Here is a 56,266-nt window from a genome sequence, read left to right as displayed (position 1 = left end):
GACGATGCGGTGCGAGGTGCGCCGATACGGCGAGGCGTACATCCCCCGCGACGACACCGCCGTCTGCTCCGCGTACTCGCGCACGTGCGAGGACTGCGAGAAGGCCTCGTGCACCACCGCTTCGAGCCGCCCTTCCCTGCTCGCGACCAGGCGGACGTGCGAGACGGTGGGCGGCCGGTAGCCGACGTACCCGAACATGTCCTGCCGGGACACGGCGAACTTGACCGCCCGGCCGGGCAGCACGCGCGCCGCCATCGCCGCCACGACGTCGTGCGCGTGCGGCGCCCCCTTGGACCCGAAACCACCCCCGACGTAGGGACTGATCACCCGCAGCTGCTGGGGGCGCAGACCGAGCACGGGAGCCAGCGTGGAGACGACGCCGTGGGCACTTTGCGTGGAGTCGTGCAACGTCAACGACTCGCCGGACCACTCGGCCACGACGGTGTGCGGTTCGAGGGGGTTGTTGTGCTCCTCCGGGGTGGAATACCAGCCGTCGACCACGACGCCGTCGCGCTCCGCGGCCTCGGCCGCTGCGGCATCGCCCTGTTCCGTGTCGGTCGGATATCCGCCGTTGGCCTGTTCCGGGGCATAGCTGCGCGGGTGGTCGTGCCGGAACGCGACGTCGTGCGGCGCGGACTCGTACTCCACCCGGACCAGTTCGCTTGCGTGTCGCGCGATCTCGGGTGTCTCGGCCACCACGGCGGCGACGATCTGCCCCCGGAAGGCGACGTCCGGGCTCTGCAGGACCGCGTACTCGGCCTCCGAGGTGTCCGCCAGGCGGGGGGCACTCCACGGGGTGAGAACGGCGAGGACGCCGGGCAGGGCCTCCGCCTCGGCGGTCTCGATGCGGGTCACCGTTCCCCGCGCCACGGTTGCCGTGACCGGGGCGAGGTAGGCCGGGTCGTCGACCGGATGTTCGTATGCGTAGGGCGCGGTTCCGGCCACCTTCTGCGGGCCGTCCACCCGCGGCGTCGACGTGCCGATCGGGCGCTGGGCCGAGTGGGTCATGCGACTGCCTCCGAGGTGAGTTCACGCAGTACCGAGACGAGGGTGCGGCGCAGCAGCGGCACCTTGAACTCGTTGCCGTCGAGGGGCCGGGCATCGGCGAGTTCCGCGTCGGCGGCCGCAGCGAAGACGCCGTCACCGGGGGCGCTGCCCAGCAGGACGTGCTCGGCGCGATGGGCCCGCCACGGCCGGTGCGCGACGCCGCCGAGGGCGATGCGGCATCCGGTGACGAGGCCGTCGGCGACCGTCAGGTCCGCCGCCACCGAGACGAGCGCGAACGCGTACGACGCCCGGTCGCGCACCTTGCGGTACGTCGAGACGGCGCCTTCGGGCGCCGGGATCTCGACGTCCAGGATCAGCTCGTCGCGCTCGAGAACCGTGTCGTACTCGGGGCTTTCGCCGGGAAGCCGGTAGAGCTGCTCGACGGGGATGCACCGCTCCCCCTGCGATCCGAGCACCGTCACCTGGGCGTCGAGCGCGAGCAGCGCCACCGCCATGTCCGACGGGTGGGTGGCGACGCACTGTTCGGAGGCGCCGAGGATGGCGTGGTACCGGGTGTAGCCACCGATCGCGGTGCAGCCGCTGCCCGGGGTGCGCTTGTTGCACGGGGTCGACGGGTCCCGGAAGTACACGCAGCGGGTGCGCTGGAGCAGATTGCCGGCGGTGGTGGCCATGTTGCGCAGCTGTGGGGAGGCGCCGGCCAGCAGGGCCCGGGCCAGGACCGGGTACCGGCGGCGGACGATCGGGTGGGCGGCCAGGTCGCTGTTGCGCACGTTGGCGCCGACGCGCAGCCCGCCTTCGGCGGTCTCCTCGACGACGTCGAGCGGCAGGCGGGAGACGTCGACCAGGACGTCGGGCGCGGTGACGCCGAGCTTGAGGTGGTCCACCAGGTTCGTGCCGCCGGCGAGGAAGGCGGCACCCGGGTGGCCGGCGACCGCGGCGACCGCGGCGGCGGGATCGGCAGGCGTCTCGTAGCGGAACGTCTTCACGAGCAGTGCCCCTCCCCGCGCGCGACGTGGCGGAGCGCTTCGACGATGTTGGGGTAGGCCGCGCAGCGGCACAGGTTTCCGCTCATGCGTTCGCGGATCTCGTCGTCGGTCAGTTCCGGGACCTGTGTGAGGTCCACGGTGACGTGGCTCGGGGAACCCTTGGCGGCCTCGTCGAACATGCCGACGGCGGAGCAGATCTGGCCCGGTGTGCAGTAGCCGCACTGGAAGGCGTCGCATTCGACGAATGCCTGGGGCAGGTGCGACGGCCCGTCGTCCGCGATGCCGGCGGCGGTGACGACGTCGGCGCCGTCGTGGGCGACCGCGAGCGACAGGCAGCTCACGATGCGCCGGGAGTCGAGCAGGACCGTGCACGCGCCGCACTGGCCGTGGTCGCAACCCTTCTTCGGGGAGTAGATCCCGAGGCGGTCGCGCAGGGCGTCGAGGAGCGTGGTGCGCACGTCGACGGTGCAGCGGCGCTCCCGGCCGTCGACGCGCAGGGTGATCGTGTGCTCGTGTTCGCCGGGACTGTCGCTCTCGTGCGCCATGGGCTCCTCCGTCGCGGTGGGGACTGGCGGAGTATTCCCCGCAGCATGCCCCGGCAATCACGGCTGCGGGCGCGAATGGGGTACGGACGGCGACGGCCCCGGACCGGGCGTGGTCCGGGGCCGTTCGGTGTGCGGCCGGCTCAGGCGTCGACGAGTTCCCGGCGGGCGTCGGCGAGCTGGGCGAGCAGCGCGGAGATCTGCTCGGCGACCTCGGCGTTCTCCTTGGGGTGGGCGTCGCCGAACTTGTCGATGGTGCCGCCGATGGACAGCTGCAGGCCCGTCCGGCTGCCAGCGATGCCGAGCGCCTTGACGGTCTCCTCGAGCGCCCACTTCGCGCCGTTGCCGCTGGGCGAGGCGCTGATCACGGCGACAGGCTTGCCGGCCAGGGCGCCGGCGCCGTACGGGCGGGAGAGCCAGTCGATGGCGTTCTTGAGCACGGCGGGGATGGTGCCGTTGTACTCGGGGGTGACGAGCAGGAGGGCGTCGGCCTCGCTCGCCGCGACGCGCAGCGCCCCGGCGGCGACGGGCGCGCCGGTCTCGCCGTCGAGGTCCTCGTTGTAGAAGGGCACCTCGCCGAGGCCTTCGTACACGGAAACCTCGACGCCCTGCGGCGCGACGGCGGCCGCGGTCTCGGCGAGGCGGCGGTTGACGGAGGCGGAGCGCAGGCTGCCGACGAGAGCGAGAACGCGGGTCTGGGACATGGGGGTGTTCCTTCGGTTCGGGTGTCCGGGTCTGACTCCACTCTAAACGGACCGCGGTCCACTTCCATTCCCGGGCGGTACTGTGACGTGGTGAACATTCCGCTGCTGCCGCTGGTCGGGGACGAGGGCGTCGAACGGTGCGACGCGGCCCGCAACCGGCGCCGGCTCCTCGAGGCGGCCTCGCTCCTCGTCGCCGAACGCGGCGTCGACGCGGTCACGATGGACGCCGTCGCCGCGCGCGCCGGCGTCGGCAAGGGCACCGTCTTCCGCCGCTTCGGCTCCCGCGCGGGACTCATGCGCGCCCTGCTCGACCATTCCGAACAGGCCCTGCAGCAGCAGTTCCTCACCGGTCCCCCGCCGCTCGGGCCCGGCGCCGATCCCGTCGACCGGCTCGTCGCGTTCGGTCGTGCCCGCATCCGTCTCGTGGAGGTGCAGGGCGAGGTGCTCCGCGCCGCCGAGAGTTCCGCCGAGGCCCGGTTCAACGCCCCGGCACGGGCCGTCAGCCTGACCCACATCGAAGTCCTGCTTCGCGCTGCGGGCGTCGACGGCGACCTCCCGCTGCTGGCCCAGTCCCTGTTCGCCCCGCTCGAGGCCACCCTGGTCCTGCATCAGTGGCGCGATCTCGGGTTTTCGCTCGACCGGCTCGCCGACGGGTGGGCGGACCTGGCCCGCCGCGTCGTCACGGCGCCGCCGGCCGCCGGGCGGACGGTACCGTGACCGGCATGCGGCGGACTCTCGGGCTCTCGATTCTCCTCGCGCTGGCCGCGACGACGGCCGCCTGCGCGAGCGACGGCGCCGCCGCCCCGCCCCAGGACCCCGCCGTGCTCGTGGGGCGGGCGTTCGTCTCCACCGCCGTGTCGGGCCCGCCGATTCCCGGTGGCGGCCCACTGGTCGTGGAGTTCCCCGATGCGGGCCGGATCGCCGCCACCGCCGGCTGCAACCGTTCGTTCGGGTCGGTGGAACTCGGCGACGGCGTGCTGCGCGCCGATCGGCTCGGCAGCACTCTCATGTCGTGCCCGCCGCCGCTCGACCGCGCCGACACCTGGCTGTCCGATCTGCTGGCCTCGGAACCGCGCTGGCGCCTCGACGGCGACGTACTCACCCTCGACGGCGGCGACGTGTCCGTCTCACTGCTCGACCGCACGGTCGCCGACCCCGACCGCCCCGTCGTGGACACGCACTGGGTGCTCACCGAACTCGTCACGGCAGACGCGGTGTCGACCTCCCGCGCCCTCGAGGACGCCGCGCCCACACTGACCGTCGCCGGCGACGGCACGGTCTCGGGCAGCACCGGCTGCAACCGGTTCACCGGCACCGCCACCGTCGGAGACACCGTGGTGACGTTCGGGCCGCTGGCCACCACCCGCGCGGCGTGCCCCGACCCTGAGCTCGCGCGGATCGAGTCGGCCGTCCTGGGTGTGCTGTCCGGCGAGGTGCGCTACGCGGTCGAGGGTGCGGCGATGCGGCTGACCGCCGCCGACGGTGTCACCGGCCTCGGGTACACCGCCCGCTGACGAGCCGGCGGTTCGGCTCAGTACCGCTCGACCAGCCACTGCGCGAGTTCGCGGGCACTGGCGTCGACCTTGGCCGGCCAGTCCAGCGCGGTCTCGTCGGCGTGGTCGCTCACGTGCTTGACGAGCCGGCACTGCGCGCCCATGCGGGACGCGGCGAACGCGATCGCGAAGCCCTCCATGTCGACGAGGTCGGCGCGGGCGGCGAGCGCGTCACGCACCTGCGCGTCCGAGACGAAGGAATCGCCCGTGGCGAGCACCGTCCCGTCCCCGTCGTCGAGTTCGAGCACGTCCTCGACCGGGTAGCCGAGGCTGCGCAGCACCTCGCTGCTGATGTCGTGATTGATCACCGCCGAGGGGACGTAGAGGCCGCCGTGGTGCAGGTGCAGCGCCCCGGCGGTCCCGATGTTGACCACCACCGGCGGGGTCCCGAGCCGGTGCCGCGCCAGCGCCTCGGTCACCGCGACGGCCGCGTGCACCTTGCCGATGCCGGTGATCACCGTCTCGTAGTGCGCCGGCACGTGCGCTGCCTCGGACTTCGTGGCGGCGACGACGAGGATCTCGGTCAACTCTTCTCTCCCAGCGCGAGGGTCGCGAGCGCCGCCCGGTGCAGCGCCCGCCCGTACCCCGCACCGTAGCCCGCCGCGTGCACCGCCAGCGGATGCAGCTGGTGCATCGGCACGCGCTCGCGCCATCCGGCACGCAGCGGGCACGTGGCGTCGTAGGCCGCGACGATCTCGTCGAGGCGGGGGCAGCCGAACAGCTCCAGCATCGCCAGGTCCGTCTCGCGATGACCGCCGTGCGCCGCCGGGTCGATCAGCACCACCCCCGCGGCGGTCCACAGCACGTTGCCGTTCCACAGGTCGCCGTGCAGGCGGGCGGGTGGTGCGCCGTCGTCGAACTCGCCGGCGGCGACGCGCGCGCAGGCCCGCTCGACGTCGGGCAGCTGCGCGGCGGTGACGCTGCCGGCGTCCACCGCGATCCGCAGGAACGGCTCGACCCGTTCCACCACGTAGAACTCGCCCCAGCTCGCGTGGACCGTGCTACTCATCGGCCGCCTGCCGATGAACAGCTGACCGTCGAATCCGTCCGGCGAGCAACCGAATCCGGCGGCGCCCGCGGTGTGCATACGCGCCAGGCGAGTGCCGAACTCCCGCCCCGCCGCGGCGGTGGGGGCCGTCTCGGTCAACCGCTCGAGGTCGATGTGGTCCACCCCGACGTCGCGGACACCGGCAACGGGCATGCCGGCGTCCGCGAGCCAGGCCAGCCCGGCGGCCTCGGTGCGGAAGAAGTCGGGGTGGGCCCCGGCCCGGTGCTTGCGGAAGACGTCGCTGCTCATCGCCACGAGTGTGCCCGCGGTGCGCCGCGCATGTCACCCGAGCAGACCGTCGGGCGTCCCGCTAGGGTTCGGAATATGGCGAACCTTCGCGAGCAGATCATCGAGGAACTCGGCGTCCGGCCGACGATCGACCCCCGGGCGGAGATCCGGTCCCGCGTGCAGTTCCTGAAAGACTACGTCGTGTCGACCCCCGCCAAGGGGTTCGTTCTCGGCATCAGCGGCGGTCAGGACAGCACCCTCGCCGGCCGGCTCGCCCAGCTCGCGGCCGAGGAGCTGCGCGCCGAGGGCCGCGAGGCCGAGTTCGTCGCGGTGCGGCTGCCCTACGGCGAGCAGGCCGACGAGCACGACGCGCAGGTCGCGCTGGAGTTCATCGGTCCCGACCGCTCGTTGCGGATCAACGTCAAGCCCGGTGCCGACGCCTCCGCCGCCGAGGTCGGGCAGGCCATGCACGAGATCTACGGCAACGGATCGCAGCTGAGCGACTTCGTGCGGGGCAACATCAAGGCCCGCGAGCGGATGATCCTGCAGTACGCGATCGCCGGCGAGCTCGGTTACCTGGTGGTCGGGACGGACCACGCCGCCGAGGCGGTGACCGGGTTCTTCACCAAGCACGGCGACGGCGGGGTGGACCTGACCCCGCTCGCCGGCCTGACGAAGCGGCAGGGCGCAGCGCTGCTGCGCGAACTCGGGGCTCCCGACAGCACCTGGCAGAAGGTGCCGACCGCGGATCTCGAGGAGGACCGGCCGGCCCTTCCGGACGAGGTGGCCCTGGGCATGACCTACGCGGAGATCGACGACTACCTCGAGGGCAAGGACGTCACTCCGGAGCTCGCCGAGAAGCTCGAGCGGACGTTCCTGAACACCCGGCACAAGCGGACGGTGCCGGTGTCGCCGTTCGACACCTGGTGGCGCTGACAGCCACCCCGCCCGGCGGCCGGGCCGATCCGCTCAGCCGCCGGCGAACGGCGGGAGGACGTCGACCGTAGGGCCGGCGGCGCGTCCGAGGTCACGGGTGAGTTCGGAGTCGATGAGGAACGCGGCCACCGACAGCACCCGCGCCATCTCGGCGCCGTGCCGGTCGATCAGCGCAATCTTGAGGGTGCCCAGATCCACCGACGGCGCCAGCGCCACCGTCTCCTTCTCCACTCCGGCCGCGTCCGCCGCCGCCGCGAAGTACCGCACCTCGATGCCCGTCACGGTCTCACCCACCGATAGCTCCCATGCTGCGCTGCGGCGGGGTGAAGTCCGCCGCGTTGATGCCGTGCCCGGCCCACTTGTTCCACATTGCACCACGCCACAGCGCGGCGAGCTCGTCGTCGCTCGCGCCGCCGCGCAGCGCCGCCCGCAGGTCGGTCTCCCGGTCGCTGAACAGGCACGAGCGCACGGTGCCTTCCGACGTCAGGCGGGTGCGGTCGCAGTCCGAGCAGAACGACCGCGTCACCGACGCGATGATGCCGACCGTCGCGGGCCCGCCGTCGACCGCCCAGCGTTCGGCCGGCGCCGACGGATCCTCGCGGCCGACCTCGGTGAGGGCGAAGCGGGCGGAGAGCACGTCGAGCAGCCGCTGCGCGGGCACCATGTTCGCCCGCGCCCACTCGTGGTCGGCGTCGAGCGGCATCTGCTCGATGAACCGCAGCTGCACACCCTCGTCGAGGCACCAGGCCAGCAGATCCGCGGCCCCGTCGAGGGTCTGCGGCATGAGCACCGCATTGACCTTCACGGGCGCGAACCCGGCCGCCTTGGCCGCCCGGATCCCACCCAGCACCGAATCCAGCCGATCGCGCCGGGTCAGCCGGGCGAACCGCTCGCGGTCGACCGAGTCCAGGGAGATGTTGACCCGGGTCAGGCCCGCATCGGCCAGCGCCCGGGCACGATGGGCGAGCCCCACCGCGTTGGTCGTCACCGCCAGCGGGATGCCGGGGACGGCGCGCGCACAGCCGGCGACGATCTGCTCGAGGTCCCGCCGCATGAGCGGCTCCCCGCCGGTGAAGCGCACCTCCCGGACCCCGAGCCGGTGCACCGCGACGGCCACGAGCCGCACGATCTCGTCGGCGCTGAGCAGCCGTTCGCGCGGGATCGCCGGCAGCCCCTCCTCGGGCATGCAGTACGTGCAGCGCAGCGAGCACTTCTCGGTGATCGAGACCCGCAGGTCGCGCGCGACACGCCCGAACCGGTCCAGCAGCACGGGGGTGTCGGGCCGGTCGGAGACGTCGTCGGCCGCGGCAGGGCGCACCGCCGGGATCCCCACGTGCACCGCGGTCATCGGGCCTCCGTCCTCATGACCCTCAGTATGCCGTCGCGGGCCCCGTCGCGCGGGAGGAGCAGAAACCACGACCCGGACGAGGACGCACAGCGCCGCGACCGATGTGCCTAGGATTGGCCCATGGCGGGCGGCAGGCGGTCGGTGGAGGAGCATGCGCGACACGTGGCGACGTTGCTCTCCCCGTTGCTGATCCGAGGTACCGAACCGGTGCCGCTGCTCGAAGCGCTCGACCGGGTGCTGGCCGAGGACGTCGTCGCTCCGATCGACCTTCCCACCTTCCGCAATTCGCAGATGGACGGCTACGCGGTCGACACGGCTTCGCTCACCGCGGCGCCCGCGACCCTGCCCGTGCGTGCCGTCCTCGCCGCCGGCGACGGGGTCGTCGAGCACGTGCCCGGGACCGCCACCAAGATCATGACCGGCGCGCCGCTGCCCACCGGTGCCGACGCCGTCGTTCCGGTCGAGGACACCGCCCCGGTCGAGGACACCGTGCCGGCCGAGGACACTGCGGCCGAGGGGCGGGGACTCCGGGTCACGGTGTGCACGCTGCCCGAACCGGGGGCATACGTGCGCGAGCGCGGCAGCGACATCCACCGCGGTCGCACGCTGCTGCCCGCTGGCACCGTCGTCGCGGCCCGGCACGTCGCGGCGCTCGCCGCCGTCGGCCTGACCCACGTGTTCGTCCGGACCCGGCCGCGCGTGGCGGTGATCTCGACCGGCAGCGAACTGGTGCCCGGAGGAAGCGTTCTCGCCCCGGGCAAGATCCACGACTCGAACGGGCCGGCCCTGGCCGCCAGCGCGGCCGCCAACGGGGCGCTGGTGGTCTCGGTGGATCGCAGCGGCGACGATGCGGAGGTGTTCGCGGCGAAACTCGCTCACGCCGCCTCCGTCGCCGAGGTGGTGTTCACCTCGGGCGGGGTGTCGAAGGGCGACTTCGAGGTCGTCAAGGACGTGCTCGGCCCGCGAGGTGCCGAATTCGTGGCGGTGGCGATGCAGCCGGGTGGACCGCAGGGCACGGCACTGGTGGATTCCGTGCCGGTGCTGACCTTCCCCGGCAATCCGGTCAGCGCGCTGGTCTCGTTCGAGGTGTTCGCCCGGCCGGTACTGCGGGCCGCTGCGGGACTGCCCGCCGTCGAGCCCGAGACCCGGCCTCTGTCAACAGGTCTCAGCTCCGTGCCGGGCAAGCGCCAGTTCCTGCGCGGTCGTCGCGACGGCGACGCCGTGGTGGCGATCCCCGGCGCCGGGTCCCACCTGATCGCCGCGATGGCCACCGCGGACGTGCTGCTCGACATCCCCGCCGACACCACGGACCTCGAACCCGGAGAACTCGTGAAGGTACTGCCGCTATGACCGAATCGCACGACCTCACCCCGCCCGACGGCGGGGCCCTGAGTCACCTCGACGACCGGGGCCGCGCCCGCATGGTCGACGTGTCCGGTAAGGCCGATACCGCCCGCGTCGCGGTCGCCGCCGGCGAACTCGTCACCACCGCGGAGGTGGTGTCGCTGGTGCGGGCCGACGACATGCCCAAGGCGGACGTGCTCGCCACCGCGCGGATCGCCGGGATCGCGGCGGCCAAGCGCACGTGGGAGCTGATTCCGCTGTGCCACCAGTTGGCGCTGTCGTCGGTGAAGGTGGCCTTCGGGTTCACCGACACCGCGATCACGATCGAGGCGACGGCAAAGACGAAGGGCCCCACGGGCGTCGAGATGGAGGCCCTCACCGCCGTCGCGGTGGCCGGGCTGACGTTGCACGACATGGTCAAGGCCGTCGACCCCGCCGCGGTACTGAACGGAGTGCGGTTGGTCTCGAAGGAGGGCGGCAAGCGCGGGCACTGGCAGCGCGACGAGGCGGAGACCGCCGCTCCGGCGGAGGACGAGACCGTCACGCCGGACGAGGGCGAGATCGTGGAGCAGGCCGGCGTGCCGGCGACGGTGCTCGTCGCGTCCACGGGTGTGGCTGCCGGTACGCGGGAGGACAGGACGGGCCCGCTGATCGCGGACTTTCTCGAGGCGCGCGGCTTCACGGTGCGTGGTCCGCTGGTGTACGCCGACGCGGACATCGCGTGGGGACTCGAGGACGCGCTCGCCGGCGACCCGGCCCTGGTGATCTCCACCGGCGGGACCGGCGCCTCCCCCACGGACGCGACCCCGGAGGCGACGCTGGCGCTGCTGGACCGCGAGCTGCCGGGGGTCGCCGACGCCATCCGCCTGCGCGGCCTGCAGGCCACCCCGCACGCCTCGCTGTCACGCGGCGTGGCCGGGCTGGTGGGCCGCTCGGTGGTGGTCAATCTGCCCGGCTCACCGGGTGGCGTGAAGGACGGGCTGGCGGTGCTCGAGCCGATTCTCGGCCACCTGCTGGCCCAGGTCGCCGGAGGAGGCGCGCATGAATGAGCTGCTGGCACGGATCTCGGCCGAGCCGCTCGACCCGGCGTCGGTGGACGCCGCGGTCGCCGGCCCCGAGCACGGGGCGGTGGTGCTGTTCAGCGGGGTGGTGCGCAACCACGACGGCGGGCGCGCAGTGAGCGCGCTCGAGTACCGGGCGCACCCCGAGGCGGAGCGATTCCTGCGCCGCTGTTGCGAACAGGTGGCGGCGGAGTCGGGACTGCCGGTCGCCGCGGTCCACAGAGTGGGCGATCTCACCATCGGCGATCTCGCGCTGGTGGCGGCGGTGGCGGCACCGCACCGGGCCGAAGCCTTCGCTGTGTGCGCCGAACTGGTCGAACGCATAAAACGCGAGGTCCCCATCTGGAAGCGGCAGCGATTCGAGGACGGTCTGTCCGAGTGGGTCGGCCTCGACGCGTGCGCCGACGAGCATCCCGGCGTGGGGTAGGCTGCGGTAGTTCGGGCATCACGACGATGCTCACCGTCGTGGGATACCGGCGGACCGGGATCGTGCCCGGTTCCGCATGCAATACCGGCATCGGCTTTCCTTGCGGCGATCCACTGCGCCCTCCGAGATCGTCTCGGGGTGCGTGCACGCTGCATCGAAAGGCAGTTCTGTACCTATGACCGTTTCCTTCTCCGACCTCGGCGTCCCCCGGACCCTGGTGGCCTCCCTGGGCGACAGCGGCATCACGAGCCCGTTCCCGATCCAGGTCGACACGCTGCCCGACACGCTGGCCGGCCGTGACGTGCTCGGCCGCGGCCGCACGGGCAGTGGCAAGACGTTGGCGTTCTCCATTCCGCTCACCGCGCGCCTGGCCGGCCGCGCCACCCGCGAGGCAGGCCGCCCGCGTGGGCTGGTGCTGGCCCCCACCCGCGAGCTGGCCACGCAGATCGCCGCGGTCGTCGAGCCCCTCGCGCGGGTCGCCGGGCTGCGGGTGACCACCATCTTCGGCGGAGTGTCGCAGAACCGGCAGGTCGACGCGCTGCGCCGCGGCGTGGACATCGTGATCGCCTGCCCGGGCCGGCTCGAGGACCTGATGCGGCAGAAGTTCGTCACGCTCGACGCGGTGGAGATCACCGTGCTCGACGAGGCGGACCACATGGCCGATCTCGGCTTCCTGCCCGGTGTAACGCGCATCATGAACGCGACCCCCAAGGACGGTCAGCGCCTGCTGTTCTCGGCCACGCTGGACAACGGCGTCGACAAGCTCGTCAAGCGGTTCCTGCGCAACGAGGTGCTGCACTCGGTCGACGAGGCGCACTCCCCGGTGGCGGCGATGACCCATCACGTGTTCGACGTCGACAACGCCGACACGAAGAAGGACCTCGTGCGGACCCTGGCGTCCGGTACGGGCCGGCGAATCCTGTTCATGCGCACCAAGCATCAGGCCCGCAAGCTCGCCCGTCAGCTCACCGAGTCCGGCATCCCGGCGGTCGATCTGCACGGCAACCTGTCGCAGAACGCGCGCGACCGCAATCTCGCGGCGTTCTCCTCCGGTGAGGCGCGTGTGCTCGTGGCCACCGACGTCGCGGCCCGCGGCGTCCACGTCGACGACGTGGAACTGGTGGTGCACGTCGACCCGCCGGCCGAGCACAAGGCGTACCTGCACCGTTCGGGCCGTACGGCCCGCGCCGGGAGCACCGGCGACGTCGTGACCGTGGTGCTGCCCGAGCAGCGCAAGGATCTGGCCGTCATCATGCGCAAGGCCGCGATCAAGGTCACTCCGGTGCGGGTGACGGCGAAGTCGGAACACGTGCTGGACCTGGTCGGCGAGATCGCCCCGCACGTGAGCCCGTCGGTCAAGCAGGCCGCACCGGCCCCGTCCGGCGGTGGATCGCGACGGCCGGCCCGGCGCAGCGGCAGTGGGGCCGCCGCTCAGCGCGGCGCCCGGCAGCACGGCGGCGGGACCGCCCGGCAGCACGGCGGCGGGGCCGCCCGGCAGCAGGGCGCGTCGCGGCAGGAGCAGCCGGCGGCCCGGCAGGAACGCGCCGGCCAGGCCGGGGGGCGCCGACGTCGCCCGAATCACACGTCGGCGACCGCCGCACGGTAGGTAGGGTCCCGCTACCGGTCCCGCGCTCAGCGCGGGGTGAACCGGTGCACGGCCAGCATCGCGTCTGCCGGCACCGGTTCGGTCGGGACACACTCGGCGAGCCGGGCGCGTACCGCCTCGGGGTCGAGATCGGCGCCGATCACGACGAGCCGGGTGGTGGCGGGGACGTCGCCCGTGCGCCGGACGGGGTCGAAGCGGATGTGGTCGCCGACGGTGTGCAGCAGGTAGGTGCGCGTGCGTCCCCCGGCGACGAGGTGGACGTACCCCTTGATGCGGAACACCCCGGCCGGCTGGTCCTCGAGGAAGTCGACGAGGGCACGCGGGTGCAGTGGGACGGGGGATTCGAAGTCGATGGCTTCGTAGCCGTCGTGCAGGTGCGTGTGGTCGCCGTCCTCGTCGTGTTCCTCGTACAGCAACCGGTCGAGGCTGAGTTGTTCGCCGGGTTGCGGCTCGGGGCGTTCGGGGATGTCGAACAGCAACGCCGGGTCGATGCGCCCGTGCACGGTGGACACGATCGCGGCGCGGTCGTTGAGGCGGCACAGCAGTTCGAGCAACTCGTCGTGGGCGTCGCCGTCGATGCGGTCGGTCTTGTTGAGCAGCACGAGGTCCGCGAGCGCGACGTGCTGATCGAGTTCGGGATGCCGGTCCCGGACGGTGCCGAACTCGGCGGCGTCGACGACGAGGACGAGACCGCCGTAACCCACGTATTCGTTGCCCGAGCCGACGACGAGCCGGATCATGTTGCGCGGCTCGGCGAGTCCGCTGGCTTCGACGACGATGACGTCGATGCCGGAGGTACGGTGCGCGAGCCGGTCGAGCATCGCGTCCATGTCGGCGACGTCGACGGCGCAGCACAGGCAGCCGTTGCTCAGCGAGACCATGGAGTCGACCTGCCCGGCGACCATCATCGAGTCGATGTTGACCGAGCCGAAGTCGTTGACGATCACGCCGATTCGCGCGCCGCGGTTGTTGCGCAGCAGGTGATTGAGCAGGGTGGTCTTCCCGGAGCCCAGGAATCCTGCGACGATCACCACGGGGATCCGCTTGTTCGCCATGAGGCGAGCCTAGCGGTGCGTCCCGCCGGCCGGTCCGGGGACGGGACGCACCACGGGCGTGTCAGTTGCCCCGGCGGATCCATTCCTCGAGGTGCGGGGACTCGGTGCCGATCGTCGTGCCGTCGCCGTGACCGGTGTGTACCTTCGTCTCGGCGGGCAGGGCGAACAGCTTGTCGCGGATCGAGCCGATGATGGTCGGGAAGTCCGAGTACGAGCGTCCCGTCGCACCGGGACCGCCGGAGAACAGGGTGTCGCCGGTGAACAGCTCGCCCGCCTCCGGCAGGTACAGGCACGTCGAGCCGGGCGAGTGCCCGGGGGTGTGGATGACCTGGATGTCGGTGCCCGCCACCGCGATCCGATCACCGTCCGCGAGCGGCCGGTGCGCGACACCGGGGTGGGTCATCTCCCACAGCACGTCGTCGGCGGGGTTGAGCAGGATCGGTGCGTCGAGCTTGTCGGCCAGTTCCGGGGCGACGGTGACGTGGTCGTTGTGCCCGTGCGTGCACACGATCGCCACCACCTTCCGGCCGCCGACCGCGTCGATGATCGGCTGCGCGGTGTGCGCGGCGTCGACGATCACGACCTCGTCGTCGTCGCCGACGAGCCAGATGTTGTTGTCGACCTCCCACTCGCCGCCGTCGAGGGCGAAGGTGCCGTGGGTGACGACCCGGTCGATACGCAGGCGGTGCCGATCCCCCGTCGCTTCGCTCGCCCCGGTCACGTCCCCCGTCGCTTCGCTCGCCCCGGTCACGTCCCCCGTCGCTTCGCTCGCCCCGGTCACATCCCCCGTCGCTTCGCTCGCCCCGGTCACAGGACCACCACCGAGCGCAGCACCTCGCCGCGGTGCATCGTCTCGAACGCCTTCTCCACCTGGTCGAGGGCGATGCGCTCGGTGACGAACTTCTCGAGCGGCAGCCGGCCCTGCTGGTAGAGATCGACGAGCATGGGGAAGTCCCGCTCGGGCAGGCAGTCCCCGTACCAGGACGACTTGAGCGACCCACCGCGGGAGAAGAAGTCGATCAGCGGCATCTCGAGGGTCATCTCCGGGGTGGGCACCCCGACGAGGACGACGGTGCCGGCCAGGTCGCGGGCGTAGAACGCCTGCTTCCACGTCTCCGGGCGACCGACCGCGTCGATGACCACGTCGGCGCCGAAGCCGCCGGTCAGCTCCTGGATCGCCTCGACCGCGTCGACCTCGGCGCCGTTGATCGTGTGGGTCGCCCCGAGGTCGGTGGCCCACTCGAGCTTCCTCGGGTCCCGGTCGACCGCGATGATCTTGTTGGCGCCGGCGAGGCGGGCACCCATGATCGCGGCGTCGCCCACGCCGCCGCAGCCGATCACCGCGACGGAGTCGCCGCGGGTCACCCCGCCGGTGTTCACCGCGGCACCGAGGCCGGCCATCACCCCGCAGCCGAGCAGGCCGACGACGGCCGGGTCGGCGCTGGGGTCGACCTTGGTGCACTGCCCGGCGTGCACGAGGGTCTTGTCGGCGAACGCGCCGATGCCCAGGGCCGGGGTCAGCTCGGTGCCGTCCTCGAGGGTCATCTTCTGCGTGGCGTTGTGCGTGTCGAAGCAGTACTGCGGGCGGCCGCGCTTGCAGGCGCGGCACTGCCCGCACACGGCCCGCCAGTTGAGGACGACGAAGTCCCCGACGGCGACCGAGTCGACGCCCGCACCGACTGACTCGACGACACCGGCGGCCTCGTGCCCGAGCAGGAACGGGAACTCGTCGTTGATGCCACCCTCCCGGTAGTGCAGGTCGGTGTGGCACACGCCGCACGCGGCGATCGCGACGACGACCTCCCCCGGCCCCGGGTCGGGGATGACGATCGGCACGACCTCGACGGGAGCGCCCTTCGCGCGGGCGACGACGCCCCGGACCTGCTGTGGCATGACGGTGTCTCCTTCTTCTCGTGCGGTGCTCACGCGACGTCGGCGACGTATCGCGATATGCGCACACGCTATCGGCGACGGGGCGCCCCGGTACCTGATCGAAGGAGTGGATCCACCTGACCGAAAGACCAGTCCCACACTTTCGACCCCGAAATGCCGAAGTGTCGTTGATCGAGTACGGAAGTCCGGCTAAGCTTCGATATGACCGCCCTCACAGGGCGCAGCGTCCAGGCGAGGCGACCCCTCGCAGGCCCGAGGAGTGCAATGTCGATCGCCAACACGGTGACCCTCCCCCACCCCCGCAGCGAGAGCTGGGACTGGCAGCTGCACGCGGCGTGCCGTGGCCACGAGTCGTCGGCCTTCTTCCATCCCGAGGGGGAACGTGGCCGCGCACGCGAACTGCGCGAGTACCGCGCCAAGCTCGTCTGCGCCCGGTGCCCGGTCCTCGAGAACTGCCGCACCCACGCACTGGAAGTCGGTGAGCCGTACGGCATCTGGGGTGGCATGTCGGAGTCCGAGCGCCGCTCGCGCCGGGCCGCCGTGAATCGGTCGGCCCGGTGGGGCATGCTGGGGCGCTGACGCGCGTCCCACCTCCGCCGCGACGCGGCGCCAGGCGCCGACCAGGGAGGCACGAATGGACTCACCCGGCCACCCCGGCCCGCCGATCCTCGTCGTCATGGGGGTGTCCGGCTCCGGCAAATCGACCGTCGCGGCACTCGTCGCCGAGGCCACCGGATGGGACCTGCTCGAGGGCGACGACCTGCATCCGCGTGCCAACGTGGAGAAGATGGCCGCCGGCCGGCCGCTCAGCGACGCGGACCGGGCGCCGTGGCTCGCCGCGGTCGGCGCGTGGATCCGGGACCACACCGGCCGGGGCCGGCCGGGGGTGGTGACGTGCTCGGCGCTGCGCCGCCGCTACCGGGACGACCTCGCCGGCGAGAACGTGGTCTTCGTGCACCTGGCGGGCACGCGCGAGCAGATCCGGGAACGGCTCCGCACGCGGCGCGGCCACTACATGCCGGCCGACCTGCTGGACTCGCAGTTCGACACGTTCGAGCCGCTCGAACCCGACGAGGCGGCGATCGTTGTCGGCATCGACGCCGAGCCCGCCGACGTCGCCGCCGAGATCGTGGCGCGGGCGACCGAGTGGACGCGCGGGACGGACGTCAGCCCGCGGCCTTGATCCCCGCCTCGGCGCCGAGCGCGGCCGCCTCCCCGCGGGTGCTCACCCCGAGCTTGCGGAGCACCGAGGCCACGTGGAACTTGACCGTCGACTCGCTGACGCCGAGCCGCTCGGCGATCACCCGGTTCCGCCGCCCCGCGACGAGGTGCTCGAGCACCTCCACCTCGCGTGGCGCGAGGACCGCCAGCGCCTCGAGTGCGGGGCTCCCGGCCACGGGTGCGGGCATGTCGAGCGGTAGCCGGGCCGCGACCCGGCAACCCCAGCCGGGCGTGGACTCGGCCTCCACGGTGCCGCCGAGGGTTTCGGCCCGGTCCCGCAGCTGCCGCGCGAGGTCGGCGGCGTCGGCCTCGCCGTCACCGTCGTCCCGGATGTCGATCAGCAGATCGGTTCCGTCGCAGTTCCAGGCGACCCGGACGCGGCCGAGGTTCGCCTGCGCGGACATCGCGAGGACCGCGCCACGGGCGAGGGCCCGGGCCGCATGCGCGACCTCGCCCGGTAGCGCCCGCCCGTCCACCGGCGGGGCGACCATCTCGAGCACCACCTCGCGGTGCCGGAGCAGACCGCGCAGTTCGCCGTGCAGCCTAGCGAAGGCGGTGGTCACCGCCTCCTCGGCGAGTTCGCGGTGACGGTCGACGGCCGAGCGCAGCCCGATGAGGGCATTGGTGGCGGTTTCGCGCGCGGTGATGCGGGCCCGGGTGTCGTCGAGGTCCCTCGACCGCAGCGTCGCGAGGATCGACTCGAGCGTCATCGCATGGGCCTCGGTGAGCTCGGCAACGGTCCGTGCGCGTTCGGAGGACGCGGCACGGGATTCGGCGAGGTACGCCGGGCTGGCGTTGCGGACCTGCAGCTGGATGCCGGTGGCCACCACGGCGAACAGGGCCCGCACCAGCTCGAGGGGAATCGAGCCGGTGCGGGCACCGTCCGGGACGAGCACGAGCAGCGTGTCGGTGGCGTCGAGGATCGCCCACACGTCGCGGTCCCGGCCCGCGATCCGGGCCGGGCCGCGACGGATCTGCCCGGTCGCGAGTTCGCTTCGGACGCGGTCGAGTTCGGCGATGGTCACGCGGTCGACGATCGCCGGGTCGCCGGCCACCTTGCGGGGCCGGCCGGTGCATTCCCGCGTGAAGATCACCAGGGCGGTGTGCGGGACCAGGTCGGTGAGCAGCGCCGAGAAGCGCTGGCCGATCTCGGTGAGCGGCCCGACCAGCACGTCCCGCAGGTTCGTGATCAGCGTGTCGGGGGCCGGGATCGGGGTGTTCACTCCGGTCACGATAGCGCGCGCGGCCCGGCGGCCGGCACCGCCGATCAGTGTGTGGCCACCGAGGCGGGCGTGTCGGCGGACCGGGCGTCCGCGGCGTGCGCCTCGAACCGCAGCCGTCCCACGGCGACGGCGGCGAGCACGAGGGCGCCGGCGACGAGCAGGTAGAGCTGGGCGGGCGACCAGTGCAGGTCGAGCAGCGCACCGGCGACGATCGGCGAGGCGATGGCCCCGAGCCGGCCGACGCCGATGCCCCAGCCGACTCCGGTCGCCCGCACCGACGGCGCATACACCGAGGGCGTGATCGCATACAGGCCTGCGATGCACCCGTTGACGAACACGCCGATGAGGGCGCCGAGCGCGAACGCGACGACCACCGCGACGGTAGCAGGGACGAAGACCACGAGCAGAACGCCGGCGATCACCATGTACGACGCCAGGACCCGCTTCAGCGCGAATCGCGCGGACAGTGCGCCGAGCAGCGTCGCGCCGAAGATGCCGCCGAGGTTCAGCAGCACGCCCCCGGTGATGCCCTGGTCGGCCGACAGGCCAGCCTCGACGAGCAGCTTCGGCGTCCAGCTCGTCACGAAGTAGAAGGCGAACATGGTCAGGAAGAACGCGGCCCAGACGAGCAGCGTCGAGCGACGCTGCCGGGGTGCGAGGAGGCTGCCGATCCTGACGCCGGACCGCGCCCCGGAAGCGTCGGCCTGGCGCGGCGCGGGCAGCGCGGCGAGCGGCTGGTGCCCGGCGCGGACCGCGAACGCGTTGATGCGGGCGAGGGCGTGGGCGGGCCGCCGGGCGAGCAGGAAGTCGAGGGATTCGGGCAGGCGGAGGTACACGACCGGGATGATCACCGCCGTGCAGACGCCGCCGAACAGGAAGACGGATCGCCATCCGTAGGAGTTCTGCAGCACGACGGCGATGATGCCGCCGACGGTGGCGCCGACGGCGTAGCCGGTGGAGTTCAGGCTCACCGCCAGCCCGCGCCACCGGTTGGAGGCGTACTCGCTGGCGACGACGTTGCTGCTGGCGAGGATTCCGCCGATGCCGACGCCGGTGAGGGCGCGCAGCAGTCCCAGCTGCAGGGCGCTCTGGCTGACCGCGGAGGCAAGCATGCCGATCGACGCGATCCCCAGGCAGAGCAGGATCATGCCGCGGCGGCCGATCGTGTCGGCCCACGGCGCGAGGAACAGGGAGCCCGCGGCCATGCCGAACAGGCCTGCGCTGAGCAGCAGGCCGAGCGCCGAACCGGACAGGTTCCACTCCTGGGACACCGACTGGGCGGTGAAGGCCATGACGAGCACGTCGAAGCCGTCGAGGACGTTGAGCAGCACGCAGATCGCCACCGCGCCCCATTGGAAGCGCGTCATCGGGCTGGTGTCGATGCGTTCACGTAGATCGATTGCCATGTATCGGGCCCCTGTTCGAAGGATGTGAGGCGAGTCACCTGCGAGGAGCGTTGCGGATCGGATCACAGCGAATCCACCCTCCTTCCGGATACCGGAAGGAGGGCCCTCGACTTTCCGGCATCCGGAAGTCGGGTGGCGCCCGTCACGTGTCGCCCGTCACGGTGGTGGCATCCGCCGGTCGCTCGGACCGGAACCATCCCCGTGGAGACGAGACAACTCATGACGAAGATCGCCCGGAACCAGTGGTATGTGGCCGCGTACGGCCGCGAGATCGACCGGGAACTGTTCGCCCGGACCATCTGCGACGAGCCGATCCTGTTCTGGCGCACCGAATCCGGTGAGGTCACCGCAATGTCGGACCGGTGCGTGCACCGCCGCTTCCCGCTCTCGCAGGCGCCGAGCCGCCTCGCGGGCGACACGGTCGTGTGCGGCTACCACGGCTTCACCTACGGCTCCGACGGCGGCTGCGTGGCCGTGCCGGGCCAGAAGCGGGTGCCCCGCACCGCGCGACTGAAGTCCTACCCGGTGGTCGAGCAGGACTCGTTCGTGTGGATCTGGATCGCCGACCCGGACCGTCCGGCCGAGCCCGATCCGACCCGCATCCCCCGGGCGCCGTGGCTCGACTCGCCCGGCTACGCCGTGGCCTCGGGCATGGAGCCACTGCAGGCGCGCTACAGCCTGCTCGTCGACAACCTGATGGACCTCTCCCACGAGACGTACCTGCACGGCGGCTACATCGGCACCCCCGAGGTGGCCGAGACCCCCATCACCACCGAGGTCGACGACGAGGCCGGGATCGTCTACGTCTCCCGGCACATCGCCGACGCGGAATGCCCGCCCTTCTACGCCGAATCAACCGGCCTCGAGGGCCGCATCACCCGGTGGCAGGACATCGAATACCACCCGCCGTGCCTGTACCTGCTGCACAGCCGGATCGCGCCCGTCGGCGTGCTGCCGCCCGAGACCGGACCCGACAGCGACGCGTTCCACGTCGAGGTGGTCTACGCGATCACCCCGGAGACCGAACACTCCACTCACGATTTCTGGTCGGTGGCAAGGGATTTTGCGCTCGACGACGAGAAGGTCACCGAGTTCCTGCGCGAGAACAACCGTACCGTCGTGCTCCAGGACGTCGTCGCGCTCGACCGGCTCGAACAGGTGCTCGCCACCGAGCCCGAGGGGTACCAGGAACTGAGCATCAACATCGACGCCGGCGCCCTGGCCGCGCGGCGGATCCTGCAGGCGATGACGGCGGGCGGCACCCTCGCCGAGACGAGGTGACCGATGTCCTCGCAACCGAACCGGATGCTGCGCGGGCCCCACGTGATGCGCGTCGTGTGGCTGCCCGGCTCCGACCGCCTCGAGGGAACGTGCCATTGCGGTGCCCGGCACGTCGCCGAGGACCCCGTCACGCTGTGGGACTGGCTGCTCGCCCATCCCGTCGGCCACGCCGCCGCCCTCCCCCCGCCACCCGAACCGACCCGCGAACTCGCCCACACGTGAGGACCCGACCATGATACTCCCGGAAAAAGGCTCCCCAGCAACAGAATTCGGCACCGAACTCGAAATCGTCGAGCGGACGGAACCCGCGGACGGCGTCGTCGCGCTGCGCCTGCGGCACCCCAACGGCGAGCCCCTGCCGCCGTGGAGTCCCGGCGCGCACATCGATCTCGTGCTCGACGAGGACCTCGTCCGCCAGTACTCGCTGTGCGGCGACCCGGCCGACACCGGGACGTGGCGCATCGCCGTCCTGCGCGAGGCCGACGGCCGCGGCGGCTCGCAGTACGTGCACGACAAGCTCGCCGTCGGTGACCGCGTCCGCGTTCACGGACCCCGCAACAACTTCGACCTCGCCCCGGCGCCGCGCTACCTCTTCCTCGCCGGCGGGATCGGGATCACCCCGATCGTGCCGATGATCGCCGCGGCCGAGGCGGCCGGCGCCGACTGGTCCCTCACCTACGGCGGCCGCCGCCGTGCCTCGATGGCGTTCGCCGACGACCTCGTCACCCGCTACCCGGGCCGGGTCACCCTCGTGCCTCAGGACGAACGGGGCCCGCTCGATCTGCCGTCGCTGCTCGGACACGCACGTCCCGGCACCCTCGTCTACTGCTGCGGCCCCGCCGGGCTGCTCGACGCCGTCACCACCGCCTGCGCCGACCGGCCCGCCGGGTCGCTGCGGATCGAACGGTTCGCCGCGAAGGAACAGTCCGCTCCGGTGCGCTCGGACGGCTTCGAGGTGGAGCTGGCCCTGAGCGGCACCACCGTCACCGTCACGCCCGGCGAGAGCGTCCTGGACGCCGTCGCCGCCGCGGGCGTGCAGGTGCTCTCGTCCTGCCGGGAAGGCACCTGCGGCACCTGCGAGACCACCGTGCTCGCCGGCACGGTCGATCACCGCGACTCCCTGCTGACCCCCGAGGAACAGGCCGCGCACGACACCATGCTGATCTGCGTGTCCCGCGCCGCCTGCCCCCGCCTGGTTCTCGAACTCTGACTGCCCGAATCCCGAGGTGACCGCCGTGACCGTCGCAATGCACCCGCCCACCCTCGACGACGACCCGTTCGACGACGCCGTCCTCGCCGACCCGTACGAGTTCCACGCCCGTCTGCGCGCCGCCGGACCGGTGGTGTACCTGCCCCGATACGACGTGTACGCGACGGGCAGGTTCGAGGAGGTCCACGCCTGCCTCACCGACTGGCGCACCTTCGTCTCCGGACGAGGGGTCGGCCTGGCCGACTTCGCCCACGAGACACCGTGGCGTCCCCCGAGCCTGCTGCTCGAGGCCGACCCGCCGGACCACACGGTCGTGCGGGCGGCCATGGGGGCCGTCGTCTCGCCACGCACCGTGCGCGCGCTACGCGCCGGGTTCGAGGCCGAGGCCCACGCCCTGGCCGACGCGCTCGTGGCCCGCGGTGAGTTCGACGCCGTCACCGATCTCGCCGAGGTGTTCCCCCTGCGGGTGTTCCCGGACGCGGTGGGGATCCGGGAGGACGGCCGCGAGCATCTGTTGCCGTACGGCGCCACGGCGTTCAACGCTTTCGGCCCCCGCAACGACCGCGTGGAGAAGGCACTCGCCGCGTCCGGGCCGACGCAGGAGTGGGTCGCGGAGTCCTGCCGGCGGGAGAATCTCGCGCCGGGCGGGTTCGGCGCGCAGATCTGGGCGGCCGCCGACCGTGGTGACATCACCGCCGAACAGGCGCCGATGCTCGTTCGATCCCTGCTCACCGCCGGCGTGGACACCACCGTTCACGGCATCGCCAACACCGTCTACGCCATGACGCGGTTCCCCGGGCAGTGGCAGGCGCTGCACGCCCGGCCGGCGCTCGCGAAGTTCGCGTTCGACGAGGCGCTGCGCTGGGAATCGCCCGTGCAGACCTTCTTCCGCACCACCTCCACCGACACCGAGGTGGCCGGCGTCCCCATCGGCGAGGGCCGCAAGGTCCTGCTGTTCCTCGGCGCCGCCAACCGCGACGAACGGCGATGGGGACCTGATGCGCACGTCGTCGACATCCACCGCTCCGCCGGTGGACACGTCGCGTTCGGCATGGGCATCCACCAGTGCGTCGGCCAGCCGATCGCGCGGCTCGAGGCCGAGGTGCTGCTCACCGCGCTGGCACAGCGGATCCGGCGGATCGAACCGGCCGGGGATCCGGTGCCGCAACCGAACAACACGCTCAAGGGCTGGGCTAGCATTCCGCTCAGAGTCGAACCGGCCTGACCGGAGCAGTTCCCGAGGAAGGGGTGAGCCCACCGTGACCCCCACCGGCGCCGCCCGCCCGGCCACCGGTTCCGTCACGGTACGCGCGCTCACCCTCCTGGAGGCGTTCACACGCGAGCAACCCAACCTGACCCTGAGCGAGATTTCCCGGCGCACCGGCCTGCCGCTCACCACGGTGCACCGGCTCGCCGGGGATCTCACCGAATGGGGCGCGCTGGAACGCGACTCGTCCGGCCGCTTCAGCATCGGGCTCCGGCTGTGGCAGGTCGCGGCGCTCGCGCCGCGCGGCACGCTGCTGCGCGAGCTGGCGCTGCCCGTGATGGAGGACCTGTCGCAGATCACCCAGGAGAACGTGCAGCTCGGCGTGCGCGAGGGCACCGAGGTGGTGTTCGTCGAACGCCTGCGCGGCCAGCGGGCGGTGAAGACCCTCACCCGGGTCGGCAGCCCCTTTCCCATCCACGCGTCCGGCCTGGGACTCGTGCTGCTCGCGTTCGCACCGCGCTCCGTTCAGGAGGAGGTGCTGGCCCGGCCGCTGGAGCGGTTCACCGAACGCACCCTCACCTCCCCCGCCGAGCTGCGCCGGGTCCTGGCCGAGGTACGTCGCTCCGAGATCGCGGTGAGCGACCGGCAGGTGACGATGGAGGCGGTCTCCGTGGCCGCACCGATCTTCGAGCGGCCCGGCATCGCGATCGCGGCGCTGTCGATCGTCGCCGCCGCCGACACCGCGCAGATCACCGCACTGTCCCAACTGGTCCGCACCGCGGCCCGCGCGATCGGCCGCTCGCTGCGGCCCGGCGGATTGACAAGCAGCGATGAGTGAACCCGCCCGCACCGTGCCGCGGCTGCTGCTCGACCGGATGGCCCGCACGCCCCACGCGGAGGCGTTCCGGCACCCCAGCGGCGACGACTGGACGAGCGTGTCGTGGACCGAGGTGGGCAGCCGGGTCACCGCCCTGGCCGCCGGGTTGATCGGCCGTGGAATTCGCCCGGGCGCGCACGTCGCCGTCTGCGCCGCCACCAGCTACGCGTGGATCCTCGCCGACCTCGCGATCGTGTGCGCGGGGGCGGTCACCGTTCCGGTCTATCCCGCCACCCCGCCGGCGGAGGTGGCGGCGCTGCTCCGGCAGTCGGGCAGCGTGCTGACCTTCGCCGACCGGCCGCTGCCCACCGCGCCGGTGCTGCACCTGGACCGGCTCGGCGAACTCGAGGCCGAGGGCCGACGGCTCCTGGCCGCCGATCCCGGGGCGGTCGCGGCCCGCATCGCGGGCGTAACGCCCGACCACCTCGCCACCCTGATCTACACCTCCTCCGACGGCACCGCCAAGGGCGCCTGCCTGCCGCATGCCGCCGTCACCTATGAGGCCCGTGCCATGGCGCGCCTGGGCATGCTCACGCCCTCGGACCTGCAACTGCTGTGGCTGCCGCTCTCCCACGTCTTCGGACGCGCGCTGCTGTTCGTGGGCGTGCATCTGGGCGTGCCGACGATCGTCGACGGCCGTGCCGATCGGGTCGTGCAGCACCTCGGCGAGGTCCGGCCGACATTCCTCGGGTCCGTTCCCCACGTGCTGGGCAAGATCCGCGCCGGCGTGGAGTCCGGTGCCGCGGATCTGGGCCGGTTGCGGTTCGTGCTCTCCGGCTCGGCGCGGCTCGACCGTCCGCTGGCCGAGTGGTTCGAAGGGGCCGGCGTGCCGGCACTCGAGGGATACGGCCTCACCGAGACCGCGGGTCCGTGCTGCGTCAACCGCCCGGACAGCCGGCGCCTCGGTTCCGTGGGCCGGCCGCTGCCCGGCACGCAGGTGCGCATCGCCACCGACGGGGAACTGCTCGTCCGCAGCCCCGCCGTCATGACCGGTTACCACGACGACGCCGAGCGCACCGCGGCAGCCCTCGAACGCGACGGCTGGTTCCACACCGGCGATCGCGCCGTCGTCGACGACGACGGTTTCGTCACACTGCGCGGCCGCAAGAAGGAGGTGTTCAAGACCTCCACCGGCAAGTACGTCGCGCCGGTCGCCGTCGCACGCCGGTTCCGGGCCCTGTTGCCCGGCGCGGACCTCGTCGTGGTGGGCGAGCTCCGCCCCTACTGCGTAGGACTGGTGGTCCCCACCTCGGGCCGGGCGATCCCACCGGCCGAGGCCGCGGCCGCCGTCGACCGGCTCAATGCCGAGCTCGGCCGCTGGGAACGCATCCGCCGGTTCACCGTGCTGCCCGCACCGTTGCCGCCCACGGACGTCGACGCGCACGGACGTCCGCTGCGGGAGCGGGTGCTCGCGCGCTGCGCCGAGGTGGTGGAACGGCTGTACGAGGGTTGATCAGGGGCGGTAGCCCGGCTCGGTGCGGCCGGCGTCCCAGGTGCGATCGGCGTCCCAGGTGGACACCGCCCAGATCACCACCACGTCGATCGCGATGATCGCGATCGACCATCCCGGGTAGTAGGGCAACCACAGGAAGTTCGCGATGATCGACAGCGCCGCGATGACGATCGCGGCGACGCGCGCCCACGTGGCTCCCGTGACGAGAGCGAGACCGATCACGGCCACGAGTATGCCCAGGATCAGATGCACCCAGCCCCATGCCGAGACACTCCAGGAGAAGGTGTACTCCTGGCCGACCACGATGATGTCGTCCTTGGCGATCGCGGCGATACCCTGCAGAAACTGCAGGACGCCGACCGTTGCGAGCAGGATGCCGGCCGCGATCGACGTGCCCGCGGCGAAGCCCTGCTTCAGGCCGGACCCCGTTGCCGGACCGCTACCGTGGCGGACCGCGGCGGCGGGGCCGCCGGCCTCGTGGGCACCCCCACCGTGGCGCGCGGACGCACCCGCCGCTGCGGTGGAACCTGCACCGGCGGTGGCACCTGCGCCAGCCGTCGAACCTGCACCGGCCGTGGCACCGGCACCGGTTGGAGAACCCGGGGTAACACTCGAACCTTCGGACACGACAGCTCACCTCTCCCGTTTTCGAAGCGATCCATCACAGTGTGCGCCGCCGGACGAAAGCGTGAAGCAGGTTCCGAGGGTGAAAAATGTCGGCATTGCCCGGAGAAGGGGGCCGCCGCGGTGGGAGAAGGATCCGGAGAGTCCCGGAGGGAGTGGAGCTAAGGGGACTCGAACCCCTGACCCCCACACTGCCAGTGTGGTGCGCTACCAGCTGCGCCATAGCCCCGTGCAGAACAACCGGGCCACCCGCGGTGGCCTCTCACGACGAGAGGCGAGAGCATTCACTCTCGCCTCTCGCGGTGATGGTGGAGCTAAGGGGACTCGAACCCCTGACCCCCACACTGCCAGTGTGGTGCGCTACCAGCTGCGCCATAGCCCCGTACTCGGATCGTCACCCGGGATTTACTCCCCGGTGCGAGAAGAAAATTACACCATCGCCGTCGACGACAACAAATCGCCTGGTCAGTGGCGACGGTGCGGGCGACGGTGGTCGAACGGCCGACCACCGTCGCCGCCGCCTCAGCCGAGTTCGGCCACCCAGTTGTCGTTGCCGAGGGCGTCGATCACGGTGCCGTTGTGCACCACCGCGGGGGTGCCGGACGCGCCCGCCGCCGCGAGCGCCTGCCGTCCCGCCTCCGCGTCGACGGCGGCCTGCTCGACGCGCGCGCCGTCGGCGACGCACTGCGCCGCCTCGTCGGACGCCCCGGCGTCCCGCGCCATCTGTGCCAGCTCGGCGTTGGTGAGGTCGCTGTCGCTCCGCTCGGCGGGCTGATTCTCCGGCGAGAGCAACGCGCCGTGGAACGCAGAGAACGCCGTCGCGTCCCCGGTCTGCGCGACGCACTGGCCGGCCGCGACCGCGCGGGTCGAGTAGTCGCCGCTCGCGGAGAGCTGATCGAGGAACGCGAGCATGTGGTACCGCACGGCGACGTCGCCGGCGTCGACCGCCTGCGCGAGTTCCTGGCCGTGCTTGTGCTCGAGCTCGGCGCAGTACGGACACAGCGGATCCTCGAACAGGTCGATCGTGGTCGCGGCGTCGGGAAGACCGAGCACGATGACACCGTCGTCCTGCAGCTCCACCTGCACCGCGGCGTTCTGCACCGTCCCGTATCCCTCGTTGCGCGCCTTGCCCCGGTTCGCCTGCCACAACACTCCCCCGATGACCAGCACCGCGATGACCAGGACCGCGATACCGCCGAGGATGAAGGTGGACTTGCTCGACGTCGGCTCCGGCGTGTACTTGACCGGTTTGACCTTCTTCGCGCTCACGGAATCTGCCCTTCGCTGCTCGGGGATCGATGCGGGATCACTCTGCCATCACGGGCTGAGTGCGTGCTGAGAGCCTCGCCCGGGAGCCGGGACCGAGCGCGAACGGACTGCGAGGGAACACCGCCAACCACCCGGCCAAGGCGAGGAAGCCGAGGTCTCGTGCGATCTCCCCGGCGTAGTCCCAGCCGTTCACGTCCGCCGCCCCACCGCCGCCGAAGCACCCGCAGTCGATGGACAGGCCGCGGGCCCATACCGAGGCGATCACCGCGATCAAGGTCAGCAGCGCAGCCGCGCCCACGACCGCTGCGGCGCGCACCGCGAGTCCGATCAGCAGCAGCAGGCCGAGCACGAGTTCGAGGATCGGCAGACCGGCCGCAACGGGTCGCACGAGCGCCTCGGGCAACAACTGGTATGCGCGGACGGCCACCACGGTCTGCGACGGATCGGCGAACTTGATCCAGCCGGAGATCAGCCACACGGCAGCGAGACCGAGCCGGGCGATCAGGCTGGACAGGGGAATCCACACCCCTTCGACAGTACCGACGACGGGGGTCAGATCTCCGTGGCTTCGGTCACTGCGGGTTCCCGGGCGGGCCGCGGCGCCAGCGCCCAGGGCACGGCGACAAGCAGCATGACGGCGCCGGTCACGGCGAAGGCGGCCCCGTACGACACCTGCTGAGCCAGGATTCCGGCGGCGACCGGTCCGATCACCGCCCCCACGTCGGCGGTCATCTGGAAGGTCGCCAGCACCGGACCCCCGCGCGCCTTGCTGCCGACCACGTCGGCGACGGACGCCTGCTGGGCCGGATTCATCAGGCCGGACCCGACGCCGGCCAGCAGTGACGTCGCGAAGAACAGCGCGAGGTTCGTGGTGAGGCCCATCGCGATCGTGCTGGTCCCGCACACCACCAGCCCCAGCAGGACGAACGGGCGGCGGCCGAACCGGTCGGACAACCGCCCGGAGACCATCAGGACCAGGGCATTGCCCACGGCGAACACCGTCAGTGCGACCCCGGCGAGGCCGGCGTCGCGCCCGAGGACCTCCACGACGAACAGCGGCACCATCGCCACCCGCACGCCGAAGACGACCCAGCCGTTGGCGAAGTTCGACCCGAGCGCGGCCCGGTACACCGGCGACCGCAGAGCCTCCCGCAGCCGCATCACCGGCATGGCGCCGCCGGAGTCCGGCACGGCAAGCGCGGAGTGACGCAGACTCACGAACACGACCGCCGCGGCGACGAGCAGCGCCACCGCATAGATGAGAAACGGTGCCCGCAGCCCCAGCCCGACCAGGGCGCCCCCGACGAGGGGGCCACCGATGTTGCCGAGCAGGAAGCTCGTCGCGTACAGCCCCGACACCCGGCCCCGCGCGTTCGGCGGCGAGATGCGGATCAGCAGCCCGAGCGCCGAGACGGTGAACATGGTGGAGCCGATGCCGCCGAGCGCCCGGAACAGCAGCAGCTGCCAGTAGTCCGTCGCGAAGGCGCAGGCGCCGGTGGACAGCGCCACGATGAGCACACCGGCGGTGTACACCGGCCGCTCCCCCAGCCGCTGCACGAGGTTTCCGCTCGCAGGGGCGAACAGCAGGCGCATCGCCGCGAACGCCGAGATGACGACGGAGGCCGCGGTAACCCCCACGCCGAAGCTGCGCGCGAACTGCGGAAGCGCGGGTGCGACGAGACCGAAACCGAGGGCGATGACGAAGGCCGCGCTGACCAGGACCCAGATCTCCCGCGGCAGGGCGGCGTCGCGTGTTCGCATGATGGCCCGATGTTAGCGACGCGCACGACCGGGCGGGCGGGCGCGTCCCGCCGGTGCGGGCTCAGCCGAGGACGTGGGACACCAGGTCCCGCGCCGCGTCCTGGACGCGGGCGAGATGCTCCGGGCCGAGGAACGATTCGGCGTAGATCTTGTACACGTCCTCGGTGCCGGAGGGCCGGGCCGCGAACCACGCGTTCTCCGTCGTGACCTTCAGGCCCCCGAGCGCGGCACCGTTGCCCGGCGCGGCGGTGAGGGTCGCGGTGATCGGCTCGCCGGCGAGTTCGGTGGCGTCGACCTGGTCGGGCGAGAGCTTCGCCAGGACGGCCTTCTGCTCGCGCGTCGCGGGCGCGTCGACCCGGGCGTACGACGGGTCGCCGTAGCGCTCGGCGAGCTCGGCGTAGCGCCGGGAGGGGGTCGCGCCGGTCACGGCGGTGATCTCGGACGCGAGCAGGGCCAGCAGGATGCCGTCCTTGTCGGTGGTCCACACCGAGCCGTCACGCCGCAGGAACGACGCGCCGGCGCTCTCCTCCCCACCGAAGCCGAGGGTGCCGTCGAGCAGGCCGGGGACGAACCACTTGAATCCCACCGGCACCTCGAGCAGACCCCGGCCCAGGCCCGCGGCCACCCGGTCGATCATCGACGAGCTCACGAGGGTCTTGCCGACCTTCGCGTCGGCCGACCATCCGGACCGGTGCCGGTACAGGTAGTCGATGGCGACCGCGAGGTAGTGGTTCGGGTTCATCAGCCCCCCGTCGGGGGTGACGATGCCGTGCCGGTCGGCGTCGGCGTCGTTGCCGGTCGCCAGGTCGTAGCGGTCGCGGGCGCCGATCAGCGACGCCATCGCGTTGGGCGACGAGCAGTCCATCCGGATCCTGCCGTCGGTGTCGAGGGTCATGAACCGCCAGGTGGCGTCGACGAGCGGGTTGACGACGGTCAGGTCCAGCCGGTGCCGCTCGGCGATCTCGCCCCAGTAGTCGACGCTGGCACCGCCGAGCGGATCGGCGCCGACGCGCAACCCGGCGTCGCGGACGGCGTCGAGATCGACGACGTTCGGCAGGTCGTCGATGTAGGCGGCGAGGAAATCGTGCCGGCCGGCGTCGGCGAGCGCCCGGACGGCGGGCACCCGGCGTACCCCGTTCAGCCCCGCGGCGAGCAGTTCGTTGGCGCGCGCCGCGATCGCCGACGTCGCATCGGTGTCGGCGGGCCCGCCGTGCGGCGGGTTGTACTTGAAGCCACCGTCGCGGGGCGGATTGTGCGACGGGGTGACGACGATGCCGTCGGCGCGGGCACCGGATCCACCGGCGGCGTTGTGCCGCAGGATCGCGTGGCTCACGGCCGGGGTCGGCGTGTAGCGGTCGCGAGCGTCGATCACCACGTCGACGCCGTTGGCGGCGAGCACCTCGAGTGCGCTCGTCCACGCCGGCTCCGACAACGCGTGGGTGTCGCGGCCGAGGAACAGCGGGCCGGTGATCTGCTGCGCCGCCCGGTACTCGACGATCGCCTGGGTGGTGGCGAGGATGTGCTGCTCGTTGAAGGCGCCGTCGAGGCTGGAACCGCGGTGGCCGGAGGTGCCGAAGGCCACCTGCTGCAGCGGATCCTGCGGGTCCGGCGTCACCGTGTAGTACGCGGTGACCAGGTGCGCGAGGTCCTCCAGATCCTCGGCCGCCGCCGGTTGTCCCGCTCGTTCGTGCGCCATGTGACCTCCTCGTCCACCCGACCTTGCCCTGCTCATCTTGCCCGCCCGGCGTGCCCCGCGCGCGCCGATCGCCGTCGGTCAGGACGTGAGGGCATACCCGGCCCAGGCCGCGGCCGTGCCGGCGAGCACGCTCACCGCCGCATACACCGTCGCGGTGACCGGGCGGCGCACCCGGACGAGACCGACCGTCTCGACGGCGAACGTCGAGTAGGTGGTCAGGCCCCCGCAGAACCCCGTGCCGAGCAGCGCGAACGTCGACGGCGCGAGCGCGGCCCCGGACAGCACACCCAGCAGCAGGCAACCGAGGACGTTGACGGTCAGGGTCGCCACCGGGACGCTGCGGTAGGAGCGGACGTGCCGGCCGGCGAGATAGCGCAGGACCGCTCCGGCACCGCCGCCGAGGGCGACGAGCAGGACGGTCATCGGGCCGTCCGGTGCCGCCACGCCTCGCCGGCCGCCATGCCGGCGCGCGCCGCCGCGAGTGCCCCCACGAGCGTCACGGCCACATAGACGACGGCAGTCGCGGGGTGGCGGACCGCGTCGACGGCGAACGTGGAGAAGGTGGTGAAGCCGCCGAGCACACCGACGCCGAGGAACAGGCGCCACAGCCGGTCGGGACCGAGCATCGCTGCGACGACGCCGAGCAGCAGCGAACCGGCGACGTTGATCGCCGCGATCGTCCAGATGCCGGGGAATTGCACGGACAGCGCGTATCGGGTCACGGCACCCACCGCGCCGCCCGCGGCGACGACGGCCGTCGGCTTGTACTCCATGCCGGTAACCGTAGAGGTCCGGCATATGCGAAGGACCCCGGCCGGGTGGCCGGGGTCCTTCACGTTTCCGGTGGAGCTGCCGGGAATCGAACCCGGGTCCTCCGCCGCCTCGCCAGGGCTTCTCCGTGTGCAGTTCGCTATGTCTCTACTTGGATCTCCCGGTCCCGCGAACAAGCCGAGATGACGATCCCAGTCGCTGTTTGTTGTCCCGTCCGGCTCCGCGACCGAGCCGTACGGTGGAGCTCCCTAGTCGATGCCAGGATCCGGGGCGGGAGCGCACCCGGTCTGACAGAGACGCACTCGCTTAGGCAGCGAGGGCGTACTCGCGCTGAGTAGACTCGGCGCTTATTGGTTTGCAGCGACGCTCACGGTGGTCTCTTGCCTGCACCGACACGCTTCCCCTAGCTCAACGTACGCAGTCGAAACCGTTCAGCCCCGTACGTACCTGCGGCCTTCGCAGGACTACCCACTGTAACGCGCGGACCCCACTCCGTCATTCCCATTTCCGCCCTGATGCGAATGACGTGGCTCACAGCCCTCAGGCGGCTGCGGTGATCATGCCGACGGCGGTGAGGGCGAGCACCATTCCGGTCATCTGGCCGCGCCCGATGCGCTCGCCCAGCACGACCATCGCCAGCAGCACCGTCGCCGCCGGGTACAGCGCGCCGATGACGCTCACCAGCGACAGCATGCCGCCCTGGAAGGCGAACATCAGCGCACCGTTGGCGATCACGTCCAGCACCGCGACCGCGACGACGTGCGGATACACCCGGCTCGGCGGCCGGATCATCTGCCGCACCCCCAGGGCCACTGTCCACACGACGAGCGTCGCCGTGAGCCGGGACATGCCGAGGGGCCACAGGCCGGTGCCCTCGGGGACGCGGTGCAGCGCGACGAACATCAGCGCGAACGCGACTCCGGAGCCGACGGTCAGCCACGCCACGTTCGCGGTGAATCGGGGTTGCTCGTCCCCGGCGACGCCCTCCTTCGATTCGCGACTGACCAGCACGACGGCGACGAGGGCGATCGCGATGCCGGCGTAGGCGACCGGTCCGGGCCGCTCCCCTGTCGCGATCCCGACGAGCACCGGGATACCGGCCACGAGCACGGCGGTGAGCGGGGACACCACCGACATCGGGCCCGCAGCGAGCGCGAGATAGAACCACCAGATCGCGAGCCCGCCGGCGACACCGGCCGCCGCGCCCCAGCCGAGCGACTCGGGGGTGAGGTCGCCGCCCACGAGCGGCGCGACGGCGAGCACCAGCAGCAGCGACAGCGGGTACGAGACGATCACGAACCGCAGCGCCGCCACCCGGCGGGACGCGACCCCACCGAGGAAGTCGCTCACCCCGTAGCCGACCGCGGCCACCAGGGCGAGCACGATCGCCGTCAGCGCATGCCCTTCACCCGCCGGCCGAGCTCGCGGGTCACCTCGCGCTCGGCGGTGCGACGGGCCAGGTCCTGCCGCTTGTCGTAGTCCTGCTTGCCCTTGGCCAGCGCCAGTTCGACCTTCACCTTGCCGTCGGAGAAGTACATCGACAGCGGGACCAGGGTCTGGTTGCCCTCACGGGTCTTGCCGACGAGGTTGTCGATCTCCCGACGGTGCAGCAGCAGCTTGCGGGTGCGCCGGGGCGCGTGGTTGGTCCACGTGCCGTGCCCGTACTCGGGGATGTGCAGCCCGCGCAGCCACACCTCGCCGTCGTCGACGGTGGCGAACGCGTCGACGAGCGACGCCTTGCCCTCGCGCAGGCTCTTGACCTCGGTGCCCAGGAGCGCGACTCCGGCCTCGTACGTGTCGAGAATGGTGTAGTTGTGCCGCGCCTTGCGATTCGTGGCGATGACCTTGCGGCCCTTTTCCTTCACTTTCGGGCCCCTCCGGTCCTCGATGCGTCCGACAGATCTGTGTACAGCATAGGTAGCGGACGCAACGAGATATTCCCGCGCACCGACGCGCGGCTATTCACGCACGTACAGGCGCAGGGTGACGTAGGCGGTCAGGGCCGCCATGCCGACGCCCACCAGCACCAGGATCGGCGAGACCAGCAGCACGTCGCTGTTGGAAATGCGGGCGACGATGTTGGCCTCGTAGACCTCCGAGAGCACCTCGTCGACGAAGGCGCCCTTCGCGACGAACAACCCCGCGATCGCCAGCGCCGCGCCGATCACGGCCGCCACGACGGCCTCGAGCAGGAACGGCAGCTGGGTGTACCAGCGGGTGGCGCCGACCAGCCGCATGATGCCCACCTCGGTGCGGCGGGTGAACGCGGCGATCTGCACCATGTTCGCGATGAGCAGGATCGCGGCGACCGCCTGGACCGTGGCGATCGCGAATGCGGCGTTGCGGACGCCGCCCAGCACGCTGAACAGCCGCTCGACGAGGTCCTTCTGATTGAGCACGCTGTCGACGCCGGGACGGACGGCGAACTGGTCCTCGATCACCCCGAACCGGTCGGGGTCCGAGAGCTTGATCTTGAACGAGGCCGGGAAGCTCTCGGGGCTGACGAGCTCGGCGAGCTCCGGCTGGTCCTTGAAGACCCGCTCGGTCGCGTCGGCGACGGCGTCCTCGCGGTTGAGGTACTGCACCGACACCACCGCCGGGGTGTTCTCGAGGTCCGAGCGCAGGGTGCGGCAGATGTCCTGTTCGCAGTCGGGGTCGAGGGTCGAGATGTCGTCGGTGAGGAACACCTGCACCTCGACCCGGTCGAGGAAGATCTGCTGCGTCTTGTCGGCCATCTGCACGACGAGCAGACCCGCGCCGAACAGGCCGAGGGAGATCGCGGTGGTCAGGATCATCGCGACGGTCATGGTCAGGTTGCGGCGCAGGCCGGTGACGACCTCGCTCAGGATGAAGCTGGCACGCATGGAGTGTCGAAGTCCTTCGGTTGCCGGAGGGACGAGAGCGATGGGAACGGAAGGCGCGGTCAGCGGCCGACGCCGTAGACGCCGCGCGCCTCGTCGCGCACGACCCGACCGAGATCGAGCTCGACCACGCGGCGCCGCATGGAGTCGACGATGTGGTGGTCATGGGTGGCCATGAGCACGGTGGTGCCCGTGCGGTTGATGCGCTCGAGCAGCATCATGATGTCCTGGCTGGTGTCCGGGTCGAGATTGCCGGTCGGTTCGTCGGCCATGAGCACCAGGGGCCGGTTCACGAATGCGCGGGCGATCGCGACGCGCTGCTGTTCGCCGCCGGACAGCTCGGTGGGCAGGCGGTCGGCCTTGCCGGACAGGCCGACGAGGTCGAGCACCTCGGGCACGGTGCGAGCGATGACCGAGCGGGGCTTGCCGATCACCTCGAGCGCGAACGCGACGTTCTCGGCCACCGTCTTGCGCTGCAGCAGCCGGAAGTCCTGGAACACGCAGCCGAGGTTCTGCCGCAACCTGGGCACCCGGCGCGCCGACAGGCGGTTGACGTGGAAGTCCGCCACGTGGATGTCACCGGAGGTGGGCGTGTCGTCGCGCAGGAGCAGCCGCAGGAAGGTCGACTTTCCGGAACCGGACGGGCCGATGAGGAAGACGAACTCGCCCTTGTCGATCTCGACGCTCACCTTGTCGAGGGCGGGCCGGGTCGACGTCTTGTACGACTTGGACACATTCTCCAGGCGGATCACGCCGCCATGCTAGCCGTTATCGGACGGTGACCTAAGGAACCGACTCGCCGGTAGGTTCGGCGGGGGACGAATCGCCGAGGCCGGGAATCGGAATCTCGGGCAGCCGCAGGCCGGGCTGAGTCGTCGTAGTCGTCGGGGCCGGGGACTCGGGAACGGTGCGCGAACCCGCTCCGCCGGGCGTGGATCCGGTCCCGGTCGGCGCCGGCGTGGTCGTCGTCGGGGTCGGCTCCGTACTGGTGGGCGTGGGGCTCGGTTCGACCGTGGTGGGCTCCGGCACGTACGGCACGTACGGCGTCTCGCTGACGACCACCGCGCCCGGAGGCGCCGTCGCCGTGCCCTGTTCCTCCTCCGGGTTGAGGTACAGGTAGAGCACCCACAGCCCCAGCCACACCAGGCACAGAGTCAGGGTGGCGGTACGCAGCCGGCCGCCGAAGACGTGGTCCGGGATGTGGAACCTGCGACGCTCGCTCACCGCACCGCCTCGATCCCGTGGATCGGGGTGGACGTGTCGAGCTGCGGATGGACGGTCAGTCCCTGCCGGCGCAATGCGAGCGCGACCCGCACGCGCAGTTCCCGTCCCACCTGGAACTGCTTGCCGGGCAGGGTGCGCGCGACCATACGAACGCTGACCTGGTCGACCTCGAGGCTCTCGACGCCCATCACGGTGGGCTCGTCGAGCAGCAGTTCCTTCAGCTTCTCGTCCTCGAAGGCCTTGACGCCGACCTCGTGCAGGATGTCGTTGACCTCCGAGATGTCGGCGGTGACCGGGATCGGCACGTCGACGACCGCACGGGCCCAGTCCTTGGAGAGGTTGACGGCCTTGTTGATCTGCCCGTTGGGCACGGTGATGACCTCGCCGGCGGCGTTGCGCAGTTTGGTCACGCGCAGGGTGACGTCCTCGACCGTGCCGACGGCGTCGGCGGAGGCCCCGGTGACCGAGATCTGGACTGTGTCACCGAACCCGTACTGCCGTTCGGTGATGATGAAGAATCCCGCGAGAATGTCCTGGACGATGCGCTGGGCGCCGAAGCCGAGCGCCGCGCCGAGGACGGTCGCGGGGGCCACCAGGCTGCCGATGGGCAGCGCGAGGTAGTCGAACACCTTCAGGGTGGCGACGATGTAGACGAACGTGATGACCACCCAGGTGATCACCTGCGCCACCGAGTGCCGGTGTTTCGTCACCTCCGAGCGCACCAGCGCGTCGGACTGCTGATACGTCTCGTCGATGCGGCGGGTGATGCGGCCGCCGGTCCAGCTGACGAACCGCGCGACGAGCACAGCGCCGAGCACCGTCAGGGCGATCTGCAGACCGCTGGTCGACAGCCAGTCGAGGAGCCTGGTACCGGGAAACAGGGTGGATCCTCCGTAGCCGTGTTATTGGTTCTGCTTCTGGTTCTCGCGCATGCGCCACCGGATGCCCTCTTCGAGGAACCCGTCGATGTCGCCGTCGAGGACGGCGGCCGGGTTGTTCACCTCGTACTCGGTGCGCAGGTCCTTGACCATCTGGTACGGGTGCAGGACGTAGGAGCGCATCTGGTTGCCCCACGAGCTGCCGCCGTCGCCCTTGAGCGCGTCCATCTCCGCGCGCTCCTCCTGCCGCTTGCGTTCGAGCAGCTTGGCCTGCAGCACGCGCATGGCCGAGACCTTGTTCTGCAACTGCGACTTCTCGTTCTGGCAGGTGACGACGATGCCCGTGGGGATGTGGGTCAGGCGCACCGCGGAGTCGGTGGTGTTGACGGACTGCCCGCCCGGGCCGGACGAGCGGTACACGTCGACGCGGATGTCGTTCTCGTCGACGTCGATGTGGTCGGTGGTCTCGACGACCGGCAGCACCTCGACCTCGGCGAACGACGTCTGGCGGCGGCCCTGGTTGTCGAAGGGGCTGATCCGCACGAGCCGGTGGGTGCCCATCTCGACCGACAGGGTGCCGTACGTGTAGGGCGCCTTGATCGCGAAGGTCGCGGACTTGATGCCCGCCTCCTCCGCGTACGAGGTGTCGTACACCTCGACCGGGTAGCCGTGCTTGTCGGCCCACCGGATGTACATGCGCATGAGCATCTCGGCCCAGTCCGCCGCGTCGACGCCGCCGGCACCGGCGCGGATGTTGACCAGCGCGTCGCGCTGGTCGTACTCGCCGGAGAGGAGCGTGCGCACCTCCATCGCCTCGATGTCGGTGCGCAGGCCGGCACGCTCGGCGTCGGCGTCGGCCATGGCGGTGGCGCGGTCCTCACCCTCCTCGCCCTCGGCGAGTTCGTAGAGCACCGGCAGGTCGTCGAGCCGGGAGCGCAGCTCCTCGACGCGGCGCAGTTCGCCCTGGGCGTGCGAGAGCTGGCTGGTGACCTGCTGCGCGTGCTCCTGGTCGTTCCACAGCTCCGGGTCGGCGGCCTGGTGCTCGAGTTCGTCGATACGCCGGCGCAGCTCGTCCACGTCGAGAACCGCCTCGACGGTCTCGAGGGTGGTCGCCAGTTCGGCCAGGTCTGCGGAAACATCGGGATGCACGATTCCCAAGGTTACCGGGTGTGCGGCGGTGCCTCGCCACCGCTCGGGGCCGGGTGGGGCTCTCGGCTAGCGTCTGGGGCATGAGCACCGACCTCTCGGCCGATCTGGACCTCGCCCTGCGCCTCGCCGACGAGGCGGACGCCATCACGCGCACCCGGTTCGGCGCCCTCGACCTGACCGTCACCGACAAGCCGGACCTGACACCGGTGTCGGATGCCGATCTCGGGGTCGAACGCGCCGTGCGCGGCACCCTCGGCGCCGAGCGCGCGGGGGACGCGATCCTCGGCGAGGAGTTCGGCGGCGACGCGGTGTTCACCGGCCGGCAGTGGGTGGTCGATCCGATCGACGGGACGAAGAACTTCGTGCGCGGCGTGCCGGTGTGGGCCAGCCTGATCGCCCTGCTCGACGACGGCGTGCCCGTGGTGGGCGTGGTGAGCGCCCCGGCGCTGAACCGTCGCTGGTGGGCCGCGGCGGGGGCGGGCGCGTGGATGGCGTACGACGGCGCAGAGCCACGCCGCATCGCCGTCTCGCAGGTCACCGACCTGTCCGCGGCGTCGCTGAGCTTCTCGAGCCTGTCCGGCTGGCGAGATCGCGGTCGGCGCGACGAGTTCGTCGCGCTCACCGACGAGGTGTGGCGGGTGCGGGCCTACGGCGACTTCTATTCGTACTGCCTGCTTGCGGAGGGTGCGGTCGACATCGCACTGGAGCCCGAGGTGTCCCTGTGGGACCTGGCCGCGCTCGACGTGCTGGTCCGGGAGGCGGGGGGCCGGTTCACGAATCTGGACGGCGCGGCCGGCCCGCACGGCGGCAGCGCGGTAGCCACCAACGGGGCGCTGCACGAGGGCGTGCTCACGCGCCTGCGGTGACCCGCGCGGGTCGCGCCCCACCCCGAACTTACTCGATAGTAGACACCTACCTTACTCCGGAGTAAGGTAGTGGTGTCCGTCCCCACATCGAGAAACTTCTGGTGATCATGAGCAAGCAAGAGAGTGTGGCCCGGAACACCCCTCGCGACACGTCCGCGGTGGGCCTGAACCCCCTCCGACGGGACGCCATGGGCGCCGCGATGCGCGTGCTCACGCGGATCACCGGTTCGGAGCTCGCGGACCGGTACAACCTCCGGCAGGCCATCGACCGGGTGACCTACCAGTCCACCAAGACCGGCTTCAAGACGCTCGGCGCCGCCACCCGCACCTTCAAGAAGGTCACCGGCGGAAACGCACCGCAGCGCCTCGACACCGCCGTCCGCACCGACCTGTTCGACCTGACCCCCACCGACGATCAGCAGATGATCGCCGAGACCGTCCGCGAGTTCGCCGCCGAGATCCTGCGGCCCGCCGCGCACGACGCCGACGAGGCGGCCGCCGCCCCCACCGGCCTCCTCGCCCGGGCCGCCGAACTCGGCATCACCCTCGTCAACGTGCCCGAGGCGTTCGAGGGGGCCGCCACCGAGCGGGGCGCCGTCACCAACGCGCTCGTCGCCGAGGCGCTCGCGCACGGCGACATGGGGCTGGCCCTGCCGATCCTCGCGCCGAGCGGCGTCGCGGTCGCCCTCACCCAGTGGGGCACCGAGGAGCAGCAGCGGACCTACCTGCCGGCGTTCGCCGGGGACGACGTCCCGCAGGCCAGCGTCGTGATCACCGAGCCGCGCGCCCTGTTCGACCCGTTCGCGCTGCAGACCAAGGCGGTGCGCTCCCCCAGCGGTTACCGGCTCAACGGCGTCAAGTCCCTCGTGCCCGCCGCCGGCAGCGCCGAACTGTTCGTCGTCGCCGCCGAGCTCGACGGCAAGCCGTCGCTGTTCCTGGTCGAGTCCGACAGCAAGGGCGTCGCGATCGAGGCCGACCCGTCGATGGGCCTGCGTGCCGCTGGACTCGGCCGGCTGCATCTGACCGACGTCGCCGTCCCGCAGGCCGCCCTGCTCGGCGACGCGGACGCCGACGCGCGCGCCGAGCAGTACGCGGACGCGGTCCGCCTCGCCCGCCTGGGCTGGGCCTCCCTCGCCATGGGCACCGGGCAGGCCGTGCTCGACTACGTCGTCCCCTACGTCAACGAACGGGAGGCGTTCGGCGAACCGATCAGCCACCGGCAGGCCGTCGCCTTCATGGTCGCCGACATCAAGATCGAGCTCGACGGGATCCGGCTGGTCACGCTGCGCGGCGCGGCCCGCGCCGAGCAGGGCCTGTCCTTCGCCCGGGAGGCGGCGCTGGCCCGCAAGCTCGCCACCGACAAGGGCATGCGGATCGGCCTCGACGGCGTCCAGCTGCTCGGTGGCCACGGCTTCACCAAGGAACACCCCGTCGAACGCTGGTACCGCGACCTGCGCGCCGTGGGCGTCGCCGAGGGCGTCGTCCTCGTCTGAGCCGTCCGATCCGGCAGCGTCACCTCACACCTAGGAATCTGTGATGATCAATCTCGAACTTCCCAAGAGGCTCAAGGCGTCGGCGAACCAGGCGCACCAGGTCGCCGCGCAGATCTTCCGTCCCGTCTCGCGCAAGTACGACCTCGCCGAGCACGTGTACCCGGTCGAGCTCGACACGATGGCCGCGATGGTCGAGGGGTTGAACGACTCCGGCCAGGGCGCCTCGGGCGCGGCGCTCGGCCGCAGCAACGAGCCGAAGAAGCAGGCCGGCAACGTCAACGGCGGCAACATGGCGTCGCTGCTCAATGTGATCGAAACCTGCTGGGGCGACGTGGGTCTCACCCTGTCGATCCCCTATCAGGGTCTCGGCAACTCGGCGATCGCCGCCGTCGCCACCGACGAGCAGCTCGAACGCTTCGGCAAGGTGTGGGCGTCGATGGCGATCACCGAGCCGAGCTTCGGCTCCGATTCCGCCGCCGTGACCACCACCGCCGTCCTCGACGGCGACGAGTGGGTCCTCAACGGCGAGAAGATCTTCGTCACCGCCGGCGAGCGCTCGACCCACGTGGTGGTGTGGGCGAGCGTCGACCGGACGAAGGGGCGCGCGGCGATCAAGTCGTTCGTCGTCCCGCGGGACGCCCCCGGCCTGAGCGTGGCGCGCCTCGAGCACAAGCTCGGCATCAAGGCCTCCGACACCGCCGTCCTGGTGCTCGACAACTGCCGGATTCCGAAGGACAACCTGCTCGGCAGCCCCGAGGTGAACGTCGAGAAGGGGTTCGCGGGGGTCATGCAGACCTTCGACAACACCCGCCCGATCGTCGCCGGCATGGCCGTCGGCGTCGCCCGCGCGGCGCTCGAGGAACTGCGCGGCATCCTCGCCGAGGCCGGCGTCGAGGTGTCCTACGACATCCCGGCCTGCAACCAGCACGCCGCGGCCGCCGAGTTCCTCGCGCTCGAGGCCGACTGGGAGGCGGCCTACCTGCAGGCGCTGCGGGCCGCGTGGATGGCCGACAACAAGCATCCCAACTCGCTCGAGGCCTCGATCTCCAAGGCCAAGGCCGGCCGCACCGGCACCGCGGTCACCCTCAAGGCCGTCGAACTGGCCGGCACCTACGGCTACTCCGAGCGTCCGCTGCTCGAGAAGTGGGCGCGTGACTCGAAGATCCTCGACATCTTCGAGGGCACCCAGCAGATCCAGCAGCTCATCATCGCGCGGCGGCTGCTTGGCCTGTCGAGCGCCGAGCTGAAGTAGCAGGTCACAGACCACTTCTCCGAGGGGTCGGGCCTCCGCCGTACCTACCGACGGCGGGGGCCCTCTCGCGCTCCGGGATCGGTCGGCTACACGCGAGAGCCGGCGGGATCGTCCGCACGCGCGCGACGGAGATCCTCACGGAGGGCGACCACCTCGGCCGTCAGCGCGGCCACCTGCGCCCGTGTCGCCGCCTGGCTCGCCTCGTCCTGCTCGCCCACGCGCTCGACCAGCCAGGACGCCAACGTGGCCGTCACGACACCGAGCAGGGCGATACCCGCGATCATCAGGGCGGCCGCGATCAGCCGGCCGGTGGCCGTGACGGGGGCGAAGTCGCCGTAGCCGACCGTGGTGACCGTGACCGCCGACCACCACAGCGCGTCGGGATACGTCGTGATCGTCGCGTCCGGCGCGGCCCGCTCGGCGTCGAGCATGGCGAGCGAGGACACGACGAGGAGCAGCGCCGTCGAACCGGACGCGTAGATGATCACCGTGCCGCGCAGGGCCGCACCGACCGAACGGTGCACGACCCCGAGGAGGGTGACCAGCCGCAGCAGGCGCAGCGGCCGCAGCATGGGCAGGGCGACCATGGCGAGTTCGGGGAGATGACGGAGGAGCCAGCGACCCCGCCGTTCCGCCAGCACCAACCGCACGACGAAGTCGACGGCGAACGCCACCCAGGTCAGCACCATCACCGCCTCGCCCACCCGCGCCGTGCCGTCCGCCGGCTGGGCGAGCACCAGCCATGCGTACGCGACCAGGAACATCCCCGCCGCGGTGGCTATCGGCCATTCGGACAGGCGGCGCCACCGTTCCTCGGTCACTCGAACGCCCCGGAGGCGAGGTATCGGATCACGAACGGATCCTGCCATCACCGCCGCGCGGGCCGGAATCGCCTCCCGTCCGGGGTGCCCGCCGGCAATTCGGACGAATGTCCATGACTGTGAGGCGCGTCACCACTAGGGTTGCGGTGACGCGAATCCGGCACGAGCTCGAAGGGGACAGCATGCCCGGGCAGGACATCATCGACAGGATCACCGGTGCCGCCGGGGGGGTGACCGACACGCTGGGCGCCGTACGGGTGCTCGCCCGCTCCGGGCTGCTGCACTTCCCCCGGGTGGACCACGGGATCGGCACCCTCGTCGCGGTGAGCCGCTACGGTCCGTTCGCCGGACCGGTGCACGCCCACGCCACGCGCGGCTTCGACGCCGTCGCCCTCGTCGACGAGCGCGGCCGGCTGAGCTACCAGGAACTCGAGGGGCAGTCGAACGCGCTCGTGCGGGCGCTGCAGGCCGACGGCGTCGCGCCGGGGGACGTGATGGGCCTTATGGCCCGCAACCACCGCGGACTCGTTCTCACCATGCTCGCCGCCGCCAAGCTCGGCGCGAAGCTGGTCATGATGAACACCGGGTTCGCGCCGCGGCAACTCGCGGATGTCGCCGCGCGCGAAGGCGTGGGCACCTTCGTCTACGACGCCGAGTTCGCGGCGGTGGCGGCCGCCCTGCCGCCGGACGTGCGGACCTACAGCTCGTGGCCCGAGGGCGACGAGCCGGGTCCACCCGGCATCGAGTCCGTGCTCGCGCAGTTCGATGGGTCCGCCGTTCCGGCGCCGAGCACGCTGGGCGGTTTCGTTCTGCTCACCAGCGGCACCACCGGCACACCCAAGGGCGCCCCGCGCGAGCGCACGTCGCCGCTCGCCTCGGCGCAGTTCCTGGACCGGGTACCGCTGCGGCCGGGACAGACGATGCTGATGGCGGCACCGGCGTTCCACGGGACCGGAATCTCGCAGTTCGGGCTCGCCCTGGCGCTGGGGCAGACGGTGGTGATGGAGCGACGGTTCGACCCGCTCGAGACCGTTCGCCTGATCGAGCGGCACCGGGTCAACGTGCTGGTCGTCGTGCCGACCATGCTGCAGCGGATCCTGGACCTCGGCGGCGAGACGATCGGGCGGTACGACACGTCGAGCCTGCAGATCATCTTCTCCGCCGGGTCCGCGCTGTCGCCGGACGTGTGCCGGCGCACCCGCGAATACTTCGGCGACGTGCTGCACAACCTGTACGGCTCCACCGAATGCGCGGTGGCCACGGTTGCCACTCCCGAGGACATCCGCCGGGCGCCGGGCACGGCCGGACGGCCGCCGGTGACCTGCCGGGTCGAACTGTACGACGAGGCCGGCAACCGGATCACGACGCCCGGCGAGGTGGGCCGGATCTTCGTCGCGAGCGGGCTGAGCTTCGACGGCTACACCGACGGCCGGGACAAGGAGCGCATCAACGGTCTGCTCTCGACCGGCGACGTGGGGCACTTCGACGAGGACGGGCTGCTGTTCGTCGACGGCCGAGACGACGACATGATCGTCTCCGGCGGGGAGAACGTGTACCCGCTCGAGGTGGAGAACCTCCTCGTCGAGCGGGACGACGTGTTCGACGCCGCGGTGGTCGGCGTGGAGGATCCGGACTTCGGTCACCGGTTGCGCGCCTTCGTGGTGCCGGCGGAGGGCTCCGAGCGCGACGCCGAGGAGATCAAGGAGTACGTCAAGGCGAACCTGGCCCGCTACAAGGTCCCGCGCGACGTCGTCTTCCTCGACGAACTGCCGCGCAACGCGACGGGAAAGCTGCTGCGACGCGTGCTCGTCGACATGAAGCCCTGATCACATGCGGAAGGGCCCGGTACCGGATGATCCGGTGCCGGGCCCTTCCACTTTGGTAGCGGGGACAGGATTTGAACCTGCGACCTCTGGGTTATGAGCCCAGCGAGCTACCGAGCTGCTCCACCCCGCGTTGCAAGAACGAAGTTACACGGCCCGAGGAACGGAATGCAAATCGCCTGGGCGAAGGCCGTTTTCGCCCCTCACCACGTGTCCTGGGTCACACTCGCGCGATGATCCCACTCACATAACGGTGGAATAACAATCGCGTGACGAGGCGGCCGACCTGCAGTGCGAGAGCGGCTGCCCTGGCCGGACGCCGAGTCGTCCTCGAACCGACGGGGCCCCGCGCACGACGTGCGCGGGGCCCCGTTTCGTCGCGGAGGGATCAGCCGCCGGTGGACTGGTACGCGTCCACGGCCGCCTGCACCCGCTGCAGCGCCCGGCCGTAGGCGGCGAAGTCGCCCGTGCTCTGGGCCGCGCTGAGCTCGGCCAGCGCCGCGTCGAGTTCGGCGACCGCGGCCGCCCGATCCGCGGGTGCCGGGGCGGGAGCGGGGTTCGGCGCCGGAGCGGGCGCCGGGGCCGCTGCCTGACCGTCCTGCTCCGCCCCCTCGACCGGCGCGGTGGGCGCCGACTCGCCACCCGGCGCGGTGGCCGCACTGCCGACACCGGCCCCGAAGACCTGGTCCAGCGCCGCGGCGAGGGTGGGGGCGTAGCCGATGCGCACGCCGCCGGCAGGGCCGGGCTCGCGATAGCTGACGATCACCCGGGACAGCTGCGGGAAGGTCGACGTGCTCCCCGTCGCCGAACTGCGTTCCGTGTACATCGGCTGGACGTAGAGGATCCCGCCCTGGGCGATGGGCAACGTCAGCAGGTTGCCGTACTGGATCCGGTTGGATCTCTCGAGCAGGGTCCGCTCCGACGCGACGCGCGTGTCGGAGATCATCGCGTTCTGCGTCTGTTCGGGACCGAACGTCTGGGTGTCGGTCGGCAGCCGCAGGATCGTGAACCTGCCGTAGTTGTCGGGGTCCGAGTCCACCGAGATGTACGCGGACAGGAACTGCCGGTTGAAGCCCACCATCGCCGAGGTGAGCCGGAACGACGGGCGGGCCGTCTCCTCGTCACCGATCAGCACGTAGTACGGCGGCTGGTTCGCGGTCGTGTCCACCGTCGGATCGCTCGGCACCGACCAGAACGCGTTGTTGGTGAAGAACTCGCGCGGGTCGTCCACGTGGTACTTCGCCAGCATCTCCCGCTGCACCTTGAACAGGTCCTCCGGGTACCGGAAGTGCGAGCGGAGCTCGTCGGAGATCTGATCCTGCGGGGTCACCGCATCGGGGAAGACACCCATCCACGCCTTCAGGACCGGGTCCTGATCGTCGACCTGGTAGAGGGTCACGGTGCCGTCGTACGCGTCGACCGTCGCCTTCACCGAGTTCCGGATGTAGGAGACCTCCTTGCGGGGCAGCAGCCGGCCGGTGTTCTGGTCGACGCTGTCCTCGACGAGCCCTTCGAGGGAACTGCGCTGCGCGTACGGGTAGTTGTCGAGCGTGGTGTAGGCGTCGACGATCCACACGATGCGCCCGTCGACCGCGGCGGGATAGGCGTCGCCGTCGGCGGTGAGCCACGGCGCCACCTTCGTCACCCGGTCCCGCGGGTCGCGGTTGAACAGCAGCTTCGACTCGCTGCCGATGGCGCTCGAGAACAGGATGTTGCGTTCGGCGTACTTGGACGCGAACGCGAGCCGGTTGAACCAGTTGCCGATCGACACGCCACCCGAGCCGGTGTAGGTGTACTGCGCGGTGTCGGTGTCGTACTCCCGCGGGGCCTCCCCCTCGGCGGCACCGACGATCGCGTAGTCGGGCTCCTCCTGCGCGATGACCTCACCGAAGTAGATCCGCGGCTGCTCGACCGGAATCACCTGGTTGCCGGACTCGAGCGATGCGATGTCGCTGACCATGTACACCGGGTAGCCGCTGTTGCTGTTCGCGGCCTCTTCCGCGGACTCGCTGGCGGCGGCGTTCACCCGGTTGGCGGGAGCGGCGACCAGGCCGTTGCCGTGGGTGTACACCGTGTGCTTGTTGATCCAGTCGGTCTGGTTGCCCGTCAGGCTCGACGGCGACAGTTCGCGGGCGGCGACGATGTAGTCCTCGCGCTCCCCGTCGATCTCGTACCGGTCGATGTCCAGCGACGGCGGGAACCCGTAGAAGTTCTTCAGCTGCTGCTGCTGGGTGAAGGTGCGCGGCAGCACGTTGGGATCGAGCAGGCGGGTGTTGGCGATGGTGGTCACGTCCGCCGGCACGTTGCGCGGTGACGTGGTGCCCACGCCCGGGTAATCCCGGTACTCCACGATCTCGTCCGTGATGCCGTAGGCCTCACGCGTCGCCGCGATGTTGCGCTCGATGTACTCGGATTCCTTGACGGCGGCGTTCGGCCGGACGGAGAACTGCTCGACCACCAGCGGCCACACGGCCCCGACGAGGATCGACGAGAGCACGAGCAGGGCCGTCGCCATCGCCGGGATGCGCAGGTCGCGCAGCACGATGGCCGCGAAGAACGCCACCGCGCAGATGACCGCGATCGCCATCAGGATCAGCTTGGCGGGCAGCACGGCATTGATGTCGGTGAAGCCCGCGCCCGTGAAGGTGGGCTCCTTGCGCCCGCTCCACAGCAGTGCGTACCGGTCGAGCCAGTACGCGATCGCCTTGAGCGCAACGAAGATCCCGGCCAGCACGGCCAGCTGGATGCGGGCGGCGCGGGTGAGGCTGCCGCCGCGGCCGGCGAGCCGGATGCCACCGAAGATGTAGTGCGTGACCAGGCTGGCGAAGAGCGCCAGGATGACCGCCACGAACATCCAGTTCAGCAGGAAGCGGTAGAACGGCAGGTCGAAGGCGTAGAAGCCGACGTCCAGCCCGAACTGGGGGTCCGTGGTGCCGAACGAGCCGCCGTTGAAGAACATCTGCACGGTCACCCAGCTCGCCTGCGCGATCAGGCCCGACAGCAGGCCGAGCACGATCGGAATGCCGAGGCCGAATGTGCGCAGCCGGGTCATCACCGTGGTGCGATACCGCGAGATGGGGTCGTTGGGCCCGGCTGCGGGCACGAACACGGGCCGCGATCGGTACGCCAGCAGCAGCGCCAGCCACACCACACCGCCCACGAACAGGCTCACGAGGAGGAACAAGACGATCCGGGTCAACAGCACCTTCAGGTACACGTCACGGAAGTCGACCTCGCCGAACCACAGCCAGTTGGTGTAGGCGTCCACCAGTCGGGGACCGACCAGCAGCAGCACCGCGGCCACCACGGCCAGGCTCAGCAGGATCTTGCTGCGTTTCGACAGCGAAGGTACTCCGGTGGGGGGCCTCATGCCCACGTGCCACACTCCCAATTCTCCGGCGACGCGAACGCGCCGCAGCTGTTCACCCCGAATGTCACCCACGGCACTCGCGGTGACCGTTTCGCCCCACTCTACGGAATGAGGCGACCACCACGCCGCGCGGCGACGAGACCCGGCGACGATGCAAGGATATGTCCGTGAGCGACAGTCATCCCGTCCCGTCCGAAGACGCCCTGCGCCGGTGCGTCGGTGAGATCGTCGACTTCGTCGACGCCGGCGGCTGGGGACAGCCGCCGACGATGTTCGCGCTGGTGCCCACGGCCCTGCTGGCGGCGTCCGAACCCACCCTGCTCGACCAGCTCGACGAGGGCCACGAGTACACCCCGGTGGAGCAGGAGGCCTTCCCCGACGACGTCGAAGGCGGCAGCCCCGCCCTCGACGAGTTCCTCGCCACCACCAGCTGGCCCGAGTCCGTCGCCGGCTGCGCCCTCGTGCAGGAGATCGTGGTGCTGCCCCCGAGCGCGGAGTCGGATCTCGACGACGCGCTGGTGCCGCTGCTCGCCGATCCGCACGCCGCCGACGAGGCCGCCCGGGCCGCGGCGCACGGGCACCCGGAGCGGCGCGATGCCCGCCTGATCGCGGCGGTCCTGCGCGACGGTCCGTCGCTGTCGCTGCTGCAGCTGCGGCCCACCGACGAGGACGACCCGTTCGCCGGGATCGAGCTGCGCACCTACGACAACCTCGCGCCGAACGTGGTGTCCGCCCTGTACGCGACCCTCGAACCGGGCGACGACTAGCACCGGTCCCGCGCGACGGCCTAGCCGCAGGTGGGCGCGTCGCCCCCGTCGGCGAGGGAGCCGAGCGCGCCGATCGCGCCCTCGAGGGTCTCGACCTTGACCAGCCGCATCCCGTCGGGGGCGTCGCTCTGCGCCTCGGCGCAGTTGTCGGCGGGCACGAGGAACACCGTGGCGCCGTCTTCCGCAGCCCCGACGAGCTTGTGGGTGATGCCGCCGATCGGGCCGACGACCCCGTCGGAGTCGATGGTGCCGGTGCCTGCGACGACCTCGCCGCCGCTGAGCTCGCCGGGGCTGAGCTTGTCGACCACGGCGAGGCTGAAGATCAGCCCCGCCGACGGGCCACCGACGTCGGCGAGGTTGAACGTCACGTCGAACGGCACGTCCGGGACCTCCTCGGGGCTGATGCCGAGGAAGCCCTTGTCCGGGTCGTCGGGGCGGGCCCCCACGGTCACCGAGGCGGTCTGCTCGACCCCGTCGCGCACGAGCACGACGTCGACCGGGGTGCCGGGCGCGACGGCGGCGACGGCCCGCTGCACGCTGCCGGCGGTGGTCACCGGCTCCCCGGCGACGGCGACGAGCCGGTCGCCCTCGCGCAGCACGCCGGCGGAGGGCCCGGACTCGCCGACCCTGGCGACGCGCAGGACGACGGGCAGGTCGAGGTGGTGCAGGGCGGCGAGTTCCGCGCTGCGTTCGGACTGCTCGAACTGGGCGGCGTCCGCCTCCTTGACCTGTTCCCTGGTCGCGGTGGGCGGGTAGATCTGCTCGCGGGGGGCGATCCCGTACCGGCTGCCCAGCCACGCCGAGAGCGCCTGCGCCACGGTCAGGCGGTCGCTGACCCCGACCGTGGTCATCACGAGCTCGCCACTGGTGGGGTCGGTGTCGGCGCCCTCGATGGCGACGACAGCCTTGCCGTCGATCTCGCCGAGGGTGTCGAACGTCGGGCCCGGACCGAGCGCCACGTACGGCACCTTCACGTTCAGCGCCACCGTCACCAGCAGCAGCGCGGGGAACAGCGCCGCCAGGATCGTCACGAGCCGTCGATTCACCCGGCCAGGGTATCCGGACCGGCGATGTTCGCGATCAGCGTGATCGCGGTGGCCGCCGCCCCGCGGTGCGCCTTGTACCGTTGACGACATGAGCGACACGCCTTTCGGATTCTCGAATCCCGACGACGACCCGGACCGCAGGAAGGACTCCGGTTCCGGCGCCGAGGGATCCGGCGCCGAGGGCGCCGGCCCGGAGGGCGCCGGGTCCCAGGGCGGCGCCACCGGCGGGTTCCCCTTCGGTTTCGGGGCCCCCGGCGCAGGCGGTGCCCCGTTCGGCGCGGGTGGCGACAACCCCTTCGGCGCGCAGGGCTTCGACCCGGCGGCGCTCGGGCAGATGCTGACACAGTTCGGTCAGATGCTCAGCGGCATGGGCAGCGCGGTGGGGTCCGGCGGTTCCGGGCCGGTCAACTACGAGGTGGCCGGCAAGCTCGCTCGCCAGCAGATCGGCTCCGTCACCCCGGTGTCGTCCGGGTCGGCGGACGCCGTCCGGGACGCCGCACATCTGGCGGAGCTGTGGCTCGACGGGGCGACGACCCTGCCCGCGGGCGCGACCCGCACCGTCGCGTGGACGCCCGTCGACTGGCTCGACAACACGCTCGAGACGTGGAAACGCCTGTGCGATCCGGTGGCCGAGCAGGTCAACGGCATGTGGATGCAGGGCCTGCCGGAAGAGGCCCGGGCGATGGCCGGGCCGATGCTCGGCATGTTCTCCCAGATGGGCGGGCTGGCGTTCGGTTCCCAGCTCGGCCAGGCCCTCGGGCAGCTCGCCAAGGAGGTCCTGACCTCGACCGACATCGGCCTGCCGCTCGGGCCCGCGGGCACGGCGGCGCTGATGCCCGCCGCGATCGAGGCGTTCGGTGAGGGACTCGAGCAGCCGGCCCAGGAAGTCCTGGTCTTCCTCGCCGCCCGGGAGGCGGCACACCAACGGCTCTACAGCCACGTGCCGTGGCTGCGCTCGCGCCTGCTGTCCACTGTGGAGGACTACGCGCGCGGCATCCGGATGGACTTCTCCGCGATCGAGGACCTCGCCCAGGGTATCGATCCCATGGCGCTGACGGATCCGTCGAAGATCGAGGAACTGCTCAAGGGCGCGGCGTTCGAGCCGCAGACCACCCCCGAGCAGAAGCAGGCCCTCGAACGCCTCGAGACGCTGCTCGCCCTGGTCGAGGGCTGGGTGGAGACCGTGGTCGCCGACGCGCTCGGCGACCGGCTGCCCGGGGTCGCCGCGCTGAGCGAGACGCTGCGCCGCCGCCGCGCGAGCGGCGGGCCCGCCGAGCAGACCTTCGCCACTCTCGTCGGTCTCGAGTTGCGGCCGCGGAAGCTGCGCGAGGCCGCGGCCCTGTGGCGCCGGCTCACCACCGATGCCGGGCCGGACGCGCGGGACAAGGTGTGGGCGCACCCGGACCTGCTGCCGGACTCGTCGGACCTCGACAACCCGGCCGCGTTCCTCGACCGCGTCATCGGCGGAGAAGCGGCCGCATTCGACGATCCGATCGCCCAGCTGCGCGAGACCGAGGCGCGCGAACGCGCCGAGCGGGAGAAGGGCGAGCCGGGGTCCGGCGAGTCCACCGATCCCGACGAATCCGCCTGAACGCACATCGGGCCAGGTAGGCACCGGTTTTGCCCTGTGGACAACCGGCCTCGGGCACAGGTGGTGCGATGGGGTTGCTGACAGGCTGACCGCATGACCACGGCAACGCATCCACAGCCCGGACCGGCGCTCGACCCTGCCCTCGAAGTGCTCCACCGACCGGACGGCACGGTGCAACTCGGGTGGGGCCCGGACACGGCGGCCGTCCTCTCCCCCGGCGCGGGGCTCGACGCGTTCGGCCTCTCGACGGTGCTGCGCCTGCTCGACGGGCGCTCGTCGCGCGAGGAGATCCTCGCCCGCACCGCGCAGGCGGGGCTGCCGGGCACCGCCGTCACCGCCCTGCTCGACGAGCTGACCACCCTCGGGGCGGTCCGCGATCCCGGCGTAGCCGCGGTGCAGGTCCCCCGGGTGCGGGTGCACGGGCGCGGGCCACTGGCAGACGCGCTGGTCGCCCAACTGACGGTGTCGGGCACGCGGCTGCGCCGGTCCGCCGTCTACACCGGCGACAGCGACGTCGCCCGCTGGGACGCGCAGTGCGTGCTGCTCACCGACGCGCTGGTGCCCGACCCCGGTCTCGTCCGTGAGCTGATGCGGCACCGTGTGCCACATCTGCCCGTACTGCTGCGCGACGGCCGCGGCGTCGTCGGCCCCTTCGTCGTCCCGGGCCGCACGAGCTGCCTGCGCTGCGCCGACCTGACCCGCACGGATCTCGATCCGCACTGGCCGCAGCTGGCCGCCCAACTGTGCGACCGCGTCGGTTGTGCGGAGCCCGCGGCGGTGCTGGCGACCGCGGCCGTCGCCCTCGGACAGCTCGACGCGATTCTCGCCGCCTCGGCGTCCGCGCCGCCCGCGACGTTGGACCGGACGCTCGAGGTGGATCTGCGCAGCCATCGACTCACGTCGCGGCGCTGGTTCCGGCACCCGGATTGCGGGTGCGGAGGCACACCCGCGTGAAGCGGCGTACCGCGCCGGTCGCGCAGCGGCGCACCGCGCCGGTCGGACGCCGTCAGGCATGATGGTGGGCGTGGCCGAAATCCCCCGCAGAAGCAGTTCCCGCACCGCCAAGCTCGCCAGCATCCCCCTCGGGATCGCCGGTCGCGCCGCGGTGGGATTCGGCCGGCGTCTGGCCGGCGGGGACCGCGAGGAGATCGATGCCGAACTCGCGGCGAAGGCGGCCGAGCAGCTGTTCACGGTGCTCGGCGAGCTCAAGGGCGGAGCCATGAAGGTGGGCCAGGCGCTGAGCGTGATGGAAGCCGCGGTGCCGGAGGAGTTCGCCGAGCCGTACCGGGAGGCGCTGACGAAGCTGCAGTCGGCGGCGCCGCCGCTGCCGGCCAAGGCGGTCCATCGCGTCCTCGATCAGCAGCTCGGGGCCCGCTGGCGGGAGCGCTTCGCCTCGTTCGACGACATTCCCACCGCATCGGCGAGCATCGGCCAGGTCCACCGGGCGGTGTGGGCGGACGGCCGCGAGGTCGCGGTGAAGGTCCAGTACCCGGGCGCCGACGAGGCGCTGCGCGCCGATCTGCGCACCCTGTCGCGGTTCGCGGGACTGTTCGCGACGGTGATGCCGGGCACCGACGTGCGGGCCGTGCTCGACGAGCTGACCGCGCGCACCGAGGAGGAGCTCGACTACCGGATCGAGGCCGACAACCAGCGGACGTTCGCCAGGGTGTTCGCCGACGATCCCCGGTTCGTCGTGCCGCGGGTCGTCGCCAGCTCCCCGAAGGTCTTCGTCACCGAATGGCTCACGGCAACACCGCTTTCCATGATCATCGCCGAGGGAACCCGCGAGCAGCGCAACCGGGCCGGGGCGCTGCTGGCCGAGTTTCACTTCGCGTCCCCGGCACAGGTGGGGCTGCTGCACTGCGACCCGCACCCGGGCAACTTCATGCTGCTCGACGACGGCCGGCTCGGCGTCATCGACTTCGGTGCCACGGCCGCGATGCCGAACGGGTTGCCGTCGGTGCTGGGCCGGATGGTGCGGCTGGCCCTCGAGGAGCGCTTCGACGAGCTGACCACACTGCTCTACGAGAACCGGTTCGTCCTGCCGGGCCGGGAGGTCACCGAGCAGGAGATCGCGGACTACCTGCGCCCGTTCACGGATCCGATCCACACGGAGTCGTTCCACTTCACCCGGGCATGGCTGCAGAAGGCGGCGGGCACCGCCACCGACTTCTCCGGATCCAACTTCCGCACCGCGCGGGCACTGAACCTGCCGCCGGAGTACGCGAACATCGTCCGCGTACTCCTCGGCTCCGTCGGCATCTGCGCGCAACTGGACGCGCACGCGCCGTACATGCGGATCCTGTCGGAGTGGCTGCCGGGCTTCACCGGTCCGGTGGACTGACGTCCCGCCGGCAGCCGGTCCGGCCTAGGCGCACACCAGTTCCTTGCGGGGGCGTCCCCGCGGACGCTTGCGGGCGACGACGACACCCCGTTCGAAGATCTCGCCGCCCCACACGCCCCACGGCTCGGCACGGTCGAGTGCCGCGGCGAGGCAGTGGGTGCGGATCGGGCACCGGCCGCACAGCGCCTTGGCTCGCTCCAGTTCGGTCGGTGATTCGGCGAACCACAGGTCCGGATCGCCGTCGCGGCAAGGCAACTCGCGCACGCGCGTCGTATGGTCGACGTCGAGCGTTGCGGTCTGCACGATGGATGTCTCCTCTGTCTGGTTCGGATGCGATGCGCGAACCGGGCAGAAGACGAAGAAGGCCACGGTCCGCTGGGCGGTGTCCGTGGCCGGAAGGCGAATGAAGATTACCGGGGTGAACCTCGGTGGCTTCGGGGCACGGACGAAGGGGCGGCTGCTCGCACGCGGGCGACGCGCGGAGTGCACGCGCCGGCGGCGACGGGGGCGCCGGCGACGGGGGCGGCGACCACCACTGCAGCTGCATCGAAGCCGAGCATCGGGGCCACCTCCTTCGTCGTCCGCGCACGGGCCATTCCCGTGACATCGACCTCCAGCCTAGGAACTCGGCCGTCGATCGCACAACCCATTTTCTACCTGCGGTTTTACCGCAGCTTTGCGAACCGCTACAGATCGAGGGTATCGGGCGCGCGTTCACCGCGCACGACGGCGAGCACGTCCGCGCCGAACTGCTCGAGTTTCTTCGCCCCGATGCCGGGGATGGCGACGAGGGCGCGGTCGTCGCCCGGCCGCTGCTCGGCGATCGCGATGAGCGTGTTGTCGCTGAACACCACGTAGGCGGGAACCTTCATCTCCTTGGAACGTTCCCGGCGCCAGTCCTTCAGCGCCATCAGCAGCGATTCGTCCAGGTCCGACGGGCAGCCCTCGCAGCGCCCCAGCATGGTCGCGGACGACCCCATCAGGGGCTTTCCGCACACGCGGCACTGCGGCCGCTTACGCTTCGGCGACGCGGGGGCCGCGATCCGGGAGGCCGGCGAGTCGTCGGGGATCAGACCGTGCAGGAACCGGGACCGCCGCCGCGACCGGCGGCCGCCCTCGGTGCGCGAGAGCGCCCAGGACAGTTGCAGGTGCACGCGGGCGCGGGTGACCCCGACGTACAGCAGGCGGCGCTCCTCCTCGATGCCGGCCTCGTCGGGCGGCGTGGAGCTGTCGCCGACGACGTGCACGATGGGCAGGGTCCCGTCGGTGAGGCCGACGAGGAAGACCGCGTCCCATTCCAGGCCCTTGGCCGCATGCAGCGACGCGAGCGTCACGCCCTGCACCGTCGGCGGGTGCCGCGCCTCGGCCCGCGCCGCCAGGTCGCGCAGCAGGCCGTCGAGATCGAGGTCGGGCTCGTGTCCGAGAAGCTCCTCGGTCAGCTGCACGAGTGCCCGCAGCGATTCCCACCGTTCACGGGCCTGCGCACCGGCAGGTTCGGCCTCGGTCAGGCCGAGCGGGGCGAGCACCGCCCGCACCAGCGTGACGAGGGCGGCGCCGCGATCGGCGCCCTCGGGCAGGTCGTCGCGGCCGTGCGCCTGCCGCAGCGCGCCGACCGCCTGGCGCACCTCGGCGCGGGTGAAGAAGCCCTCGCCGCCGCGGACCTGGTACGGGATACCGGCCTCGGTGAACGCCTGCTCGTAGGCCTCCGACTGAGCGTTGATGCGATAGAGCACCGCGATCTCGGCGGCGGGCACCCCCGATCCCAGCAGCTTCGCGATCGCCTTGGCCGCGGCCTGCGCCTCGGCGGGCTCGTCGTCGTACTCGGCGAACGCCGGCTCGGGTCCGGGCGGGCGCTGGCCGACGAGCTGGAGCCGGGTCCCGGCGATGCGGCCGCGTGCCGCACCGATGACCCGGTTGGCGAGGGACACGACCTGCGGCGTGGAACGGTAGTCGCGTTCGAGCCGGACCACGGTGGCGTCCGGGAATCGGCGGGAGAAGTCGAGCAGATACTGCGGGGTGGCGCCGGTGAACGAGTAGATCGTCTGATTCGCGTCGCCGACGACGGTGAGGTCGTCGCGGTCGCCGAGCCACGCATCGAGCACGCGTTGTTGCAGCGGCGTGACGTCCTGGTACTCGTCGACGACGAAGCAGCGGTAGCGGTCGCGGAACTCCTCGGCGACGGCGGTGTGCTCCTCGAGCGCGGCGGCCGTGTGCAGCAGCAGGTCGTCGAAGTCGAGGTAGATACCGTCGTCGCGCACCTTGAGCGACTCGTAGCCGGCGTAGACGGCAGCCACCCGCGCGGCGTCGGCGGGGGGCTCACGCCGGGCCCGGGCCACCGCGGCCGGGTAGTCCTCCGGCGCGACGAGCGAACCCTTGGCCCACTCGATCTCCGAGAGCAGGTCGCGCACGGTGTCGGAGTCGGTGGCGAACCCGGCACGGTGCGCGGCCTGGGAGACGACGGCGAACTTTCGGTCGAGCAGCTGCCACGGCGTGTCGCCGACCACTCGCGGCCAGAAGTAGCGCAGCTGCCGCAGCGCGGCGGCGTGGAAGGTGCGCGCCTGCACCTGCGGCCCCGAGCCGCCCACCCCGAGTTCGCGCAGCCGGCTGCGCATCTCCCCGGCGGCGCGGGCGGTGAACGTGACGGCGAGGACCTGGCCGGCCGCGACGTGTCCGTGGGACACCAGATGCGCGATGCGGCGGGTGATGGTCCGGGTCTTTCCCGTCCCGGCACCGGCGAGCACACACACCGGGCCACGCGGCGCGAGGACCGCCGCCGCCTGCTGGGGATCCAGGCCCTCCACCGATGCATCTGCTCGCATGGGCTCCATCATGGCAGGACGCGGTGACAGGCCTCCGGCCCACACCGACTGTGGTGGAGAACACATTTCACAGTCGCGCGGAACAGCCGGTGCCCCGGAGTTGTTGTGCGCACCGTGACTACGACCGACGCTCCCGCCCTGACGCTCTACACCACCGACTGGTGCGGCTACTGCCGCCGCCTCAAGAGCCAGCTCGACGAGAACGGCATCGGCTACGCCGAGAT

Annotated in this window: 56 protein-coding genes, 3 tRNA genes and 1 other RNA gene (1 of these 60 cut by a window edge); 24 read left to right on the top strand and 36 right to left on the bottom strand. The window is 71.5% G+C overall.

Going from position 1 to position 56,266, the window contains the following annotated elements; translation table 11 throughout:
* The 4 genes from ACWPOB_RS17840 to ACWPOB_RS17825 all read right to left on the bottom strand — a co-directional run.
* Positions 1-1,008, bottom strand: the beginning of a protein-coding gene (locus ACWPOB_RS17840) for a xanthine dehydrogenase family protein molybdopterin-binding subunit (RefSeq protein WP_455401646.1). Its footprint begins 1,104 nt before the window's first position; the window shows 1,008 of its 2,112 coding nt (coding positions 1-1,008); the start codon lies at positions 1,006-1,008; its stop codon lies beyond the left edge, outside the window.
* Complete coding sequence (locus ACWPOB_RS17835) at positions 1,005-1,994, bottom strand: FAD binding domain-containing protein (protein ID WP_100056706.1); 990 nt, start codon at positions 1,992-1,994, stop codon at positions 1,005-1,007. Before ACWPOB_RS17835 ends, ACWPOB_RS17840 begins: the two co-directional genes overlap by 4 nt.
* A complete protein-coding gene (locus ACWPOB_RS17830; protein ID WP_100056705.1) occupies positions 1,991-2,539 on the bottom strand; it encodes a 2Fe-2S iron-sulfur cluster-binding protein in 549 nt (182 codons plus the stop codon). Before ACWPOB_RS17830 ends, ACWPOB_RS17835 begins: the two co-directional genes overlap by 4 nt.
* 140 nt (positions 2,540-2,679) lie before the next feature.
* Positions 2,680-3,240 (bottom strand): NAD(P)H-dependent oxidoreductase, encoded by a 561-nt coding sequence (locus tag ACWPOB_RS17825; protein WP_006940564.1) that lies wholly within the window; start codon positions 3,238-3,240, stop codon positions 2,680-2,682.
* Positions 3,241-3,327: 87 nt separating this feature from the next.
* On the opposite strand from ACWPOB_RS17825, the gene ACWPOB_RS17820 reads away from it, so the two are divergent.
* Both ACWPOB_RS17820 and ACWPOB_RS17815 read left to right on the top strand, forming a co-directional pair.
* Entirely contained in the window at positions 3,328-3,957 is a 630-nt protein-coding gene (locus ACWPOB_RS17820; protein ID WP_455401645.1) for a TetR/AcrR family transcriptional regulator, read from the top strand.
* Positions 3,958-3,962: 5 nt separating this feature from the next.
* A complete protein-coding gene (locus ACWPOB_RS17815) occupies positions 3,963-4,754 on the top strand; it encodes an META domain-containing protein (protein WP_455401644.1) in 792 nt (263 codons plus the stop codon).
* Positions 4,755-4,771: 17 nt separating this feature from the next.
* Here ACWPOB_RS17815 and ACWPOB_RS17810 read toward each other — a convergent pair whose 3' ends face one another.
* Both ACWPOB_RS17810 and ACWPOB_RS17805 read right to left on the bottom strand, forming a co-directional pair.
* Positions 4,772-5,320: a nucleosidase gene (locus tag ACWPOB_RS17810; protein WP_100057855.1), complete on the bottom strand. Its 549-nt coding sequence runs from the start codon at positions 5,318-5,320 to the stop codon at positions 4,772-4,774.
* A complete protein-coding gene (locus ACWPOB_RS17805) occupies positions 5,317-6,090 on the bottom strand; it encodes a fructosamine kinase family protein (RefSeq protein ID WP_455401643.1) in 774 nt (257 codons plus the stop codon). The genes ACWPOB_RS17810 and ACWPOB_RS17805 overlap by 4 nt, the downstream gene beginning before the upstream one ends.
* A 75-nt stretch (positions 6,091-6,165) precedes the next feature.
* On the opposite strand from ACWPOB_RS17805, the gene nadE reads away from it, so the two are divergent.
* Positions 6,166-7,005, top strand: a complete 840-nt coding sequence (gene nadE / locus ACWPOB_RS17800) for an ammonia-dependent NAD(+) synthetase (protein ID WP_100057853.1) — start codon at positions 6,166-6,168, stop codon at positions 7,003-7,005.
* 33 nt (positions 7,006-7,038) lie between these two features.
* Here the strand turns inward: nadE and ACWPOB_RS17795 are convergent, their stop codons facing one another.
* Both ACWPOB_RS17795 and moaA read right to left on the bottom strand, forming a co-directional pair.
* On the bottom strand, positions 7,039-7,299 hold the full coding sequence (locus ACWPOB_RS17795; protein WP_100057852.1) for a MoaD/ThiS family protein: 261 nt from the start codon (positions 7,297-7,299) through the stop codon (positions 7,039-7,041).
* The gene (moaA, locus tag ACWPOB_RS17790) at positions 7,292-8,353 is read right to left on the bottom strand and encodes a GTP 3',8-cyclase MoaA (RefSeq protein ID WP_455401642.1); all 1,062 of its coding nucleotides are present in this window, start codon (positions 8,351-8,353) and stop codon (positions 7,292-7,294) included. Before moaA ends, ACWPOB_RS17795 begins: the two co-directional genes overlap by 8 nt.
* Before the next feature lie 120 nt (positions 8,354-8,473).
* Here moaA and ACWPOB_RS17785 point away from each other — a divergent pair, with 120 nt between their 5' ends.
* The 4 genes from ACWPOB_RS17785 to ACWPOB_RS17770 all read left to right on the top strand — a co-directional run bounded on the left by ACWPOB_RS17785 (position 8,474) and on the right by ACWPOB_RS17770 (position 12,791).
* Entirely contained in the window at positions 8,474-9,703 is a 1,230-nt protein-coding gene (locus ACWPOB_RS17785) for a molybdopterin molybdotransferase MoeA (RefSeq protein WP_100057850.1), read from the top strand.
* The gene (gene moaCB, locus ACWPOB_RS17780) at positions 9,700-10,746 is read left to right on the top strand and encodes a bifunctional molybdenum cofactor biosynthesis protein MoaC/MoaB (RefSeq protein WP_455401641.1); all 1,047 of its coding nucleotides are present in this window, start codon (positions 9,700-9,702) and stop codon (positions 10,744-10,746) included. Before ACWPOB_RS17785 ends, moaCB begins: the two co-directional genes overlap by 4 nt.
* On the top strand, positions 10,739-11,185 hold the full coding sequence (locus tag ACWPOB_RS17775) for a molybdenum cofactor biosynthesis protein MoaE (RefSeq protein ID WP_165035458.1): 447 nt from the start codon (positions 10,739-10,741) through the stop codon (positions 11,183-11,185). Before moaCB ends, ACWPOB_RS17775 begins: the two co-directional genes overlap by 8 nt.
* A 175-nt stretch (positions 11,186-11,360) precedes the next feature.
* Complete coding sequence (locus ACWPOB_RS17770) at positions 11,361-12,791, top strand: DEAD/DEAH box helicase (RefSeq protein WP_455401640.1); 1,431 nt, start codon at positions 11,361-11,363, stop codon at positions 12,789-12,791.
* Between the two features lie 26 nt (positions 12,792-12,817).
* On the opposite strand, the gene ACWPOB_RS17765 is transcribed toward ACWPOB_RS17770, so the two are convergent.
* The 3 genes from ACWPOB_RS17765 to ACWPOB_RS17755 form a co-directional block, all read right to left on the bottom strand.
* Positions 12,818-13,846: a CobW family GTP-binding protein gene (locus ACWPOB_RS17765; protein WP_455401639.1), complete on the bottom strand. Its 1,029-nt coding sequence runs from the start codon at positions 13,844-13,846 to the stop codon at positions 12,818-12,820.
* 61 nt (positions 13,847-13,907) lie between these two features.
* Positions 13,908-14,567 (bottom strand): MBL fold metallo-hydrolase, encoded by a 660-nt coding sequence (locus tag ACWPOB_RS17760; protein WP_100058416.1) that lies wholly within the window; start codon positions 14,565-14,567, stop codon positions 13,908-13,910.
* Positions 14,568-14,653: 86 nt separating this feature from the next.
* Positions 14,654-15,739 carry an S-(hydroxymethyl)mycothiol dehydrogenase gene (locus tag ACWPOB_RS17755; protein WP_006940578.1) on the bottom strand — a complete coding sequence of 362 codons (1,086 nt, stop codon included), beginning with the start codon at positions 15,737-15,739 and terminating at the stop codon, positions 14,654-14,656.
* A gap of 264 nt (positions 15,740-16,003) precedes the next feature.
* On the opposite strand from ACWPOB_RS17755, the gene ACWPOB_RS17750 reads away from it, so the two are divergent.
* Positions 16,004-16,318, top strand: coding sequence for a WhiB family transcriptional regulator (locus ACWPOB_RS17750; protein ID WP_100058418.1), 315 nt, complete (start codon positions 16,004-16,006; stop codon positions 16,316-16,318).
* A gap of 55 nt (positions 16,319-16,373) precedes the next feature.
* Positions 16,374-16,922, top strand: a complete 549-nt coding sequence (locus ACWPOB_RS17745) for a gluconokinase (protein WP_100058419.1) — start codon at positions 16,374-16,376, stop codon at positions 16,920-16,922.
* Here the strand turns inward: ACWPOB_RS17745 and ACWPOB_RS17740 are convergent.
* Together ACWPOB_RS17740 and ACWPOB_RS17735 are read right to left on the bottom strand one after the other, a co-directional pair.
* Entirely contained in the window at positions 16,906-18,183 is a 1,278-nt protein-coding gene (locus ACWPOB_RS17740; protein WP_455401638.1) for a LuxR C-terminal-related transcriptional regulator, read from the bottom strand. The genes ACWPOB_RS17745 and ACWPOB_RS17740 overlap by 17 nt on opposite strands.
* 44 nt (positions 18,184-18,227) lie before the next feature.
* Positions 18,228-19,589, bottom strand: coding sequence for an MFS transporter (locus tag ACWPOB_RS17735; RefSeq protein WP_455401637.1), 1,362 nt, complete (start codon positions 19,587-19,589; stop codon positions 18,228-18,230).
* 219 nt (positions 19,590-19,808) lie between these two features.
* On the opposite strand from ACWPOB_RS17735, the gene ACWPOB_RS17730 reads away from it, so the two are divergent.
* From ACWPOB_RS17730 to ACWPOB_RS17705, 6 genes are read left to right on the top strand one after another with little or no spacing between them, the layout of a single operon-like run.
* Complete coding sequence (locus ACWPOB_RS17730; RefSeq protein ID WP_455401636.1) at positions 19,809-20,870, top strand: Rieske 2Fe-2S domain-containing protein; 1,062 nt, start codon at positions 19,809-19,811, stop codon at positions 20,868-20,870.
* Positions 20,871-20,873: 3 nt separating this feature from the next.
* Complete coding sequence (locus ACWPOB_RS17725) at positions 20,874-21,092, top strand: hypothetical protein (RefSeq protein ID WP_455401635.1); 219 nt, start codon at positions 20,874-20,876, stop codon at positions 21,090-21,092.
* A 10-nt stretch (positions 21,093-21,102) separates the two neighbouring features.
* Positions 21,103-22,080 (top strand): PDR/VanB family oxidoreductase, encoded by a 978-nt coding sequence (locus tag ACWPOB_RS17720; protein WP_455401634.1) that lies wholly within the window; start codon positions 21,103-21,105, stop codon positions 22,078-22,080.
* Between the two features lie 25 nt (positions 22,081-22,105).
* A complete protein-coding gene (locus ACWPOB_RS17715; RefSeq protein WP_455401633.1) occupies positions 22,106-23,305 on the top strand; it encodes a cytochrome P450 in 1,200 nt (399 codons plus the stop codon).
* 34 nt (positions 23,306-23,339) lie between these two features.
* Complete coding sequence (locus tag ACWPOB_RS17710) at positions 23,340-24,125, top strand: IclR family transcriptional regulator (protein WP_100057538.1); 786 nt, start codon at positions 23,340-23,342, stop codon at positions 24,123-24,125.
* Positions 24,118-25,617: an AMP-dependent synthetase/ligase gene (locus ACWPOB_RS17705; RefSeq protein WP_455401632.1), complete on the top strand. Its 1,500-nt coding sequence runs from the start codon at positions 24,118-24,120 to the stop codon at positions 25,615-25,617. The genes ACWPOB_RS17710 and ACWPOB_RS17705 overlap by 8 nt, the downstream gene beginning before the upstream one ends.
* Here ACWPOB_RS17705 and ACWPOB_RS17700 read toward each other — a convergent pair whose 3' ends face one another.
* The 17 genes from ACWPOB_RS17700 to prfB form a co-directional block, all read right to left on the bottom strand.
* A complete protein-coding gene (locus ACWPOB_RS17700; protein WP_100057541.1) occupies positions 25,618-26,034 on the bottom strand; it encodes a DUF7144 family membrane protein in 417 nt (138 codons plus the stop codon). It lies immediately after the preceding gene.
* A 363-nt stretch (positions 26,035-26,397) separates the two neighbouring features.
* A tRNA-Ala gene (locus ACWPOB_RS17695) sits at positions 26,398-26,470 on the bottom strand.
* 77 nt (positions 26,471-26,547) lie between these two features.
* A tRNA-Ala gene (locus tag ACWPOB_RS17690) sits at positions 26,548-26,623 on the bottom strand.
* 140 nt (positions 26,624-26,763) lie between these two features.
* The gene (locus tag ACWPOB_RS17685; RefSeq protein WP_455401631.1) at positions 26,764-27,510 is read right to left on the bottom strand and encodes a DsbA family protein; all 747 of its coding nucleotides are present in this window, start codon (positions 27,508-27,510) and stop codon (positions 26,764-26,766) included.
* 37 nt (positions 27,511-27,547) lie between these two features.
* Positions 27,548-28,036 carry a MauE/DoxX family redox-associated membrane protein gene (locus ACWPOB_RS17680; RefSeq protein WP_100058380.1) on the bottom strand — a complete coding sequence of 163 codons (489 nt, stop codon included), beginning with the start codon at positions 28,034-28,036 and terminating at the stop codon, positions 27,548-27,550.
* A 26-nt stretch (positions 28,037-28,062) separates the two neighbouring features.
* Positions 28,063-29,271 (bottom strand): MFS transporter, encoded by a 1,209-nt coding sequence (locus ACWPOB_RS17675; RefSeq protein WP_100058379.1) that lies wholly within the window; start codon positions 29,269-29,271, stop codon positions 28,063-28,065.
* A 61-nt stretch (positions 29,272-29,332) separates the two neighbouring features.
* The gene (gene pgm / locus ACWPOB_RS17670; protein WP_100058378.1) at positions 29,333-30,967 is read right to left on the bottom strand and encodes a phosphoglucomutase (alpha-D-glucose-1,6-bisphosphate-dependent); all 1,635 of its coding nucleotides are present in this window, start codon (positions 30,965-30,967) and stop codon (positions 29,333-29,335) included.
* Between the two features lie 78 nt (positions 30,968-31,045).
* Positions 31,046-31,390, bottom strand: coding sequence for a fluoride efflux transporter CrcB (gene crcB / locus ACWPOB_RS17665; protein ID WP_006940607.1), 345 nt, complete (start codon positions 31,388-31,390; stop codon positions 31,046-31,048).
* Positions 31,387-31,740, bottom strand: a complete 354-nt coding sequence (locus ACWPOB_RS17660; protein ID WP_455401630.1) for a fluoride efflux transporter FluC — start codon at positions 31,738-31,740, stop codon at positions 31,387-31,389. Before ACWPOB_RS17660 ends, crcB begins: the two co-directional genes overlap by 4 nt.
* Before the next feature lie 68 nt (positions 31,741-31,808).
* Positions 31,809-32,177: a transfer-messenger RNA gene (gene ssrA, locus ACWPOB_RS17655) on the bottom strand.
* Between the two features lie 101 nt (positions 32,178-32,278).
* Complete coding sequence (locus ACWPOB_RS17650; protein ID WP_100056742.1) at positions 32,279-33,121, bottom strand: DMT family transporter; 843 nt, start codon at positions 33,119-33,121, stop codon at positions 32,279-32,281.
* 8 nt (positions 33,122-33,129) lie between these two features.
* The gene (smpB, locus tag ACWPOB_RS17645; RefSeq protein ID WP_006940611.1) at positions 33,130-33,603 is read right to left on the bottom strand and encodes an SsrA-binding protein SmpB; all 474 of its coding nucleotides are present in this window, start codon (positions 33,601-33,603) and stop codon (positions 33,130-33,132) included.
* 93 nt (positions 33,604-33,696) lie between these two features.
* On the bottom strand, positions 33,697-34,602 hold the full coding sequence (gene ftsX / locus ACWPOB_RS17640; RefSeq protein ID WP_455401629.1) for a permease-like cell division protein FtsX: 906 nt from the start codon (positions 34,600-34,602) through the stop codon (positions 33,697-33,699).
* Positions 34,603-34,661: 59 nt separating this feature from the next.
* Positions 34,662-35,351 (bottom strand): cell division ATP-binding protein FtsE, encoded by a 690-nt coding sequence (gene ftsE, locus ACWPOB_RS17635; RefSeq protein ID WP_010594670.1) that lies wholly within the window; start codon positions 35,349-35,351, stop codon positions 34,662-34,664.
* A 31-nt stretch (positions 35,352-35,382) separates the two neighbouring features.
* The gene (locus ACWPOB_RS17630; protein WP_100056743.1) at positions 35,383-35,823 is read right to left on the bottom strand and encodes a hypothetical protein; all 441 of its coding nucleotides are present in this window, start codon (positions 35,821-35,823) and stop codon (positions 35,383-35,385) included.
* The gene (locus ACWPOB_RS17625; RefSeq protein ID WP_455401678.1) at positions 35,820-36,647 is read right to left on the bottom strand and encodes a mechanosensitive ion channel family protein; all 828 of its coding nucleotides are present in this window, start codon (positions 36,645-36,647) and stop codon (positions 35,820-35,822) included. The genes ACWPOB_RS17630 and ACWPOB_RS17625 overlap by 4 nt, the downstream gene beginning before the upstream one ends.
* A gap of 78 nt (positions 36,648-36,725) precedes the next feature.
* Positions 36,726-37,850: a peptide chain release factor 2 gene (gene prfB, locus ACWPOB_RS17620; RefSeq protein ID WP_100056748.1), complete on the bottom strand. Its 1,125-nt coding sequence runs from the start codon at positions 37,848-37,850 to the stop codon at positions 36,726-36,728.
* Positions 37,851-37,930: 80 nt separating this feature from the next.
* Here prfB and hisN point away from each other — a divergent pair, with 80 nt between their 5' ends.
* The 3 genes from hisN to ACWPOB_RS17605 all read left to right on the top strand — a co-directional run bounded on the left by hisN (position 37,931) and on the right by ACWPOB_RS17605 (position 41,461).
* Positions 37,931-38,716 carry a histidinol-phosphatase gene (hisN, locus tag ACWPOB_RS17615; RefSeq protein WP_455401628.1) on the top strand — a complete coding sequence of 262 codons (786 nt, stop codon included), beginning with the start codon at positions 37,931-37,933 and terminating at the stop codon, positions 38,714-38,716.
* 101 nt (positions 38,717-38,817) lie between these two features.
* Positions 38,818-40,209, top strand: coding sequence for an acyl-CoA dehydrogenase family protein (locus tag ACWPOB_RS17610; RefSeq protein ID WP_100056745.1), 1,392 nt, complete (start codon positions 38,818-38,820; stop codon positions 40,207-40,209).
* A gap of 43 nt (positions 40,210-40,252) precedes the next feature.
* Positions 40,253-41,461, top strand: coding sequence for an acyl-CoA dehydrogenase family protein (locus ACWPOB_RS17605; RefSeq protein ID WP_455401627.1), 1,209 nt, complete (start codon positions 40,253-40,255; stop codon positions 41,459-41,461).
* Positions 41,462-41,547: 86 nt separating this feature from the next.
* Here ACWPOB_RS17605 and ACWPOB_RS17600 read toward each other — a convergent pair whose 3' ends face one another.
* Positions 41,548-42,282, bottom strand: a complete 735-nt coding sequence (locus ACWPOB_RS17600; RefSeq protein ID WP_455401626.1) for a potassium channel family protein — start codon at positions 42,280-42,282, stop codon at positions 41,548-41,550.
* Between the two features lie 182 nt (positions 42,283-42,464).
* Here ACWPOB_RS17600 and ACWPOB_RS17595 point away from each other — a divergent pair, with 182 nt between their 5' ends.
* The gene (locus ACWPOB_RS17595; RefSeq protein WP_455401625.1) at positions 42,465-44,108 is read left to right on the top strand and encodes an acyl-CoA synthetase; all 1,644 of its coding nucleotides are present in this window, start codon (positions 42,465-42,467) and stop codon (positions 44,106-44,108) included.
* 53 nt (positions 44,109-44,161) lie between these two features.
* On the opposite strand, the gene ACWPOB_RS17590 is transcribed toward ACWPOB_RS17595, so the two are convergent.
* Positions 44,162-44,238, bottom strand: a tRNA-Met gene (locus ACWPOB_RS17590).
* Between the two features lie 255 nt (positions 44,239-44,493).
* Entirely contained in the window at positions 44,494-47,481 is a 2,988-nt protein-coding gene (locus ACWPOB_RS17585) for a UPF0182 family protein (RefSeq protein ID WP_455401624.1), read from the bottom strand.
* Positions 47,482-47,636: 155 nt separating this feature from the next.
* On the opposite strand from ACWPOB_RS17585, the gene ACWPOB_RS17580 reads away from it, so the two are divergent.
* Complete coding sequence (locus tag ACWPOB_RS17580; protein ID WP_044476283.1) at positions 47,637-48,242, top strand: PPA1309 family protein; 606 nt, start codon at positions 47,637-47,639, stop codon at positions 48,240-48,242.
* Positions 48,243-48,262: 20 nt separating this feature from the next.
* Here ACWPOB_RS17580 and ACWPOB_RS17575 read toward each other — a convergent pair whose 3' ends face one another.
* On the bottom strand, positions 48,263-49,288 hold the full coding sequence (locus ACWPOB_RS17575) for a YlbL family protein (protein ID WP_455401623.1): 1,026 nt from the start codon (positions 49,286-49,288) through the stop codon (positions 48,263-48,265).
* An 88-nt stretch (positions 49,289-49,376) separates the two neighbouring features.
* On the opposite strand from ACWPOB_RS17575, the gene ACWPOB_RS17570 reads away from it, so the two are divergent.
* From ACWPOB_RS17570 to ACWPOB_RS17560, 3 genes are all read left to right on the top strand, one after another.
* Positions 49,377-50,879, top strand: coding sequence for a zinc-dependent metalloprotease (locus ACWPOB_RS17570; protein WP_455401622.1), 1,503 nt, complete (start codon positions 49,377-49,379; stop codon positions 50,877-50,879).
* A gap of 93 nt (positions 50,880-50,972) precedes the next feature.
* Positions 50,973-51,833: a hypothetical protein gene (locus tag ACWPOB_RS17565; RefSeq protein WP_455401621.1), complete on the top strand. Its 861-nt coding sequence runs from the start codon at positions 50,973-50,975 to the stop codon at positions 51,831-51,833.
* Between the two features lie 58 nt (positions 51,834-51,891).
* Complete coding sequence (locus ACWPOB_RS17560) at positions 51,892-53,223, top strand: ABC1 kinase family protein (protein ID WP_100058453.1); 1,332 nt, start codon at positions 51,892-51,894, stop codon at positions 53,221-53,223.
* A gap of 24 nt (positions 53,224-53,247) precedes the next feature.
* Here ACWPOB_RS17560 and ACWPOB_RS17555 read toward each other — a convergent pair whose 3' ends face one another.
* Complete coding sequence (locus ACWPOB_RS17555) at positions 53,248-53,526, bottom strand: WhiB family transcriptional regulator (protein WP_100058454.1); 279 nt, start codon at positions 53,524-53,526, stop codon at positions 53,248-53,250.
* Positions 53,527-53,909: 383 nt separating this feature from the next.
* Complete coding sequence (locus ACWPOB_RS17550) at positions 53,910-56,042, bottom strand: ATP-dependent DNA helicase UvrD2 (RefSeq protein WP_455401620.1); 2,133 nt, start codon at positions 56,040-56,042, stop codon at positions 53,910-53,912.
* 114 nt (positions 56,043-56,156) lie between these two features.
* Here ACWPOB_RS17550 and ACWPOB_RS17545 point away from each other — a divergent pair.
* The coding region (locus tag ACWPOB_RS17545) for a glutaredoxin family protein (RefSeq protein ID WP_455401677.1) at positions 56,157-56,266 on the top strand (110 nt) is incomplete at its 3' end.

This window comes from Rhodococcus sp. 2H158, assembly GCF_053764755.1.
The sequence above is the reverse complement of the archived record's forward strand: the minus strand, read 5'-3'. Positions and strand labels throughout refer to the sequence as shown.

Bases quoted from the DNA above. Each gene is read 5' to 3' on its own strand.
- ACWPOB_RS17830 (WP_100056705.1), bottom strand. From the start codon at position 2,539: ATGGCGCACGAGAGCGACAGTCCCGGCGAACACGAGCACACGATCACC.
- ACWPOB_RS17825 (WP_006940564.1), bottom strand. From the start codon at position 3,240: ATGTCCCAGACCCGCGTTCTCGCTCTCGTCGGCAGCCTGCGCTCCGCC.
- ACWPOB_RS17815 (WP_455401644.1), top strand. From the start codon at position 3,963: ATGCGGCGGACTCTCGGGCTCTCGATTCTCCTCGCGCTGGCCGCGACG.
- ACWPOB_RS17805 (WP_455401643.1), bottom strand. From the start codon at position 6,090: ATGAGCAGCGACGTCTTCCGCAAGCACCGGGCCGGGGCCCACCCCGAC.
- nadE (WP_100057853.1), top strand. From the start codon at position 6,166: ATGGCGAACCTTCGCGAGCAGATCATCGAGGAACTCGGCGTCCGGCCG.
- moaA (WP_455401642.1), bottom strand. From the start codon at position 8,353: ATGACCGCGGTGCACGTGGGGATCCCGGCGGTGCGCCCTGCCGCGGCC.
- ACWPOB_RS17785 (WP_100057850.1), top strand. From the start codon at position 8,474: ATGGCGGGCGGCAGGCGGTCGGTGGAGGAGCATGCGCGACACGTGGCG.
- moaCB (WP_455401641.1), top strand. From the start codon at position 9,700: ATGACCGAATCGCACGACCTCACCCCGCCCGACGGCGGGGCCCTGAGT.
- ACWPOB_RS17775 (WP_165035458.1), top strand. From the start codon at position 10,739: ATGAATGAGCTGCTGGCACGGATCTCGGCCGAGCCGCTCGACCCGGCG.
- ACWPOB_RS17770 (WP_455401640.1), top strand. From the start codon at position 11,361: ATGACCGTTTCCTTCTCCGACCTCGGCGTCCCCCGGACCCTGGTGGCC.
- ACWPOB_RS17765 (WP_455401639.1), bottom strand. From the start codon at position 13,846: ATGGCGAACAAGCGGATCCCCGTGGTGATCGTCGCAGGATTCCTGGGC.
- ACWPOB_RS17755 (WP_006940578.1), bottom strand. From the start codon at position 15,739: ATGCCACAGCAGGTCCGGGGCGTCGTCGCCCGCGCGAAGGGCGCTCCC.
- ACWPOB_RS17750 (WP_100058418.1), top strand. From the start codon at position 16,004: ATGTCGATCGCCAACACGGTGACCCTCCCCCACCCCCGCAGCGAGAGC.
- ACWPOB_RS17745 (WP_100058419.1), top strand. From the start codon at position 16,374: ATGGACTCACCCGGCCACCCCGGCCCGCCGATCCTCGTCGTCATGGGG.
- ACWPOB_RS17735 (WP_455401637.1), bottom strand. From the start codon at position 19,589: ATGGCAATCGATCTACGTGAACGCATCGACACCAGCCCGATGACGCGC.
- ACWPOB_RS17730 (WP_455401636.1), top strand. From the start codon at position 19,809: ATGACGAAGATCGCCCGGAACCAGTGGTATGTGGCCGCGTACGGCCGC.
- ACWPOB_RS17725 (WP_455401635.1), top strand. From the start codon at position 20,874: ATGTCCTCGCAACCGAACCGGATGCTGCGCGGGCCCCACGTGATGCGC.
- ACWPOB_RS17720 (WP_455401634.1), top strand. From the start codon at position 21,103: ATGATACTCCCGGAAAAAGGCTCCCCAGCAACAGAATTCGGCACCGAA.
- ACWPOB_RS17705 (WP_455401632.1), top strand. From the start codon at position 24,118: ATGAGTGAACCCGCCCGCACCGTGCCGCGGCTGCTGCTCGACCGGATG.
- ACWPOB_RS17675 (WP_100058379.1), bottom strand. From the start codon at position 29,271: ATGCGAACACGCGACGCCGCCCTGCCGCGGGAGATCTGGGTCCTGGTC.
- pgm (WP_100058378.1), bottom strand. From the start codon at position 30,967: ATGGCGCACGAACGAGCGGGACAACCGGCGGCGGCCGAGGATCTGGAG.
- crcB (WP_006940607.1), bottom strand. From the start codon at position 31,390: ATGACCGTCCTGCTCGTCGCCCTCGGCGGCGGTGCCGGAGCGGTCCTG.
- ACWPOB_RS17660 (WP_455401630.1), bottom strand. From the start codon at position 31,740: ATGGAGTACAAGCCGACGGCCGTCGTCGCCGCGGGCGGCGCGGTGGGT.
- ftsX (WP_455401629.1), bottom strand. From the start codon at position 34,602: ATGCGTGCCAGCTTCATCCTGAGCGAGGTCGTCACCGGCCTGCGCCGC.
- hisN (WP_455401628.1), top strand. From the start codon at position 37,931: ATGAGCACCGACCTCTCGGCCGATCTGGACCTCGCCCTGCGCCTCGCC.
- ACWPOB_RS17605 (WP_455401627.1), top strand. From the start codon at position 40,253: ATGATCAATCTCGAACTTCCCAAGAGGCTCAAGGCGTCGGCGAACCAG.
- ACWPOB_RS17595 (WP_455401625.1), top strand. From the start codon at position 42,465: ATGCCCGGGCAGGACATCATCGACAGGATCACCGGTGCCGCCGGGGGG.
- ACWPOB_RS17580 (WP_044476283.1), top strand. From the start codon at position 47,637: ATGTCCGTGAGCGACAGTCATCCCGTCCCGTCCGAAGACGCCCTGCGC.
- ACWPOB_RS17570 (WP_455401622.1), top strand. From the start codon at position 49,377: ATGAGCGACACGCCTTTCGGATTCTCGAATCCCGACGACGACCCGGAC.
- ACWPOB_RS17565 (WP_455401621.1), top strand. From the start codon at position 50,973: ATGACCACGGCAACGCATCCACAGCCCGGACCGGCGCTCGACCCTGCC.
- ACWPOB_RS17560 (WP_100058453.1), top strand. From the start codon at position 51,892: ATGATGGTGGGCGTGGCCGAAATCCCCCGCAGAAGCAGTTCCCGCACC.
- ACWPOB_RS17550 (WP_455401620.1), bottom strand. From the start codon at position 56,042: ATGCGAGCAGATGCATCGGTGGAGGGCCTGGATCCCCAGCAGGCGGCG.